At 65.5% G+C, this 57,671-nt stretch carries 47 protein-coding genes; 23 read left to right on the top strand and 24 right to left on the bottom strand.

The window, feature by feature from the left end:
- Positions 1-171 precede the first annotated feature (171 nt).
- Entirely contained in the window at positions 172-1,638 is a 1,467-nt protein-coding gene (locus CKV91_RS01060) for a DHA2 family efflux MFS transporter permease subunit (RefSeq protein WP_411430980.1), read from the top strand.
- A gap of 36 nt (positions 1,639-1,674) precedes the next feature.
- Entirely contained in the window at positions 1,675-2,652 is a 978-nt protein-coding gene (locus CKV91_RS01055; RefSeq protein ID WP_095140906.1) for a rhomboid family intramembrane serine protease, read from the top strand.
- Between the two features lie 305 nt (positions 2,653-2,957).
- Here the strand turns inward: CKV91_RS01055 and CKV91_RS01050 are convergent, their stop codons facing one another.
- The 8 genes from CKV91_RS01050 to hemE form a co-directional block, all read right to left on the bottom strand.
- Positions 2,958-3,515, bottom strand: coding sequence for a nucleoside/nucleotide kinase family protein (locus CKV91_RS01050; protein WP_065860556.1), 558 nt, complete (start codon positions 3,513-3,515; stop codon positions 2,958-2,960).
- Between the two features lie 312 nt (positions 3,516-3,827).
- A complete protein-coding gene (locus CKV91_RS01045; protein WP_065860557.1) occupies positions 3,828-4,682 on the bottom strand; it encodes an HhH-GPD family protein in 855 nt (284 codons plus the stop codon).
- Between the two features lie 97 nt (positions 4,683-4,779).
- Positions 4,780-6,090 carry a glutamate-1-semialdehyde 2,1-aminomutase gene (gene hemL / locus CKV91_RS01040; RefSeq protein WP_065860387.1) on the bottom strand — a complete coding sequence of 437 codons (1,311 nt, stop codon included), beginning with the start codon at positions 6,088-6,090 and terminating at the stop codon, positions 4,780-4,782.
- 125 nt (positions 6,091-6,215) lie between these two features.
- Complete coding sequence (hemB, locus tag CKV91_RS01035) at positions 6,216-7,151, bottom strand: porphobilinogen synthase (RefSeq protein ID WP_065860558.1); 936 nt, start codon at positions 7,149-7,151, stop codon at positions 6,216-6,218.
- A 73-nt stretch (positions 7,152-7,224) separates the two neighbouring features.
- Positions 7,225-7,962 carry a uroporphyrinogen-III synthase gene (locus CKV91_RS01030; protein WP_065860388.1) on the bottom strand — a complete coding sequence of 246 codons (738 nt, stop codon included), beginning with the start codon at positions 7,960-7,962 and terminating at the stop codon, positions 7,225-7,227.
- Positions 7,959-9,071, bottom strand: coding sequence for a hydroxymethylbilane synthase (gene hemC, locus CKV91_RS01025; RefSeq protein ID WP_065860559.1), 1,113 nt, complete (start codon positions 9,069-9,071; stop codon positions 7,959-7,961). Before hemC ends, CKV91_RS01030 begins: the two co-directional genes overlap by 4 nt.
- A gap of 806 nt (positions 9,072-9,877) precedes the next feature.
- Entirely contained in the window at positions 9,878-11,323 is a 1,446-nt protein-coding gene (locus CKV91_RS01020; protein ID WP_065860560.1) for a protoporphyrinogen/coproporphyrinogen oxidase, read from the bottom strand.
- Positions 11,324-11,355: 32 nt separating this feature from the next.
- Positions 11,356-12,396, bottom strand: coding sequence for a uroporphyrinogen decarboxylase (hemE, locus tag CKV91_RS01015; RefSeq protein WP_065860389.1), 1,041 nt, complete (start codon positions 12,394-12,396; stop codon positions 11,356-11,358).
- Positions 12,397-12,979: 583 nt separating this feature from the next.
- Here hemE and CKV91_RS01010 point away from each other — a divergent pair.
- Genes CKV91_RS01010 through CKV91_RS01000 form a run of 3 tightly spaced genes read left to right on the top strand, consistent with a single transcriptional unit; the run spans position 12,980 to position 17,445 of the window.
- Entirely contained in the window at positions 12,980-14,272 is a 1,293-nt protein-coding gene (locus CKV91_RS01010) for a glutamyl-tRNA reductase (RefSeq protein ID WP_036977726.1), read from the top strand.
- 15 nt (positions 14,273-14,287) lie between these two features.
- Positions 14,288-16,723 carry a hydrogen peroxide-dependent heme synthase gene (hemQ, locus tag CKV91_RS09650; RefSeq protein WP_231933771.1) on the top strand — a complete coding sequence of 812 codons (2,436 nt, stop codon included), beginning with the start codon at positions 14,288-14,290 and terminating at the stop codon, positions 16,721-16,723.
- A gap of 8 nt (positions 16,724-16,731) precedes the next feature.
- Positions 16,732-17,445, top strand: a complete 714-nt coding sequence (locus tag CKV91_RS01000) for a hypothetical protein (RefSeq protein ID WP_021104085.1) — start codon at positions 16,732-16,734, stop codon at positions 17,443-17,445.
- A gap of 182 nt (positions 17,446-17,627) precedes the next feature.
- Here the strand turns inward: CKV91_RS01000 and disA are convergent, their stop codons facing one another.
- The 3 genes from disA to CKV91_RS00985 form a co-directional block, all read right to left on the bottom strand.
- Entirely contained in the window at positions 17,628-18,761 is a 1,134-nt protein-coding gene (gene disA, locus CKV91_RS00995; RefSeq protein ID WP_051167240.1) for a DNA integrity scanning diadenylate cyclase DisA, read from the bottom strand.
- 64 nt (positions 18,762-18,825) lie between these two features.
- Positions 18,826-20,217, bottom strand: a complete 1,392-nt coding sequence (radA, locus tag CKV91_RS00990; RefSeq protein ID WP_021104087.1) for a DNA repair protein RadA — start codon at positions 20,215-20,217, stop codon at positions 18,826-18,828.
- A 107-nt stretch (positions 20,218-20,324) separates the two neighbouring features.
- A complete protein-coding gene (locus CKV91_RS00985) occupies positions 20,325-20,963 on the bottom strand; it encodes a VOC family protein (RefSeq protein ID WP_021104088.1) in 639 nt (212 codons plus the stop codon).
- A 315-nt stretch (positions 20,964-21,278) separates the two neighbouring features.
- On the opposite strand from CKV91_RS00985, the gene CKV91_RS00980 reads away from it, so the two are divergent.
- The 9 genes from CKV91_RS00980 to CKV91_RS00940 all read left to right on the top strand — a co-directional run bounded on the left by CKV91_RS00980 (position 21,279) and on the right by CKV91_RS00940 (position 31,145).
- On the top strand, positions 21,279-22,094 hold the full coding sequence (locus CKV91_RS00980) for a sugar phosphate isomerase/epimerase family protein (RefSeq protein WP_051254806.1): 816 nt from the start codon (positions 21,279-21,281) through the stop codon (positions 22,092-22,094).
- A gap of 2 nt (positions 22,095-22,096) precedes the next feature.
- The gene (locus CKV91_RS00975) at positions 22,097-23,026 is read left to right on the top strand and encodes a proline dehydrogenase family protein (RefSeq protein ID WP_021104091.1); all 930 of its coding nucleotides are present in this window, start codon (positions 22,097-22,099) and stop codon (positions 23,024-23,026) included.
- 85 nt (positions 23,027-23,111) lie between these two features.
- The gene (locus CKV91_RS00970; protein ID WP_065860390.1) at positions 23,112-24,134 is read left to right on the top strand and encodes an aspartate-semialdehyde dehydrogenase; all 1,023 of its coding nucleotides are present in this window, start codon (positions 23,112-23,114) and stop codon (positions 24,132-24,134) included.
- 44 nt (positions 24,135-24,178) lie between these two features.
- Entirely contained in the window at positions 24,179-24,943 is a 765-nt protein-coding gene (proC, locus tag CKV91_RS00965) for a pyrroline-5-carboxylate reductase (RefSeq protein ID WP_065860561.1), read from the top strand.
- A 308-nt stretch (positions 24,944-25,251) separates the two neighbouring features.
- Positions 25,252-25,353: a 30S ribosomal protein bS22 gene (locus CKV91_RS00960; protein ID WP_002550589.1), complete on the top strand. Its 102-nt coding sequence runs from the start codon at positions 25,252-25,254 to the stop codon at positions 25,351-25,353.
- Between the two features lie 361 nt (positions 25,354-25,714).
- Positions 25,715-27,382: a bifunctional uroporphyrinogen-III C-methyltransferase/uroporphyrinogen-III synthase gene (locus CKV91_RS00955; RefSeq protein ID WP_065860391.1), complete on the top strand. Its 1,668-nt coding sequence runs from the start codon at positions 25,715-25,717 to the stop codon at positions 27,380-27,382.
- A 73-nt stretch (positions 27,383-27,455) separates the two neighbouring features.
- Positions 27,456-28,136 carry a histidine phosphatase family protein gene (locus CKV91_RS00950; RefSeq protein ID WP_065860392.1) on the top strand — a complete coding sequence of 227 codons (681 nt, stop codon included), beginning with the start codon at positions 27,456-27,458 and terminating at the stop codon, positions 28,134-28,136.
- A gap of 67 nt (positions 28,137-28,203) precedes the next feature.
- Entirely contained in the window at positions 28,204-29,640 is a 1,437-nt protein-coding gene (locus CKV91_RS00945; protein WP_021104098.1) for a GerMN domain-containing protein, read from the top strand.
- Positions 29,641-29,735: 95 nt separating this feature from the next.
- Positions 29,736-31,145 (top strand): mycothione reductase, encoded by a 1,410-nt coding sequence (locus tag CKV91_RS00940; RefSeq protein WP_065860393.1) that lies wholly within the window; start codon positions 29,736-29,738, stop codon positions 31,143-31,145.
- A 169-nt stretch (positions 31,146-31,314) separates the two neighbouring features.
- Here CKV91_RS00940 and pstB read toward each other — a convergent pair whose 3' ends face one another.
- The 7 genes from pstB to CKV91_RS00900 form a co-directional block, all read right to left on the bottom strand.
- Positions 31,315-32,091: a phosphate ABC transporter ATP-binding protein PstB gene (gene pstB / locus CKV91_RS00935; RefSeq protein WP_021104101.1), complete on the bottom strand. Its 777-nt coding sequence runs from the start codon at positions 32,089-32,091 to the stop codon at positions 31,315-31,317.
- Positions 32,092-32,112: 21 nt separating this feature from the next.
- Positions 32,113-33,015, bottom strand: a complete 903-nt coding sequence (gene pstA, locus CKV91_RS00930; RefSeq protein WP_065860394.1) for a phosphate ABC transporter permease PstA — start codon at positions 33,013-33,015, stop codon at positions 32,113-32,115.
- Positions 33,012-33,965, bottom strand: a complete 954-nt coding sequence (pstC, locus tag CKV91_RS00925; protein WP_036956972.1) for a phosphate ABC transporter permease subunit PstC — start codon at positions 33,963-33,965, stop codon at positions 33,012-33,014. The genes pstA and pstC overlap by 4 nt, the downstream gene beginning before the upstream one ends.
- Positions 33,966-34,209: 244 nt before the next feature.
- Entirely contained in the window at positions 34,210-35,352 is a 1,143-nt protein-coding gene (gene pstS / locus CKV91_RS00920) for a phosphate ABC transporter substrate-binding protein PstS (protein WP_065860395.1), read from the bottom strand.
- A gap of 244 nt (positions 35,353-35,596) precedes the next feature.
- Positions 35,597-36,508 (bottom strand): NUDIX hydrolase, encoded by a 912-nt coding sequence (locus CKV91_RS00910; RefSeq protein WP_065860396.1) that lies wholly within the window; start codon positions 36,506-36,508, stop codon positions 35,597-35,599.
- Complete coding sequence (locus CKV91_RS00905) at positions 36,505-38,616, bottom strand: RNA degradosome polyphosphate kinase (protein WP_021104108.1); 2,112 nt, start codon at positions 38,614-38,616, stop codon at positions 36,505-36,507. The genes CKV91_RS00910 and CKV91_RS00905 overlap by 4 nt, the downstream gene beginning before the upstream one ends.
- Before the next feature lie 165 nt (positions 38,617-38,781).
- Positions 38,782-39,555 (bottom strand): winged helix-turn-helix transcriptional regulator, encoded by a 774-nt coding sequence (locus tag CKV91_RS00900; protein ID WP_324603034.1) that lies wholly within the window; start codon positions 39,553-39,555, stop codon positions 38,782-38,784.
- 195 nt (positions 39,556-39,750) lie between these two features.
- Here CKV91_RS00900 and CKV91_RS00895 point away from each other — a divergent pair, with 195 nt between their 5' ends.
- Positions 39,751-40,626, top strand: coding sequence for an NADase-type glycan-binding domain-containing protein (locus CKV91_RS00895; protein WP_065860562.1), 876 nt, complete (start codon positions 39,751-39,753; stop codon positions 40,624-40,626).
- 57 nt (positions 40,627-40,683) lie between these two features.
- Here the strand turns inward: CKV91_RS00895 and dtd are convergent, their stop codons facing one another.
- Positions 40,684-41,121 carry a D-aminoacyl-tRNA deacylase gene (dtd, locus tag CKV91_RS00890; RefSeq protein WP_021105097.1) on the bottom strand — a complete coding sequence of 146 codons (438 nt, stop codon included), beginning with the start codon at positions 41,119-41,121 and terminating at the stop codon, positions 40,684-40,686.
- Between the two features lie 432 nt (positions 41,122-41,553).
- On the opposite strand from dtd, the gene CKV91_RS00885 reads away from it, so the two are divergent.
- From CKV91_RS00885 to CKV91_RS00875, 3 genes are read left to right on the top strand one after another with little or no spacing between them, the layout of a single operon-like run.
- Positions 41,554-42,054, top strand: a complete 501-nt coding sequence (locus tag CKV91_RS00885) for a nitrobindin family protein (RefSeq protein WP_021104114.1) — start codon at positions 41,554-41,556, stop codon at positions 42,052-42,054.
- A 1-nt stretch (position 42,055) separates the two neighbouring features.
- Positions 42,056-43,027 (top strand): CAF17-like 4Fe-4S cluster assembly/insertion protein YgfZ, encoded by a 972-nt coding sequence (gene ygfZ, locus CKV91_RS00880; protein WP_065860398.1) that lies wholly within the window; start codon positions 42,056-42,058, stop codon positions 43,025-43,027.
- A gap of 47 nt (positions 43,028-43,074) precedes the next feature.
- Positions 43,075-44,463: a sugar transferase gene (locus CKV91_RS00875; RefSeq protein WP_021104117.1), complete on the top strand. Its 1,389-nt coding sequence runs from the start codon at positions 43,075-43,077 to the stop codon at positions 44,461-44,463.
- Between the two features lie 140 nt (positions 44,464-44,603).
- On the opposite strand, the gene CKV91_RS09645 is transcribed toward CKV91_RS00875, so the two are convergent.
- Positions 44,604-45,863 carry a L,D-transpeptidase gene (locus CKV91_RS09645; protein WP_231933767.1) on the bottom strand — a complete coding sequence of 420 codons (1,260 nt, stop codon included), beginning with the start codon at positions 45,861-45,863 and terminating at the stop codon, positions 44,604-44,606.
- A 249-nt stretch (positions 45,864-46,112) separates the two neighbouring features.
- The gene (gene typA / locus CKV91_RS00865; protein ID WP_021104119.1) at positions 46,113-47,975 is read right to left on the bottom strand and encodes a translational GTPase TypA; all 1,863 of its coding nucleotides are present in this window, start codon (positions 47,973-47,975) and stop codon (positions 46,113-46,115) included.
- 192 nt (positions 47,976-48,167) lie between these two features.
- On the opposite strand from typA, the gene CKV91_RS00860 reads away from it, so the two are divergent.
- From CKV91_RS00860 to purB, 5 genes are all read left to right on the top strand, one after another.
- Positions 48,168-48,602, top strand: a complete 435-nt coding sequence (locus CKV91_RS00860; protein ID WP_021105093.1) for a DUF3151 family protein — start codon at positions 48,168-48,170, stop codon at positions 48,600-48,602.
- 214 nt (positions 48,603-48,816) lie between these two features.
- Positions 48,817-49,680, top strand: coding sequence for a GNAT family N-acetyltransferase (locus tag CKV91_RS00855; protein ID WP_021104121.1), 864 nt, complete (start codon positions 48,817-48,819; stop codon positions 49,678-49,680).
- 433 nt (positions 49,681-50,113) lie between these two features.
- Positions 50,114-51,400: an adenylosuccinate synthase gene (locus CKV91_RS00850; RefSeq protein WP_021104122.1), complete on the top strand. Its 1,287-nt coding sequence runs from the start codon at positions 50,114-50,116 to the stop codon at positions 51,398-51,400.
- 119 nt (positions 51,401-51,519) lie between these two features.
- Positions 51,520-52,869, top strand: coding sequence for a phosphoribosylamine--glycine ligase (purD, locus tag CKV91_RS00845; RefSeq protein ID WP_065860564.1), 1,350 nt, complete (start codon positions 51,520-51,522; stop codon positions 52,867-52,869).
- A 24-nt stretch (positions 52,870-52,893) separates the two neighbouring features.
- A complete protein-coding gene (purB, locus tag CKV91_RS00840) occupies positions 52,894-54,327 on the top strand; it encodes an adenylosuccinate lyase (RefSeq protein WP_065860399.1) in 1,434 nt (477 codons plus the stop codon).
- 73 nt (positions 54,328-54,400) lie between these two features.
- On the opposite strand, the gene CKV91_RS00835 is transcribed toward purB, so the two are convergent.
- From CKV91_RS00835 to ahpC, 3 genes are all read right to left on the bottom strand, one after another.
- A complete protein-coding gene (locus CKV91_RS00835; RefSeq protein ID WP_065860400.1) occupies positions 54,401-55,300 on the bottom strand; it encodes a LysR substrate-binding domain-containing protein in 900 nt (299 codons plus the stop codon).
- A gap of 4 nt (positions 55,301-55,304) precedes the next feature.
- Positions 55,305-56,870 carry an alkyl hydroperoxide reductase subunit F gene (gene ahpF, locus CKV91_RS00830; protein WP_021105089.1) on the bottom strand — a complete coding sequence of 522 codons (1,566 nt, stop codon included), beginning with the start codon at positions 56,868-56,870 and terminating at the stop codon, positions 55,305-55,307.
- A gap of 107 nt (positions 56,871-56,977) precedes the next feature.
- Positions 56,978-57,541, bottom strand: a complete 564-nt coding sequence (gene ahpC, locus CKV91_RS00825; protein ID WP_021105088.1) for an alkyl hydroperoxide reductase subunit C — start codon at positions 57,539-57,541, stop codon at positions 56,978-56,980.
- Positions 57,542-57,671: the final 130 nt, after the last annotated feature.

The raw sequence follows: 57,671 nt of genomic DNA, 5'->3' as shown, positions 1-57,671 counted from the left end.
GCAACGGACCCCACACATCCCAACCGACATCCGGGACCGGGAGACTCCGACGCACCGTCCGAGCGCGGTCCGAGGCGGCAGCACGATCCGGCCCAGAACCCTGATCCGACCCGGAAACCGAATGGGATCCAGGGTCCCGAGCCGACTCAGGATTCGAGACGTGGGCCGGGCCTGCGGGATGCCGTACCCGAACAGGGCCTGGGACGGAGCCACGACCTGGCCTTGGACTCCGACGGCAAGGTCGTCACCGAGAAACGCGCCTGGCAGGCACTGCGAGCCCTGCTCATCGGTTTCTTCATGATCCTGGTAGACGCCACCATCGTCACCACGGCCATGCCCGCGATCATCCACAACCTGCACACCGATCTGGACGGCGGGGTCTGGGTGACCTCGGCCTACCTGCTCACCTACGCCGTCCCGCTGCTCATCAGCGGACGACTGGGCGACCGATTCGGCACCCGCAACATCTATGCCATCGGTATGACGATCTTCACCCTTGCGTCGCTGGCCTGCGGACTGTCCGGAACCATCGGCATGCTCATCACCTGCCGCGCCGTCCAGGGGATTGGTGCAGCGCTCATGGCCCCACAGTCCATGACACTCATCACCCAGCTCTTCCCGCCGCGCATCCGCGGAGCTGCCATGGGCGTGTGGGGCGGTGTGGCCGGGGTGGCCGGCTTCGTAGGCCCCATTCTCGGCGGAGTGCTCGTGGACAGCTTGGGCTGGGAATGGATCTTCCTGGTCAACGTGCCCATCGGGGTGATCGGCCTGTGGCGCGCCCTGGTCGCCGTGCCAGTGATGCCACGCACCGCGGCGAAACTCGACTGGTGGGGAATGATTCTGTCGGGCATCGCCATGAGCCTCATCGTCTTCGGCATCCAGGAAGGCCAGACCTACGACTGGGGCGTCATCACCGGCATCATCTCGGTACCGCTGCTCATCGCCCTCGGCGTGGTGTTCCTGGGGTTGTTCGTCTGGTACGAACGGCGCATGGAGCGCCGGGACGCACAGCCCCTGGTCCCGCTGGGGTTGTTCCGCAACCGCAACTTCACCTTGGGCAACGCCGCCATCTTCTTCGTCGGGGCCAATGTGTCGTCCTTCAGCCTGATCACTGCCCTGTACCTGCAGACCGCCTGCGGGCTCACCCCCACCAAGGCGGCCCTGCTGCTCGCGACGACGGCCGTGGCGACCGCGATCTGCTCCCCCTTCGCCGGGCGCATCCTGCAGCGTCGCAGATCCGGACGAATCGGTCTGGTGGGGACGCTGACGGTGACCGCCTGCTCCCTGTTGTGGTTCCTCCTCATGACCCCGACGACACCACTGTGGGTGTTCTCGCTCATCGGAGCCGTCATGGGAGCAGGGTCGTCGTTCGTGTGGAGTCCGGTGTCCCTGACCACCACCCACGACCTGCGCCTCGACGTCGCAGGAGCGGGATCGGGCGTCAACAACGCCATCCGCCAGGTGGGATCGGTGCTGGGCTCGGCGCTCATCGCCGCCGTCATGGACTGGCGTCTGGTGGCGACCCACGGGGATCTGTCGCGTGGATTCGGCCAGTCCATGCTCGTACCTGCCATCGAGATGGGTCTGGCAGCCCTCGTCGTCGCCTTCTTCGCCGATTTCAAGGCGTCGTCCGATTAGGTACCCTCGAGGCTGGCAGCCCGACACAGGAGAACCATGAGTGACCATCCCAGCCCCCACCAGCCCGAGTCCGGCGGATCGTCCAGCTGGCAGTCTGACGACACGAGTCCCGAACAGGGCCCGGCCAGCCCCAGCCCTGACTGGCAGACGCCTCCGCCATCGGGCGCCCAGCCGTGGGGTGGTGGCTCTGATGGGCAGCCCCAGCTGAGCCAACCACGGGCCGATGCTCCGAAACCTGATCGGTCGCAGCCCGACCCTGCCTGGGCTCCACCCCAGGCCGCCCAGATGAGTGACTCCCGATCGGGGCGCTCCCGGGCCACCTCGCGGGGCCGCCGACGTCGCTCCCGGACCACCACCTCCCAGACCCCGGTCGTCACCTACACCATCATTGCGATCTGCGTCATCGTGTGGCTGGCGGAACTCGTGTTCCCGGGCTTCGTCGACCAGATCATTCTGGTTCCCGCGCTGGGAGCCACTCAGCCGTGGCGATTCGTCACCTCGGCCTTCGCCCATGCCCCGGAGATCGCCCACATCCTGTTCAACATGTACGCGCTGTGGGCGCTCGGACGGGCTCTGGAGATATTCCTCGGACGTGCCAGATACATTGCTGCCTACGCACTGTCTGCCCTGGCCGGTGGCGTCGTCTACGTCGCGATGGCCTCACCGGGCAGTGATGGTGCCGTCCTGCCCTCCTGGGGACAGGGGGTGCTCGGTGCGTCCGGGGCCATCTTCGGGCTGTTCGGTGTGCTGCTGGTGGTCCAGCGCAAGCTGGGCCTGTCCAACCGGTCGCTGTGGGTGGTGCTGGCCCTCAACTTCGGCCTGGCGTTCTTCTTCCCCGGGATCGCATGGCAGGCCCATGTCGGCGGATTCCTTGCCGGCCTGGCCTCGGGATGGATCTTCTTCGACGACGCCAACCGCGTCTCCCGGGGCAGCAGACCTGCCACCTGGCGACGGATGGGAGTGCTGACGCTGGCGCTCCTCGCCATTGCCGTGGTGAAGTACCTGCTGGTGTGACGTCGCGCCACGAGGCCGCGAACTGTCAAGGCTGCCTGGGGTGCAAGACTGGTCGGTCCCGCGTGCCCGCAGTCAGCTGTTCACCCGGTCACTGTTCCCTTGGTGGAGTGGTCAGGACGCCTCAGTCGCCTGCTCGGTCCCCCTGGATGGGGGGTGTGACCGGAAGCAGTGGAGGCACTGGATTGGCTCCCGCCCGGTATCCCTCGCCCGACCGTCTGTGGACGAGCGTGGCCGCGCAAAGAGTTGAAGCGGCGGATGAGAGAACCGCCTGACCGTCTGTGGACGAGCGTGGCCATCGGCCGGCGTCACCGAGCCGGTGCACCGTCCTTCGCGGCGCAGTCCACGGTGAGGTCTGCGAGCTCGGTCGGTCGGTTGCGGGCGATGTGCAGTCCTTCCTGAATCGCCCACATTGCCCAGTACGCCTGGAACTCGGGGTCGCGGCGCAGTGCCCGGCCTCGACGAGTGGGCGCGTCAAGCTCACACCAGACGCCCAACGTCGCGTGAGCCCGGTTGGCGGGGGTGAGCACCCCGGCACCCTCGACGATCATGGGCAGGTGTGCGTCCAACGGCACCCGTGACCCGTGGCACATCTGGTACCAGTCCCAGCTGAGGTAGCTGGGTTCGGGGTTCCACAGACTGGTGAGGTCCCACACCCCGGACAACCCCGTCCACCCGGGGTAGATGTCATCGGCATGAACCAGCTGCCAGTTCGGATGGCGAGCAGCCAGCTGGGCCGCCAGAGTCGTCTTGCCGGCTCCGGAGCGTCCATCCACGAGGACCACGGGGCGAGCATGGTCAGTGACCCGGGCGTCAATGAGGTCGAGAACATCACACATGGTGCTGTCCTTGCCCTGCGGTGTCATGGTGTGCAAGGGGTGCGTCGGCCAGCAGCACGCGGATGGGCAACATGACAGCAGCCTACAAGTCTGATGATTGAGTTCTGCCTTCGGCGTGACCTTGGCCGGCCTTGGCCGATGATTGTTGCCACGACGCAGGCTCCACCAGCTGTCGGATCGGCGGCGCCTGCTTTGGCAGAGGGTCCCGTCCCTGTCACGACAACTCTCCATCCGGTCCATGCAGTGCGCCAATCCTGGGACGATGTTTCTCTGGATCACCCGTCGTCTGTCGGTGCAGCACCGGGCAGGCGGAGTGGCGAGTCGTGCGAGGCCGTCCCCTCACAACCGCACGGTGTCGTCCGTGCGGTGCAGCAGCCCGTCTGCAACGAGCCAGTCGAGGCAGTGCTCGGCCTGGTCCCGATGCGGCCAGGCCGACAGGGTCGTCTCCACCGGCACCCCATCCGGGCAGTTGCGCACCACGTCCATGATCACCCCGCGGCACTGCCGGTCGGTGCCCTTCCACGGTTGGGCACGACGGGTCGGGGCATTGTCCGGACGCCCAGCGGCCAACCAGCGACACGAACCGGCGATCGGGCACTCGGTGCAGTGCGGGGAGCGGGCCGTGCACACCAGCGCTCCCAACTCCATCGACGCCACCGCCCACCGCGCTGGGGCGTCGTCGGGCACCAAGCCCGACGCCAGCTCGCGTTCCGCCCGGGTGAGCGAGCTGGGGCAGTTGCCGATCCCGCACTCGGCCCGGGCGATGAGACGGCGAACATTGGTGTCCAACACCACCGCCCGACCCCCGAAGGCGAACGAGACGACCGCTGCCGCCGTGTAGTCGCCGATTCCGGGCAGCGAGACCAGCTCGTCGCGATCGCTCGGTACCTGGCCGTCGTGCTGGGTGGCGATGGCCACCGCACAGGCGTGCAACCGTAGTGCCCGGCGCGGGTAGCCTAGCCGCCCCCAGGCGGCCACGGCAGTACCGGGTTCCTCCTCGGCCAGGTCGTCCGGGGTGGGCCAGCGCTGCATCCACTCGGTCCACGGGCCGATCACCCGGGCCACCGGCGTCTGCTGGCTCATCACCTCACTGACGAGCACTGCCCACGGGGAGGTTCCCGGCCGGCGCCACGGCAGATCACGGCCATTGGTGCGGTACCAGGCACAGACCGTTGCCACTGTCTCGGGATCCAGGCCGCGGGGCCGGGGAGGCGGGCAGGTGAGGGAATTCGTGACGGGGCTGTCCGTTCCCAACGCCGACGTGGCCGGACCGGATGCCCGATGGACGTCGTCAGCCACCGATCACCTTGGCCGCCGCCTCACAGGCTGCCGGGAGCGCAGCGGTGAAGACCTCGAAGGTCTCCTCGTCGTGGGCGTCGGAGAGGAACCATGCCTCGAAGCAGCTCGGCGGCAGGTTGACCCCGTCGTCCAGCATGGAGTGGAAGAACGCCGAGTACGCCTCCGCATTCTGCGACTTGGCGCCCTCGTAGTCGTGCACCGGCTGCTCGCAGCCCAGGAAGACGCTGAACAGCGATGCCGCGTTGTTGATCTGGTGCGGCACCCCGGCGCGGCCCAGAGCCCCGTGCAGGGCGTCACGCCACTGCTCGGAGCGAGCATCGAGACGGGTGTAGACGCCCGCGTCGGCCAGCTGCAGGGTGGTGAGCCCGGCGATCGTCGCCAACGGATTCCCCGACAGGGTTCCGGCCTGGTAGACGGGTCCGGTGGGGGCCAGCAGGTCCATCACCTCGGCGCGCCCTCCCAGCGCGGCCAGCGGCATGCCGCCACCGACGACCTTGCCGAAGGTGAACAGATCCGGCACGAAGTGCTCCCCGTCGCGGTCCAGGACCCCCCAGTACCCGGCTGCCGAGCAGCGGAACCCGGCGAGCACCTCGTCGACGATCATGATCGCGTCGTGCTCGGCGGTGAGTTTGCGGATGGCGGTGCAGAAGCCGGGCAGCGGCGGCACGACACCCATGTTCGCCGGGGTGGACTCGACGATGACACCGGCGATCTCGTCGCCGCGCTCGGCGAAGGCCTGCTCCAAGGCGTCGACGTCGTTGTAGGGCAGCACGAGAGTGTCCGCGGTGGAGGCCGCCGGCACACCGGCCGAGCCGGGCAACCCTGCGGTGGCCACCCCCGAGCCGGCTGCGGCCAGCAAGGCATCGGAATGGCCGTGGTACAGACCGGCGAACTTGACGATGACGTCACGCCCGGTGGCGCCGCGTGCCAACCGCACCGCCGTCATCGTCGCCTCGGTTCCCGTCGAGACGAACCGGACCTTCTGCACCGGATCCACCCGAGAACGGATCTCATCGGCGAGCATGGTCTCGGTGCGCGTCGGTGCGCCGAAGCTCAGTCCCTTCTCGGCGGCGTCCTTGACGGCCTGGACGACCTTCGGGTGGGCGTGGCCGAGCAGGGCCGGGCCCCAGGTGCACACCAGGTCGACGTAGCGGTGCCCCTCGGCGTCCCAGATCCACGGGCCCTGGGCATGGTCGATGAATCGCGGCACCCCACCCACCGATCCATAGGCACGCACCGGCGAGTCCACCCCGCCGGGAATGACCTTCTTGGCCTGGTCGAACAGTTCGGCATTGGTGCTCATCGGCACGCCCCTTTCAAAAATGTGTCTGTCAACAGTGCGTCGTGTGGTTGTCCGATCACGCGCCACTCCCATGACCTGGTGGCTCCAGCGGTCAGGAGTGGCACGCGTGGTTCACATCATGGGTCTCAGAATTCCTCGCGCAGCCAGCCGGCGGCCTCGATCGCCCAGTAGGTGAGGACGATGTCGGCTCCGGCTCGCACGATGGAGGTGAGCGACTCGCTGATGCAACGGCGACGGTCGATCCACCCCTTGGCGGCTGCGGACTCCAGCATGGCGTACTCACCCGACACCTGGTAGGCAGCCACCGGGATGGTCACCTCGGCGGCGACGTCACTGAGCACGTCCAGGTAGTGCGAGGCCGGCTTGACCATGACCATGTCGGCTCCCTCGGCCACGTCGAGCAGGGTCTCGCGCATACCCTCGATGCGGTTGGCCGGATCCTGCTGGTAGGCCTTGCGATCGCCCTTGAGGCTGCAGTCCACGGCCTCCCGGAACGGGCCGAAGAAGGCCGAGGCGTACTTGGCGGAGTAGGCCAGGATCGCCACGTCGGTGAACCCGGCGTCGTCCAGAGCCTCACGGATCACCGCGATCTGGCCGTCCATCATGCCCGAGGGGGAGACGACGTGGGCCCCGGCCCGTGCTTGGCTGACGGCCATCGCGGCGTACAGCGGCAGGGTGGCGTCGTTGTCGACGCGTCCGTCCTCGGTGAGTGCGCCACAATGGCCGTGGCTGGTGAACTCGTCCAGGCAGGTGTCGGTGCAGATGACCAGGTCGTCGCCCACCGCGTCACGCACGGCGGCGATGCCCTTGTTTAGGATTCCTTCCGGATTCCACGCCTGTGAACCGATCTCGTCCTTCTCGGTGGGCACGCCGAACAGGTCGATTCCGGCGATGCCAGCCTCGGCGGCCTGCTCGGCAAGCTTCTTGATCGAATCCAGGGTGTGCTGGTACTGCCAGGGCATGGCGCTGATCTCGCGGGGTTCGGTGAGCCCCTCGGCGACGAAGGCCGGCAGCATGAGCTGGGCGGGGGACACCCGGGTCTCGGCGACCATGCGACGCATGGCCGGGGTGGTGCGCAGTCGACGCGGCCGCACCAGGGGACGCAGTATCTCGGGCAGGGGCTTGATGGTGGTGTCAGTCATGAATCACTCCCAGGGTTGCGGTGAGAATTCCCTCGGGCGTCGGGGCGGCTGCGACAGCAGCGGCTGGGTACCCCAGTTCGGCGAGGGTTGCGGCGGTGGGTCCGCCGATGGCAATGGGTTGTTGCCGGGTCCAGGCGAGCCCGGCCTGTTCGGTGAGGTGGGCCAGGGCGCGCGCCACCGACGATGAGGTGACGACGACCGCGGCCAGGGCCGGCCAGGCTTGCACGACGACCTCGGGCAGCTCCTCCAAGGCCTCACTGGTGTAGGCGTCGACACGGTTGACGTGACAGCCCTTGGCGGCCAGTCCCTCGGGCACCGTGGGTGCGGCGAGCTGGGAGACCGGTAGCAGGACTCGTGCGCCCTCCTCGCTCCAGGCGTCGACCAGACCGGCTCCGCTCTGGGTCTGCGGCACCAGATCTGCCTTGACGCCCAGGCCTGCCAAGGCACGTGCGGTGGCCCTGCCCACCGCGGCGACTCGCATTCCCCCCTCCCGGGCCCGGGTCAGGCGGTCCGGGGGCAGCATGCGCACAGTATTGGCCGAGGTGACGACGAGCCAGTCGGCCTGCCAGGTGGCCTCCTCATGCAGCTTCTCGGCGTCCGGCAGAGTGACGATCCGCGTCACTGCGGCGTGGATGACGCCGAATCCGTGCTGCTTGAGAGCGGTGCCGATCCGGTCGTGGGACGACTTGCGCGGCACCAGGACCGGGGGCAGGACGGCTTGGGTGCTCACCGGCCCTCCTTGCTGCCCGCTGCGGTCTGCGTACCGGGCGTGTCACTGTGAGCCTCACTGCTGCGAATTGCACTGGCGGAGTCGTGCACATCCGGGTTCGCGGGCGTGCTCCTGGACGCCGACAGATCCGTGATCTCACCGGCCCCGGCGTCCAGCAGGTCCTCGGCCAGCTTCTCACCGATCCCGTAGGCAGCGGCGAAGTGCTCGGTGAGCGGGGGCAGCTCGATGCTGGCCTCCTTGCGCACCTGCTTGGTGCCGTCCAGGGAACAGACGACGGCCTGCAGGTGCAGCACGTCGGGTTGGGCAGTCTTGTCTGGGCCGCCCTCGGTGAGGGTGGCGTGGGCGCCGACCGGGGCGGCGCATCCAGCGCCCAGTCGGTTGAGCACGGCGCGTTCGGCCAGCGCCGCCAGATGGGAAGGACGGTCGTCGATGGCCTGCAGGGCCTTGGCCAGTGGACCGTGCAGGGAGTCGGCATTGCGGCACTCCACGGCCAGCGCTCCCTGGGCGGGGGCTGGCATGAGGACGTCGGTGCTCAAGCGTTCGGTGATGAGTCCTGCGTGGCCGAGCCGCTCCAGCCCGGCGCAGGCCAGGATGACGGCGTCCAGATCCTCCCGGCCGCCCCCCTTGGCGTACCGTCCCAGGCCCTTGACTCGTCCCAGCCGAGTGTCGACGTTGCCTCGGATGTCGACGATCTGCAGGTCAGGACGTTGTGCCAGCAGTTGGGCGAATCGACGCGGGGAGCCGGTGCCCACCTTCGCCCCCTTGGGCAGCTCGTCAAGAGTGAGTGAGTCGCGGGCCACCAGGGCGTCGCGCGGATCCTCCCGTGGCGGCACCGCTGCCACCCGCAGACCGATCGGTTGGGCGGTGGGCAGGTCCTTGAAAGAGTGGACGGCCACGTCGCACTGGGAGCCGATGAGGGCGTAACGAATCGCGGTGGCGAAGACGCCGGTGCCACCCATCTGCCGCAGTGACGCGGTGGAGGTGTCGCCGTCGGTGGTGACGTGGAACAACTCCACCTGCAGACCCTGCGCTGTGAGCAGGTCTGCAACGGTCTGCGACTGCGTGGTCGCAAGTGCGCTGGCGCGGGTTCCCAGACGAATGACTGTCATGTCTCCCATCTTGTCACGAATGATTTTTGCGAGTCCGCCTTGGTTTGGGTGATCCCCTCCGAGCGAACCCGTTCCGCAGGCCCTGACCTTGTCGGCTCCGTTCCTCTGAGCTGGTTTGTCTCTCGGTGGAAGCATTCAGGGGCACCAGATCCAGGTGTTTCGACAGTACGCAGCGTGGCGGGTGTCGGTTTCGCGGCGGGCCCCGTCCGGGTACTGCGCTGTCGTTCATCCAGGTACTGCACTGGTGTGTGGTTTTTCTGTTTGTGTCTGCGGGTTGTGGCAGGTTCGTGGGGTGCTGACATGTTTGCCACGGGGTGTTGCGGCGATGGCTCGTGCGGTGCTTCAGGTTGCGGTGCCTCAGAGCGTGGGAGATGCCTCGATCCCATGCGGTTCTGCTCCCATGTGGCAGATCTCCTGCGGAGCCTTCGCGGGTCTTGTCGCCAGATCTCGATATCTCGGGTGTTGCGCAGTCGTGTGGTTTTTCTGTTTGTGTCTGCGGGTTGTGCCACGTGGCGTGGCGGGTTCGTGGAGTACCAACATGTTTGCCACGGGGTGCCGTGGCGATGGGTCGGTGCGGTGCCTCAGGTTGTGACGTTTCAGAGCGCGACGTGAATGCCCCGATCCTGCGGAGCGAGGGATTGAGCCGGCACCAGCAGGACGCTTTGCTGCCGTGCCCAACCCCCTATGCCGACGGCTGATGGTGATTCCGGGCCTTCCCCGGTCCCGGGGAGGCTCGGTCAACAGCGGTGCCGACCCGGGGGCGAAAAACGCCCCCGGAAACAGCTCCTCAGGCGGGATGTCGGTCTTCAGGCGAGCTTTCGAGCGGCGGTCCGAGCATGTGGCACCAAGGCCCCGATACCCGATCCGCTGGCCCAGGCCCCGGTGAGGGCAAGCCCCGGCACCTTCTCCAGACGTGCGTGCAACTCCTGCACCCACGCCCGGGTACGCGGGGTGGTGGGCGCCAGGGCACCGTCCCAGTGGATGATCGCCGAGTCCAGCAGCTGGTCACTCGTGAGTTTCACGCCGAACAGTACCGACGCGTCGGTCAGCGCCTGCTCGACCGACAGCGGCACCGCCTTCTCACCCTTGCGGCCGTACGAGACGCGCACCAGGTGCACGTGCGATGGGCAGGACGCTCCCAGGCTCGGCCACTTCCTCGACAGATGGGTGAGGGCCTTCGCCTTGACGGTTGTCGACCCGGGGGCGACGAGCATTCCGCCGCCACGTGGTGCCCCGTCCAGTTCCGGAGCCTGCAGTGCCAGGTTGACGTGGGCGATGGGAGCTCCAGCGGTGAGCGCTGGCCCGGTGACGTCGATCACGCCGGACAACAGGTCGAGGGCTGGGGCGGCGCTGCACGCCACGATGACCCGGTCGGTGCAGTAGGTGACCGGTTCGCCATCGGGAATCGGGGGCAGGGACGGATTGGGATTGCGTGAGGTGGCAGCGGTGGTGACCAGCCAACGCCCGCCTTGGGCGTCGTGCCCATCCGGCGTCGGAACGTTGGCGGCCCCTGCCGTGGTGGGGGAGGCACCCGGTTCGAGTCCGGTGGGGGAGGCGCTGATGGACTTCGCCCCGGTCCGGGTGAGGATCTGGCCACCGGCGGCCTCGATCTGTTCGTGCAGGGTCTGCGGCATGCGGAACATGCCACCGGCCACCGAGGCGACGACCTGGGAGTCACCCCGGGCGCGCACCTGAGCTGCGACGGCCTGCTGCAACGACCCGGTGCGCACCAGTGCGGCACGCAGCCCCGGGGCGACGACATCTGCTGAGAGCAGGTCGGGAACCGCGGCGTGGATGCCGCCAGCGATCGGCCCCACCAGTCGTGTGAGCACCTCCTCGCCCAGTCGGGTGCGCACCAGCTCCCCCAAACTCTCCGGTACCTCGTCGGGAACCGGTCGGGAGTCCAACCCGGCAGCAAGGTCGGCCGCCGTGCCCCCGATGGCGGTCACGACGTCGGTGGAGGTGACGTCGGACGGGATGCCCAGTACCGCGTCGGATGGCATGGCGAACGCCCCGTCGTCGAACCACACCCAGGAGGGCTGACGCACTGGCGGCTCGACGACCAGACCGAGTTCGGTGGCCAACTGGCTGGTGTCAGGGCGACGAGTCGCCCACCCCTCGGCTCCGATGTCGTAGGCGATCCCGGCCAGCTGTGATCCTGCGACCAGGCCGCCGGTGTAACCGCGCGATTCGACGAGGACCGGTTTCAGCCCGGCCTGGGTCAGTTGCCAGGCGGCCACCAGCCCGGCCATTCCGCCACCAATGACGACTGCGTCAACGTTTCTCACAGCGAATGCACCAGCTCCACGAGACGGGTGAGCACCTCGGGGTCGGTCTGCGCCGGAACCCCGTGGCCCAGATTGACGATGTGCCCCTCGGTCTGGGCCCCTGCTGCGACGACTGCTCGGGTCTCGGCTTCCAAGGCGTCCCACCCGGCCAGCAGCAGCGCCGGGTTGATGTTGCCCTGCAACGGCATGTCCAGGCCCGACACCATGAGGGTGGCTGCGGCATCGGACAGGGTGATCCGGTGGTCCACGCCCATCACCGGGTGTGTTGAGGACTGGGCAACCACCTGGGCCATCTCGTCCAAGAGATGGGTGGCATTGACCCCGAAATGCACCATGGGCAGCTTCCGATCCAGCTCGGCAAGTGCCCTCAGCGAGTGTGGGGCGACGTGACTGCGGTAGTCGCCCGCGCTCAGCGAGCCTGCCCACGAGTCGAACAACTGCACGGCTCGGGCCCCACCAGCCACCTGGGCTGCCAGGAATGCGGCATCGAGGCGTGCCACCCAGTCCATGAGTTCGCCCCAGGCTTGGGGGTCGGAGTGCATCATGGCGCGCGCGGCGAGGTGATCCCGGCTGGGGCGACCGGCGACCAGGTAGGCAGCGATGGTGAACGGGGCGCCGGCGAAACCGATGAGGGGGGTGGCCTCACCGAGCTCGTCGACGACGAGCTTGGCTGCCTGTTCGACGACCGCTGCGTCACCTGCCGGGATGCTGGTGAGCTTGGCCACATCGGCAGCGGTGCGGATCGGCTCGTCGACCACAGGTCCCACGCCCGGTTCGATGTGCACCCCCACCCCGGCCAGGGCCAGCGGCACCATGATGTCGGAGTACAGCACCGCCGCATCCACCTTGTGCCGGCGCACCGGTTGGCAGGTGATCTCGGCGGCGAGATCCGGGGTGAGGCACGACTGCAACATCGTCGTGCCCTCACGAGCTGCGCGGTACTCGGGCAGGGAACGCCCGGCCTGGCGCATGAACCACACCGGATGGTGATCGGGACGCTGGCCGGTCATGGCGGCCAGAAGGGCTGGAGTATTCATCACCTCTGATTGTGCCCACGCCTCGCGAGCCCGGACAAACCCGGATCCCTTGCTTTCCGGGCAGCTCGGGGTTGCCGGGGGCTTTCCGGGCGGCTCAGGGCTCCCAGGGGTCCAGTGGGTCCGGCGGGGTTCGGGATTCCCGGGAGTCCAGCGGAGCTCGGGAGTCCAGTGGCTTCCATGACACGCCCCGGCGTCAAGGCCCGAGACCCCCTTGCGGCCAGGCGGAGTGGCTCTCAGGAACACGACTCCCGACGATCGGTTCTTCCCATGCTTCCCTGTGCGTGACATTCCTGCGCGGTGAGATTCCTGACATTCCTGTGCCCGGTTCTCCCGCGGCACTCCTGTACGCCTCTGTGCGACCGCCTGCCGTCCGGGGTCCGTGCCAGCCCAGCAACGAGGTTGCCCACTGTGGTCTGCTTGTTTTCCCGGTTGTGAAACGTCTCGACACACGGCGTCTGGTTCTGGGGTGCGTCATGACTGGCTTGGAGCACGATTCCCGTGCGCGTGGGGATGGCTCTGGCGGGGTGCGTGCATCATGACCACCGGTGACTCGTGGTTGAATGGCACTGTGGGTTTAACTGTTCTGTCTGTCGATCATGCTCAAGAGGGGATGGCCGTTGTCAGTGCCGCCGCTGCTTCAGTCGAAGGTCTTGCTGTCCGGCTGACGGATGCGCCGCAGGTGCGGGGGGCCATGGTCCTGTCCACCTGCAACAGGGTTGCCGTCGTCATGGAGACGGATCTGTCCGACGAGCAGCTGCGAGCGCTCGTGGCGGAGCTGGATGCGCCGACTCTGGCCGCCGACGGCAAACTGTTGCGTGACGATGAAGCCGTGTGGCGACTGTTCCGCGTTGCCAGTGGCCTGGAATCCATGGTCACCGGGGAACGGGAGATTGCCGGGCAACTCAAACGTGCCCTGTCCGAGGCGCGCAAGGAGTCCACGGTCAGTTATCTCATCGGGCACGTCGTGGAGGAAGCCCTCAAGACGTCCCGCAAGGTGGCCACACACACCGGTCTGGCCTCCCAGGGCCGCACCGTTGTCGCTGTCGGGCTGGACCTCGTCAGCAGGACGACTCCGCTGGAAGGGGCCCGCGTCGTCGTGCTGGGCACCGGCTCCTACGCCGGTGCGAGCTGTGCACAGCTGGTCAACCGTGGGGTCTCGCAGATCGCAGTGGCCTCCGCTCGAGGCCGTGCCGAGGACTTCGCCGAGAGCCACGAGGTGGCGGCGATCGCCCCGGACGACCTCATTGATGAACTTGCCACCGCCGATCTCGTCGTGGCCTGTCGTGGCCGCAAGACCGCCGCCCTGGACCGCGCCACCGCCACACAGGTCATGGCCCAGCGCGACGGACGCCCGCTTCCGGTGCTGGACCTCGCCGTCGGTGGTGACGTCGAATTGCCTGCTCCTGAGGGTATTGAGGTCATCAACCTGGTCGACATCTCCGCTGCCGTGCCCGACTCGACGGAGAAGGACCGACGTGCTGCCGAGAAGATCGTCGCCGACGGGGTGCACGGTCTTGCCCTGGACCTGGAACGGCGTCGCATGGCCCCCGCCGTGGTGGCCCTGCGTGACGTTCTCACCGACCTCGTCGAGGCCGAGGTGGCCAAACTCCCAGCTGAGGGTGAGGTGTCGGTGGAGGATGCCACTCGCTCCCTGCGCCGACTTGCCGCATCGATTGCCCACATCCCCTCGGCACGCGCTCGAATCGCTTCCGAACAGGGGTTGGGTGACCGTTGGCTCAATTCCTTGACCGACGTCCTGGGGATTGACGTCGATCTCCCCGCGCCGATCATCGATCTGTCCGACACGGGATCCCAGGACGATCTCAAGTGCCCGGTGACCGGGCTGACCGTTCGTGACCTCGCACCGAAATCTTGATTCCAAGGAGCACCGATGAGTGACGACTCGTTCTTCGCAGCCCCCAGGCCGGACTCATCCAGACCTGACGCGACGGGGTCAGCCGCCGGCCGACCTGAGACCTCCGCGCCCGGCACATCCACCGCGACGATCTCGTCGGACGATCCGTTGTACCCCTACGACGCCGTGGTCGTGGCCTCGTTCGGTGGGCCACACAACAATGACGAGGTGACGCCCTTCTTGGAGCACGTCTCCGGTGGACGGATCCCCCCGGCACGGTTGCAGGCGGTGGCAGAGCACTACTACCGGATGGACGGGATGAGTCCGATCAACCCGGCGACCGACCAGCTCGTCGACGCGTTGCGCCAGGCAGTCGTCCAGACCGGATCTGCCGTGCCGCTGGTGCTGGGCAACCGGCACGGCGCCCCATTCCTGTCCGACGTGCTTCGTCGGCTGCGCGACGAGGGTGCCCGCCGCATCCTCATGGTTCCCACGACGGCGTTCTCCAGCTACTCCGGGTGCCGCCAGTATCGTGAGGACGCCGCCAGCGCCCTGGCCGAGGCCGGTGTCACTGACATGACGATCGACATGCTGCCCCCGTTCCACGAGGCTCCCGGTTTCTCGACGGCCAATGCTCATGCCGTCATGAACGCCTTCTCGCAGATACCACCGACCCCGTTGCAGGCCACTCGCGTGGTGTTCGTCACCCACTCGATCCCGCAGGGCATGCAGGACGCCTCCGGCAACGGTCGGCCCGGCAGCGACTACGTCACCCAGCACATGCAGGTGGCCAGCCACGTCGCAGATCTGGTCCATCAGTCGTTCGGCAACATGCCCAGTTGGGACTTGGCCTACTGTTCCCGGTCGGGACGTCCAAGCGATCCGTGGCTGGAACCCGACATCAACGACTACCTGCGTACCTTGCCGGGGCAGGGGGTGACCTCCGTGGTCATCTGTCCGCTGGGATTCGTCACCGACCACATGGAGGTGGTCAACGACCTGGACGTCGAGGCCTCCCGAACAGCCCGTGAGCTGGGACTCTCGGTGGCTCGTTCCGCCACGGTCGGCACCCATCCCTCGTTGATCTCCGACATCGTCACCTTCATGCGGGCCCGTGCAGCTCAGGCCCTCGGCAAGGGGCAGGTGCCCGGTTCGTGGCCCTCACCCTGCATGGCCGGGTGTTGCCTGCGTGGCGACGGGTCACCATGTCGCCCTGCCATCTCGGGAAGTGATGAGCTGCCGCAGGAGTCCACGTCCATGGATCATGATGACGCTCCGGCTCGGGTTCGTGTCGATCATCGGGATGACGCACCTTCCCAGGGCGGGTCACATGCCATCGACGGTCCGCGGGCATCCGCCGACTCGGGCCACAGCAGTGAAGCTGCTGCCGAACCTGCAGCTGATCCCAGTGCTCGAGGCGCAGCGGGTTCGCAGGCCGACCCGGCTCCCATCCCCGTTGTCGCGCTCGCCGGAGAGGCCGCCCCAGCCGGTCGCAAACTGACCGACGAACCAGCTCCGGCCAGTGGTGATGACTCCGCCAGCGCGGCGTCGACCCCCAGCACACCGGCTCGTAGCGCCGATCACGTCGATGAGGATGAGAATGACGTCGTCGTGGCCCCCGCTCGGGCCGCGTCCGAGCACGACCTGCCTGGTCGGGCAGAACGCCTTTCCCAGGAGCCCGCTGGCCAGGGTGCGCCGCATGAGGTGGTCACCGACCAGCCCACTGCCTCCGATGAGGTGCCCGAGGGTTCCTACACCGAGCCGACCGATCCCCGTGATCACAGCGTCATCCCCGCCGAGGTGAATCAGGCGAGCCTGTGGGCGATGTACTCGGTGTTCAAGGTGTCAAAGCCTCTTCCCGCCAGTGGAGATCGACGTGCTGCGATCGTCTCCGAGTCCACCGCCTGGGTGGACGAGTCGGGTGTGGAGACCCGCGGCTGGTACGACCTGGGTGGTCTGCGTGCCGATGCCGACGTACTCGTCTGGTGGACGGCAGACACCCCGGAGGCCCTGCAGGACGCCTACCACCGGCTGCGAGGCTCTGCCCTGGGTGCCTACCTCGAGCCGGTGTGGAGTTCACTGGCGGTGCACCGTCCGGCCGAGTTCAACAAACGGCACCTGCCGTCCTGTTTTGCCGGAGTGGCTCCGCGCCGCTGGGCCGCCTTCTACCCGTTCGTGCGCACCAAGGACTGGTACCTGCTCGATCCTGCCGAGCGCTCCACCATGCTCCGGGAGCACGGAATCGCCGGCGCCCGCAGCACCGACGTCAAGGCCAGCACCCTCGCCTCCTTCGCCCTGGGCGACTACGAGTGGATCCTCGCCCTGGAGGGTGATGATCTTTCCCGCGTCGTCGACGTCATGAAGGATCTGCGCTACGTGGAGGCCCGTCGTTACGTCGCCATCGACATCCCGTTCTACACCGGTGAGCGTGTCGAGCCGCAGGTGTGGGCGGACCGACAACAGCATCGTTGAGGCATGACATGAGTCCCTGGAGGGGGTTCCGCGAGCCGATCGGACCGGAGCCAGCGCGTACCTACTGGATACGTCGTGGTCTGGTCGTCCTCATCGCGGTCCTCGTCATCGCGTTGATCGTCTGGCTGCTGTCCAGCCTGGCTGGTGGCTCGGCGAGGAAGGGCGGTGCGGACCCTGCCGCAGCGTCCTTCACCCCCAACCCGTCATGGTCGGACACGGGATGGGCCACCCCGATCAACACCAGTGCCAGCCAGTCGGCATCCCCCCACACCTCACCGCAGCCCGGGACGTCGACCCCGGCCACTGCCAGCCCGACCCCGACGCCCACTGCCTCGGCACCACGATGCACGGCGACGACAGTGAACTCCCAGGTCAAGGCCAAGGCCCGTAGGTTTGCCGCTGGTTCTGCCGTGGACTTCACCATCACCGTCACCAATGACTCGGCCGCAGCCTGCACCTGGGACATGGCCGCGTTGCCGGTCGAGTTGACGATCACCTCTGGAGTCGACCTCATCTGGACCACCGCGGAATGTCCCGCCTGGCGGCCGAAGGGAACTCACGAGATAGCGTCTGGCAAGGCGTGGAGCGAGTCGCTCAGCTGGCCGGGCAAACGCGCCAAGGGCTGCGACCCCATCGGTGGGACGCTGCGACCGGGTACCTATGTGGCCACCGGCAAGGTCAAGGGCGGCGGAGCGTATCAATTCGTCTTCCAACTCAGCTGACATTGCCGTTCCACCAGCGATTGGTGTGACACAGCGCGATGTTCGGATGAGCCACATCGGCGAGACGCACCAGCCTTCCCGCGGCTCGGCTGGCCCGCCTCGTCGCCCGGTCGCTTCCCGCACAGCGGGATTCTGGTGTCTGGCGATGACCCCGGCTCGACGACGATGACCCCGGCTCGTGATCATCCGTTCAGCGGATCGGATTCATCATCCAGGGTCCGCTGCAGTTGTTCCCGGATGATGCGGGCCCTCTGGGACCCCACTCCGGCGATCTGGCTGAGTTCGCTGGTACTGGCAGCAACGATGCTGCGCAGCGTCCCGAAGTGATCGACGACAGCCTGGGCTGCCCGCGGTGACAGGTCCGAGATCGCAGCCAGCTGACGGTGGCCACGTGGTGACACCCCGCTGCCCAGGTTGTGCACGGTGAGATCGAAGCCGATCGCTTCTGCCATCCGCTGGGTGTCGTCCAGTTCCTCCCAGGTCAGCTGCGACAGGGCCGAAATGCTGAAGGTCGACGGATCGGCATAGCGCGGGCGGTAGTCGTCGGAGACCAGACGCGCCAGATCGTCCACCCCGGAGACGAGCTCCTTGCGCTGCAACTGGATGAGCCGGCCCTGGACCCCCAACCCCGAGACGTAATTGCGTACCTCGGAGTCGATGCGACGGAACATCTCGATACGTCTGCCGACCTGCACCACGTCGTCAACGGCCACCGAGTCACGAACCTCCAGGATCGAGAGGTTCATCGCGGCGACACTGAGTCGCTCCCGATAGCTGGCAAGGGTGTCCAGCGCCTGATTCGCCTGGGCAAGCAGCTGATTGGGCTCCATGATCGGATGGCGTTCCCCCTCCAGGAAGATCGCCATCGTGGACATCGAGGCCGAAACTACGACGACGGGCACCCCGGTCTGTTGGGACACCTGGTCCGCTGAGCGGTGACGAGTCCCGGTCTCCATCGTCGGAAGGTCTCCATCGGGTACGAAATGTACCCCAGCTGCCTTGATCCTCTCCAGATCCTCCGACAGGATGAGCCCGCCATCCATCTTGCACAGTTCCCGCAGAGCCTGTGGGGTGAGCTGGGCATCCAGCACGAAGCCTCCGCTGGCGACCTCCCAGACCTTCTCGGAGTCTCCCAGGACGATGAGCGCACCGGTGTGCCCCCGAACGATACGTTCCAACCCGGCCCGGATCGGCATACCGGGGGCCAGGATCGCCATGAGATGACGTACTCGGGCCTGGTATTCCTCCGGGGTGCTGCTCCGGTTCGGAATGGAGCGCGCCTGGGGAGTGGGGCAGGGGGACTGTGACTCACTCATACCCAGACTCTAGTTCTCGCGATGGACGAAACGTACCTCTCTGCCCCGCGTGTGCCCCGTCTGCTCATCGTGCACCTGCTTTCCGACGCATGTCGAGCACGCCGAGGGCCTCGGCCACCGTCGACACCTCGATGACGTGCAGTTCGTGCATCTTCGGGATCTTGGTGTGGGCCGCGCGAGAGTTGCGTGGCACGACTGCCAGCTCGAAACCCAACCGTGCAGCCTCACCGACACGTCGTTCCAGATCTGGTACACGACGCAGGTCCCCGGCCAGCCCCACCTCGCCCATGGCAATGACGCGAGTGGGGAAATTACGGTCGATCGTTGCTGAGGCAACTGCCACGGCGATGGCGAGATCAGCTGACGGATCACTGATTCGGGCACCACCCACAGTGGAGACGTAGACGTCCCGGCTGCTCAGTGGCAGCCCGGCCTTGCGCTCCAGGACGGCGAGGATCATGGCAACCCTTCCGTTGTCCACACCGTGAGTGGTGCGTCTGGGGTAACGCTCCGAGGTGGACGGGGCCACCAGTGCTTGGACCTCGGACAGCAGGGGACGGCGTCCCTCCACGGTCACCGTCACGCACGTGCCCGGCTGGGGATCGGCATTGTCGGAGGTGAACAGACCAGACGGATCGGGAACCTCGACGATGCCCGAGTCGGTCATCTCGAAGCAGCCCACTTCGTCGGAGGGGCCGTAACGGTTCTTCGTCGCGCGGACCATGCGGAACCCGGAATGTCGATCCCCCTCGAAGTTCAGGACGACGTCCACCAGGTGCTCCATGGTGCGCGGTCCGGCGATGGAGCCGTCCTTGGTGACGTGTCCGACGATGACGACCGCCATACCGCGTTGCTTCGCGGTGCGCACCAACGCTCCAGTGACCTCGCGCACCTGCGAGACCCCGCCGGGGGAGCCATCCGCCTCGGTCGTGCCGATCGTCTGCACCGAGTCCACCACCAGCAGGCTCGGTGAGGTCTGTTCGATGTGGCCCAGCACGGTTCCCAGGTCCGTCTCGGAGGCAAGGTACAACTCGTCGGACAGGGAATTGGTACGCCCGGCACGCAGCCTCACCTGCGCAGCGGACTCCTCCCCGGTGACGTATAGGGTACGTCTTCCGGTCTCGGCCCACTTCGCTGCAACGTCCAGCAGCAGGGTCGACTTGCCCACTCCCGGCTCACCAGCCAGCAGGATGACGACTCCCGGTACCAAGCCACCGCCCAGTACGCGATCCAACTCGGTGATTCCGGTGAGATGACGATCCGCCGCCTCCTCACCCACCTGCCCGATCGGTACCGCTGCCGAGATAGGGGCCTGGCTGCTGACGTTCTCAAGCTTCGGCGTACCGCGTTCGACGACCGAACCCCAGGTCTGGCACTCGCCACATCGGCCGACCCACTTGTTCGTCGTCCACCCGCACTCGGTGCAGATCCACCGGTCGGCATTCTTCTTGGCCACGCCGCCTCCTCACGTCCATTTCTCGGGCCATCACCAGTGTGGACCAAGGGTGAGACATTTTTTCGAGGGGTTCGGCAGGCAGTGAGGTCACATGCGCACCACGTGGATCAGATGCGCACCAGGCCACGGCCGGGAACGTCGAAGGTCACACTGCTGATACCAGGATGACCGTTGGGACTGGAGAAGTTGAACTCAATGCCCTCGACCTCGCCGGGAATCGGCTCATCGAGCCATTCCTCGACTCGCTTGCGAGACCCGCTGATCTCGATCGTCCGCATCGAGATGGTGCCCGACAAGGCGCTGGGCAGCAGCTCCGGACTGGAGTCCCACTGAAGGAAGTAGGGAAGCTGGGGGTCGGTCATGATCCCGCGCACGCCGAGCTGGTGCCACTCGAGGTAGCGTCCATCGGGGAAATGACGTGCTCCTGGGGCGGACTTGCGTCCCAGTCGTTCCTCGAAGGGGGTCAGGTCCGGCACCGACACCACCCATCCGAGCCAGCCACCGCCCTGTTCGCTGCGGGCGCGCACGGCCTGGCCGAAGACGGCCTTCTCGGCAGCGGGATGGTCCAGAACCTCGACGATCTCGACGTACCGTGGCCCAGCCAGTGGCAGGATCCGGTTGCGGGTGCCGAATCGGGGATGGATACCGCCGTTGATGAACGAGGTGCCCAGTTTCTCTCCCATTCGGGCAGCCTCGACCTCGAGGCCTTCTGGTCCGGCTGCAAACATGAGGTGGTCGACGTGCATGCCCTTATTGTGGACTGTTGACACGTGCAGATGAAATCCGGGGTTGCGCCCGAGACATCGTGTGGTTCTGGCATAATGGACAGTTACGTGCCAGATGCCGTGGGTGTCACGGTTGCGTCAGGCGGCATGACAGCACCACCCCCGGCGCTGGGGCACCTCGCGACCCCGGGAACACCCCTGAACCTCGGAAGCACCTGCGAGTGCCCCGAAAGCACTACGAGTACTGGGGGTGACGGGGTGTCCCGCGGTAAGTTTGGGGCCGTGGCAGTCCATGAAGAGCGCCAGAGCCCGCGAGTGACCATGTCAACCCCGCGAGTGACCCTGTCGACGACGTCGGTGTACCCCGAATCCACCGTTCAGGGCATCGCATGTGCCGCCGATCTGGGATTTGACGGTATCGAACTCATGGTGGGCATTGACGGAATCTCCGCCGACATCGACCGGGTCGAGGAGGCCGCCCGGGCCAATGACATCACCGTCACCTCGGTGCACGCTCCATGCCTGCTCGTCACCCCCACGGTGTGGGGAGGGCAGCCCTGGCCCCGGCTGGAGAAGGCATGTGAGGCAGCCCGTCGGTTCGGGGCACGGACCGTCGTCGTGCATCCGCCGTTTCGCTGGCAACGTGACTACGCCGCAGGGTTCGAGGAGGGCGTCGCCCGTCTGGAGGCCGATCCACGCAACGTCGCGGCGGGAGTGCGCATCGCCGTGGAGAACATGTACCCGTGGCGCACCCCGGTCGGCCGATTCCTCGCCTACGCACCCGACTGGGACCCCAGCGAGAGGTCCTACTCGCACCTCACCCTGGATCTCTCCCATGCAGCGACGGCGCAGTGCAGTGCACTCGACCTCGTGCAGCGGTGGGGGGAGCGCCTCACCCACATCCATCTGACGGACGGCTCCGGCTCGTTCCGGGACGAACACCTGATGCCCGGTCAGGGTGGGCAGCATGCCTGGCAGGTGGTGCGTGAAGCCGTCCAGGGCGGTTTTCGCGGGGATGTCGTCCTGGAGGTCAACACCCGACGACTCTCCGGTCCCCGCGAACGTCGCGTCGCCCTGTCGCGAAGCCTGGTCGAGACTCGGCAGGCCATTGCCGACGCCCTTGCCTGCACCACGCGAACTGATGGGGACTGACGATGTCACCGATCCGTTCCCGGGAACGCTTCTTCGACCTGCTCACCACCAGCGCCGTGTCGACGTGGGTGTCGTCCACCACACCGGTACGAGAACTGGCGCGCGGCTACATTGCCGGAGACAACCTCGGTGTGGCGATGGAGGTGGCTGCCGATCAGGTGTTCAAGGGGCTCAACTTCTCCGTGCGATTCCTGGCCGACCGTGCCACCGATCGCCACCAAGCTGCGGCATGCACTGCCGAGGCCCTGGCCGCCATCAACGCCATCCGGGCTCGTCCAGAGCTCACTGGCACCGCCGAACTCTCCCTGGCCCTCACCGGCCTGGGGCTCGACGTCGACCCCGTCCTGGCTCACGACAACGCTGTCACCGTCATCGGCGCTGCCCAGGAGGCTGGCATCCTCGTCACCATCGACGACGAGGGGCCTGGCGATCATGATGCGACCATGCAGGTGCAGCGTCGGTTGCTCAAGGAGTACCCCGACACCGGGGTCGTCGTGCAGGCCGCTCGACACGACAGCCTCGACCAGCTCGATGAACTCATCACTGCTGGTCGACGGATCCGGCTGTGCAAGGGGTCGTACACCGGTCCACCGTCGGTGACACTCATCCGTCCCCACGACATCGACCTGCGCATGGCGTCCTGCCTGCGCACCCTTCTCACCAGCCCGGCGCGGCCCCTCATCGCCACTCACGACCCGGTCTTCGTGGCGATCACCGAACGTATGATGAGCAGCTTGGGACGCACCGACGTCGAGTTCCAGATGCTCCACGGCATCCGCCCCCTCGAGCAGCGTCGTCTGGTGGATGTCGGCAGACGGATGCGCGTCTACCTGCCCTACGGCACGAACTGGTACGAATACGGCATTCGTCGCCTGGTGGAACGGCCGGCAAACCTGTGGCTGCTGTCGCGCTCCGTCGTCCGGCATCGGTGAGCGGTGGTACTGGTGGGACGTCCGGGGAGCTGATCGACATCCGGGACGTGCTGGTTCCTCGCTGATGCGCATCTAGGATGTGACCATGCGTCTTGGAGTGTTCGGAGCCACAGGTCAGGTCGGCAGGGTCATGCGAACCCTGCTCGAACAGCGAAACTTCCCGGCTGACGAGGTGCGATTCTTCGCCTCGTCCCGCTCGGCCGGCACCACCCTGCCGTGGGCCGGTGGTGAGGTGGTCGTCGAGGACACCGCCACCGCCGATTTCTCCGGTCTGGACATCGCCCTGTTCTCCGCCGGTGGGGCCGCCTCCAAACAGTTCGCCCCCCAGGTGGCCGCTGCCGGAGCCGTCGTCATCGACAACTCCTCGGCCTGGCGCAAGGACCCACAGGTGCCCTTGGTCGTCAGCGAGGTCAACCCGGAAGACGTCAACGAGCGTCCCAAGGGCATCATCGCCAACCCCAACTGCACGACGATGGCTGCCATGCCCGTCCTCAAGCCCCTGCACGACGAGGCCGGTCTGCGACGTCTGGTCGTGGCCACCTATCAGGCGGTTTCCGGTTCCGGTCTCGCAGGGGTGCGCACCTTGACCGACCAGACCCAGGCCACCCGTGATCCTGCCGAGCTGGCCTTGGACGGTGCCGCCTATCAGCCCACCGATCTTGGCCCCTACGTCGCCCCCATCGCCTACAACGCCGTTCCGATCGCCGGGAACCTCGTCGACGACGGCACCGGCGAGACCGACGAGGAACAGAAGTTGCGCAACGAGTCGCGCAAGATCCTTCACATCCCAGATCTGTTGGTGGCTGGCACCTGTGTGCGCATCCCGGTGTTCAGTGGCCACGGGCTGGTGGTGCATGCCGAGTTCGCCGACGAGATCACCCCGCAGCGTGCCACCGAGCTGCTGCGCGCGGCCCCCGGCGTCGAAGTGGTTGACGTTCCCGACCCCCGTTCGGCTGCTGGTACCGATCCCAGCCTGGTGGGTCGGATTCGTGCCGACCAGTCGGCTCCCGAAGGTCACGGGCTCGTCCTCTTCTGCACTGCCGACAATCTGCGCAAGGGGGCAGCCCTCAATGCCGTCCAACTTGCCGAACTGGTGGTTGCCCAGTGAGCGAGTCGTCCGGCGTCACACTCGCCGTCCTGGGGTGTGGCACGATGGCCTCCGCCATTCTCGCCGGCCTGCTGGATGCCGACGTCGTGCGCCCCGACGAGGTTGTCGCCACTGCTGCCAGCCAGGCCAGTCGCGAGCGGATCCGCAGTCAACTCGGGGTGCGGGTCTGTGACGACAATGCCGCGGCGTGTGCCGGGGCGAAGGTCGTGCTGCTCGGGGTGAAGCCTCATCTGGCCCTGCCCGTGTTGCGCGAGGCGCGGCTGGGTCCCGACCCCGTCCTCGTCTCCATCGCCGCTGGAGTGCCGACCATTGCCCTGCACCAGGCCCGCCAAGCAGGCCCGGTCGTTCGGGTCATGCCCAACACCCCAGCATCGGTGGGCCGGGGAGTGTTCATCGTCTCCCCGGCACGAGGAGCCGAGCAGGCGGCTGACGAGGTTGCCGCGACACTCGAGCGGGTGGGGGACGTCGTCCAGGTTCCCGAGCACCTCCATGATGCTGCCACGGCCGTCTCCGGTTCTGGCCCGGCCTACATCTTCCTGGTGGCCGAGGCCATGATGGATGCTGCCGTCGGACTGGGCGTGCCACGTGCCCAGGCCAGTGAGCTCGTCATCGGCACCCTGTCCGGGTCCGCAGAGCTGCTGCGGCAGGGGCAACACCCTGCTGCGCTGCGCAACCAGGTCACCTCACCAGGGGGTACGACGGCGGCCGCCCTGGATGAGCTGGAAGCCCATGGCTTGCGTACCGCATTCTTCCGAGCCATGCAGGCCTGCTGTGACAAGGCCAGGAGCATGGGCGACCGCTTCGAATGACGGATTGACGGGGTACGGGGCAGCCGGGCGCATGTGGCGTTTTCCCAGGAAAAGGCAGTGGTGCCTGTGCGGCGAAAATTTCAGCGCAGCGTCGCGGGCGTTTCCTCAGGGGAAATCAGTGGTGGCTTTGGCCGCGTGCCCGTGCCGACAGCTTGGAGACTGATCCGGTTTGCCGTACAATTGGCGATTGTCTGCTCGAGGAATCGTTGCTGCGGCACTGAATCGAGCAATCACGCCTTGTCACGCCAGCTGTCTGTCACGGTTGCGTGACGTGCCAGCGGCTACTGCCATGTCGAGAGAGGTCAACAGTGGGTTCCGTCATCAAGAAGCGTCGCAAGCGTATGGCCAAGAAGAAGCATCGCAAGCTTCTCAAGAAGACGCGCATCCAGCGTCGTCGCGCTGGCAAGTGATGCTGATGGCGGCTGGATGAGTCAGTCTGGACGGTGATCCAGAGGGCTCATCCCGGGCCGTCACACACAAAACACAACCCCTCGAGTCGTCATAGCCTCACCAAGCCACTCCCTGCATGGGAAACTTGGTGGGCGGATTCGAGGGGATGTTGTTGTACGCTCACGCAACCTGCGTGAGGCTGTACCCGCGCCAGCTCACGTGAGTCTTTGTGCGCTTGGGCGTGGGCTGAGAAGGGCGTATGCGCTACAAGTGGCTCTCGACGCGCCTGGCGAATATGCTCAGCACGACAGGCCCGGCGGGCTCAAATACTATCACCCTCGTTGATCAGTCCTTGACGAGGGGTCGACGAAGGGACATCACATGAGCGAGACGACCTCGGTGATCGACGCGTCTTCCGGGGCGGAAAGTCGTCCGACGGCCACGTCTCAGCCGCGCGTCCAGTTCGTCGGAACTGGTCCGGGAGACCCGTCCCTGTTGACCATCGCAGCAGTGCGGGCCATCAACGCTGCGCAGGTCATCGTGCTCACCTGCCCGGCACATCGTGATCTGGTGGAGTCCGACGTCCTCGCCCTGCACGACGAGGTGCGTATCGTCCCCGCCGGGATCAGTGCGGAGGAGTTCGACGAGCAGGCCGAAGCAGATCTCACCGCTGAGCTCGTCGATTCCGCCCGGCGCGGCCTGGACGTCGTGCGTCTGGTGAGCGGAGACCCCTTCCTCGACGGGGACGTTGCCGCGGAGGCAGCTGCCCTGGCCAAGGCCGACATCGACGTCGACGTCATGCCGGGCATCTCCCCGCTCACCTCGGTGCCCGAGTACGCCGGTGTCACCCTGCACGGCCATGACGTTCAGCTCATCGGGCCCACCGCTGCCAAACGAGACTTTCAGGAGGAGGGCCATCCCTGGGCACGACGCGGCCTCATCGTCGCCCGTGTCACTGCTGGACAAGTCCCGCTGCTCGTTGACCATGCCATCGAGTCCGGGCGGGACCAGGATGAGTCGGCTGTGCTCACTCGCCACGGTGCCACCACCGAGCAGGTCTCCACGACGACCACCTTGGCTGCCCTTCCCAAGGTGCTTCCGGCCAGTCGGGTGGAGTCCGATGAGATGGTGCACGTCGTCATCGGACGAGTGGCAGAGGGGCCGTCACGTGAGGAGTTGGACTGGTACGAGTCCAAGCCACTGTTCGGCTGGTCGGTGCTCATCCCACGTACCCGCGACCACTCGGCGATCCTGCCCTCCCGGCTGCAGGCCTACGGGGCCCACTCCTTCGACGTGCCGACGATCTCGATGGAACCGCCGCGTACCCCGCAGCAGATGGACAAGGCCATTCGCGGACTGGTCGAGGGACGTTACGAGTGGGTCGTGTTCACCTCGGCGAATGCGGTGCGGGCAGTCACCGAGAAGCTTGACGCCATCGGGCTGGACGCGCGAGCCTACTCGGGGTTGCGCATCGCCGCGATCTTCGACTCCACGGTGGATGCCTTGACCAAGCAGGGAGTGCGTCCCGACCTCATCCCCACGGGGGAACAGTCCACGGCCGCCCTGGCCGACGTCTTCCCAGCCTTCGACGACGTTCTGGACCCCATCAACCGGGTCTTCGTGCCGCGCGCCGACATCGCCACCGAATCACTGTCGGCCCAGCTGTCCGACCTGGGTTGGGAGGTCGAGGACATCATCGGCTATCGCACCGTGCGAGCTGCCCCACCACCAGCCGAGACACGTGATGCCATCAAGACCGGCAAATTCGACGCCGTGGCCTTCACCTCCTCGACCACGGTGCGCAACCTCGTCGGTATTGCTGGCAAACCCCACAAGTACACCGTGGTGGCTGCCATTGGGGCGCGTACTGCCGAGACCTGTGAGGAGCACGGGCTGCACGTCGACGTCGTCGCCTCCGAGCCCACCCTGCCTGCCCTGGCCGACGCGCTGGCCGACTTCGCCGCCCACCGACGGGACGACCTCATCGCCAAGGGATCACCGGTGGTTCGCCCCTCCCAGCGTCGTCGACGTGGCAGGCGTAGTCGCTGAGCAGGTTCGGGGTTTCGGTTCATCTGCAAAGATGGTTGGGGAGTGCGCCCGCGTGAGCAAGGAGAGAGCGACGATGAACCAGACCACGACCGTCCACGTCCTGCGTCACGGTGAGGTGGACAACCCCACCGGAGTCCTGTACGGCAGGATCCCCGACTTCCATCTCACGGCCCTGGGGCGCCGGATGGCGGCTCGGGCTGCGGAGTACTTCGCCGAACGGCCACTTGCGTTGCTCGTCAGCTCGCCGATGGAGCGTGCCCAGGAGACGATCGCACCGATCGCCAGTCTGCACCCCGAGCTGAAGGTCCACCTGGACGATGACGTCACCGAGGCGGCCAACGCCTTCGAGGGGCAGAGCTTCGGCCCCGGTCACCATCCGCTGCGCGATCCGCACAACTGGAAACTCCTCGTCAACCCGGTCCGACCCAGCTGGGGGGAACCCTATGTCGACATCGCCGAACGCATGACCCGAGCCATCCTACATGCGGCTGAGGAAGTCGGTCCGGCAGGTGAGGCACTCATCGTCTCCCACCAGCTGCCCATCTGGATCGCCCGATGTGCCGCCGAAGGACGCAGGCTGCCCCATGATCCGCGGTCTCGACAGTGCACACTTGCCTCGGTGACGAGTTTCGGGGTCCTTGACGGACGCATCGTGCGCGTCGACTACGCAGAACCTGCCATTGACCTGGTGCCCAGGAAGGCTCGCAAGGCCAACATCTCTGCTGGCACTGGTGGTCAGGCAGATCGCTCATGAATGACGCACGCTGCTCCCCCGAAGGTCATGCGCACCTCGGCGATGATGCCTGTGGGGAACGGTGCCGATGACCAGTGACGAGCACCGCGACCGGGGATGGTGGCTGAAATCTGCCTACCATGACCAGTGGGATGATCTGGTACGGCTGGCCTTTCTGCTCTGCGGTCGTTGGGAGGACGCGGAACGGGCCGTCACCGATGCCTTTGTCGAGGTGTATCGGATCAATCCCCGGTTTCGTACCGATGACCTCGTTGCCGATTACCTGCGCACCACCGTCGTCAACCAGTTGCGTCGTCGGCAGGGACGCGCCGGGTTGCACGTCGAGGGGCGACAGGGATTGCCGAGTCCACTGGATAGGCTCTCCCAGCTTTCACGCATCGAGCAGGAAGTCCTCGTCATGCTGCTGTGGGCCGACCTGGACGAGGATGAGACCGCACACGTCCTCGGGCTACGCCAGGGATCGGTGGAGAACCTACGTGACAAGGCCATACACACCTTGGGGCGGCAATTTCGAACAGAGGACGGCGCAGCCCATGTCGAATCCTGGCTGCGCGTCGCACTGGAGGAGGCAGCCTCGCAACAGGCACCGAGTGACCAACTGGAGACCATCGACGAGAGAATCCGGCAGGTGTCACAACGTGGCCGTGGCCCCAGCCGACGAGCGGTCGTCGGCAGTGCCCTGGCAGCTCTGGGGGTCGGTGTCGCGGCTCCAGTCGTGTGGGGACGCATGCACGCCCCGCGCCGCTCCGCTCCGGCCCCAGGGGCCGATGAGACGATGATTCCGGACCCATCCGACGAGAAGTCGATGTCGACCCTGCAGAAGGACGTGCCGGTTCTCTACCTCGGACGCTCGGACGGGCTGCTGTACCGCGAGATGCGTGATCTGCCGACTGCCAGCGACAAGCTCGGCACGGCAGTGACAGCAGTCATCAATGCCGCCCCGCTCGACTCGGACTACACCTCGGCGTGGATGGGTGGGCAGCTCAACAAGGCTGTCGTCCACGGTGACGTCATCGTCCTGGACGTCTCGGGAGCTGCCTGGGATGCCATCCGTTCCCGGGAGAAGCTCACCGCAGCCATTCGCCAACTCGTCTACACGGCCACCGCTGTCGTCGGGGATCGCAATGGTCAGAAATCAGTGCAGTTGCTGCGTGATGGCTCTCCCTCTCTGCCCTTCATCGGCGTCCCACAGGCCAATTTCATCGAGGAGGGTACCGATCGGTGTGGACCGGTCTGGATCGATCGTCCCCAGTCCGGGCAGACCCTGGCGGCAACCAGACTCACGATCGAGGGCCAGGTGCAACGCAAGGTGCGCGCCATCAGCTACCGGATCAACCTCGCTGGCAAGGGTGATCTCATCTCTCGCGGTGTCATCACGCCCGGTCAACCCGACCATCGGGGGTGGCGACGATGGTCGGTCTCGGCCCCGGTGAGGCCTGGAGACGTCCTCATCACGATTGACGCCGATGGCACCAAGGCGCTCAAACTCGTCACCGTGTCCTGACCCAGTGCCTCGGCACCGTACCTTGGAACGACACGCACCTGGCTGCTGAGCGGGAAGTCCTCGACCATGTCACCCGCGCGTGCGAGACTTGGAACATGGAGCACTTCGACATCGCGATCATCGGAAGCGGATCTGGCAACACCATTCCGGGAGACGAGTTCGCAGACCGGAGGATCGCCCTCATCGATTCCGGTACCTTCGGCGGCACCTGCCTCAACACGGGATGCATCCCGTCCAAGATGTATGTGGTTCCGGCGGAGTTCGCCTCCAGCACGGACCAGGCACACCGGCTTGGCGTGGATCTGGAGTTCACCGGTGCCGACTGGCGCTCCATCCGCGACCGCATCTTTGGTCGCATCGACCCGATCTCGGTGTCCGGCCGGCAGCGGCGTCGTGAGCAGCCCAATCTCACCTTTCTCGACGCCGAGGCCAGTTTCGTCGATGAGCGCACCCTGCAGGTGGGGAACACGACGATCTCTGCCGATCAGATCGTCCTGGCAGCTGGATCGCGCCCCCGGATGCCGTACGTGCCTGGCATAGACAATCCGCGGTGGGCCGAACGCATCGTCACCTCCGACCAAGTGATGCGGGTGTCCGAGCAGCCGCAACGTCTCATCATCCTGGGGGCTGGGTTCATCGCTGCAGAATTCGCCCACGTCTTCTCGGCCCTGGGGACCAAGGTGACGATCATCAATCGCTCCGGTCTCATGCTGCGCAAGGAGGACACCGAGATCTCCGAGCGTTTCACCCGTGAGTTCGCCAAGGTGGCGTCGCTACGGATGAGTGAGCAGGTCACGGCCATCGACGTCGATGCGGGTGATCATCTCGTCGTCCAGACCGTTGACGAGAACGGCGTGTCGTACGACTACCCGGCCGACCTCGTCCTCAACGCCACCGGGCGCATCCCCAACACGGATCGGCTCAATGTGACGGCCGCAGGCGTGGAGGTGGACGACGATGGCTTCGTCATCGCCGACGAGCACCAGCGCACCAGTGTGCCGCACATCTGGGCCCTGGGTGATGTCTGCTCCCACTGGAGACTCAAACACGTCGCCAATGCCCAGGCCCGTGTCGTGGCACACAACCTGCTTCACCCCGAGGATCTCGTGAGTTCCGACGAACGATTCGTCCCGCACGCCGTGTTCAGCAATCCGCAGGTGGCCTCGGTGGGTGTCACCGAGCGTCAGCTGCGCCAGGACGGTGTGGACCACGTGTCCTTCGTCCAGGAGTATTCCGACGTCGCCTATGGCTGGGCCCTGGAGGACCAGGGGCACTGCGTCAAACTGCTCGGTGAGCCAGGTACCGGACGCATCCTCGGTGCGCACGTCATCGGCCCCCAGGCGTCGATCCTGCTGCAGTCGTTCATCACCATGATGAGTCTCGGTATTGGGGCACGACAGATGGCTCGCGGTCAGTACTGGATCCATCCGGCGCTCACCGAGGTCGTGGAGAATGCGTTGCTGGGACTGGCCGAGCGCGCCGAGCAGGCAGGTGGCGCGAACTGACGCGTGCTGCTGGTCGCAAGGTTCTGTCCATGGCGTTGACAGGGGGCCACGGCGTGGACAGGGCGTGGTGGAGCGCTCAGACACTTCGAGCCGTCACCCTGTGGTGGCGACCGAGGGGTGACGGCTCGAGGTGACGTGGCCTGAGTTGGCCGAGAGGAATCCGCGCCAATCAGCCGAAGCGACCCGAGATGTAGTCCTCGGTGGCCTTCTCCGACGGGTTGGAGAAGATCTTGTCGGTGTTGTCGATCTCGACCAAGTGGCCAGGCTCACCTTGGGCGCGCAGGTTGAAGAACGCGGTCTGGTCGGAGACGCGGGCTGCCTGCTGCATGTTGTGGGTGACGATGACCACGGTGAACCGCTCCTTGAGCTCACCGACGAGGTCCTCGATGGCGAGGGTGGAGATGGGGTCGAGCGCGGAGCAGGGCTCATCCATGAGGAGCACCTCGGGCTCAACGGCAATGGCACGGGCGATGCACAGACGCTGCTGCTGGCCGCCGGACAGCGACGCGCCGGAGCGGTCCAGGCGGTCCTTCACCTCGTCCCACAGGTTCGATCCGCGCAGGGCACGCTCAGCGGTCTCGTCGAGGAGTTTCTTGTCCTTGACGCCGTTGAGCTTCAGCCCGGCCACGACATTGTCACGAATGGACATGGCGGGGAACGGGTTGGCTCGCTGGAACACCATGCCGATGTTGCGACGTACCGCCACCGGGTCGACTCCCTTGCCATACAGGTCGACACCGTCCAGCAGCACCTGGCCGGTGCAGTGGGCGCCGGCAATGACCTCGTGCATACGGTTGAGGGTGCGCAGCACGGTGGACTTGCCACAGCCCGACGGGCCGATGAAGGCGGTGACGGTTCGCGGTTCGACGGTGAAGTTCACCGATTCCACGGCGTGGAAGTCACCGTAGTAGATGTTGAGGTCCTTGGCCTCGATGCGCTTTGCCATTGATGTTCAGCTCGCTTTCTGTCACTTGCCCATCCGGCGCAGGTACCGGCGAGAGACGGCTCGGGCGATGAGGTTCAGCCCCATCACCAGAATGATGAGGGTGACGGCGGCACCCCACACGCTGGGGGTGTTGACGCCGCCACGGGTGTAGGCGTCGGTGATGATCGTCGGGATCGTGGCGAAGTTCGGTGATCCGGGCCCGTCCGCAAAGGTGGTGTTGTACTGCACCAACACCATGAGCGGGGCAGTCTCACCGAGCACCCGGGCCAGGCCAAGCACGATACCGGTGAGCACACCGGAGATCGAGGTCGGCAGCACCACGCTGAAGATCGTGCGCCACTTGGAGACACCGAGCGCGTAGGACGCCTCACGAAGGGAGTCCGGTACCAGCTTGAGCATCTCCTCGGTGGAGCGCAGCACGGTGGGAACCATGAGGATCACCAGGGCGAGGGATGCCGCCCATGCCGACTGCGTGCCGTGGAATGTCGAGACGATCACGGCGTAGATGAACAGGGCCGCGACGATCGAGGGAACACCGGTGAGCACGTCGACCGCGAAGCTGATGACGCGGGCGAGTGTGGTGCCACGGGCGTACTCCACCAGGAAGATGGCGGTGAGCAGGGCGATGGGGATCGAGATCACCGAGGTGATGAGACCGATGACCAAGGTGCCGACGATGGCATGCAGGGCACCCTGCTTGGCCACGTCGAGGCTTGGGTCCATGGTGTTGGCCCACCATGAGGCGTGCAGGATCGGTCCGAGACCGCGATGCAGGGCTGAGGCGAGTAGCCATGCCAGGGGCACGATGGCCAAGGCAGTGGCGAGGATCATGAATCCGGAGACGACACCGTTCTTGGTGGTGCGTGATCCCGAGGGACGGGAGAGGTCCAGGGGCTCCTCCACCTGGGGGGCTTGGGTGCTCACTTCTTCACTCCTCTCTCAGCGATGATCCGTGCAGCGGCGTTGACGATGAAGGTGATGACGAACAACGCCAGGGCTGCAGAGATGAGGGCGCCCAGGGCCATCGGGTCGTTGGTCGCCTCGGCGAAGTCACGTGCGATCTTCGAGGCAAAGGTCTCGCCACCGGTGAAGATCGACGGGTTGAGGCCCTGACTCAGTTCCATCGGACTGATGGTCTGCAGGATCAACGTCACGGCCAAGGTCTCGCCCAGTGCGCGTCCCAGGCCAAGCATGGAGCCGGAGATGATGCCCGACTTGGAATGGGGCAGTACGGCGAGCTTGATGACCTCCCAGCGGGTGGAGCCCAGGGCGAGGGCGGCCTCGATCTGGTCGCGTGGGGTCTGGCTCATGACGTCCCGGCTCACGGCGGTGATGATCGGCAGGATCATGATTGCGAGCACCTGGGAGGCGAGGAAGACGGTACCGCTCGGATTCTCCCAGCCGGCGACCGGTTTCCAGATGGGGATCCACCCCAGGATCGCTTGGTTGATCTTCATGAGCCAGTTCTCGATTGCCGAGGACCCCAGGACGATCCCGCCCCACAGGCCGTACACGATGGACGGTACGGCAGCCAGCAGGTCGACGAGGAATGCCACCGGCCCGGCGAGTTTCTTGGTGGCCATCTGGGTGATGAACAGGGCGATGCCCACGGCGAGGGGAACGGCCAGCAGCAGGGCCAGGAGGGAGGAGATGAGCGTCGTCCACAGCAGGGCGGCGATACCGAACTCCTGCGGGGACTCGCCCGTTGCCCATTTGCGGCTGGTGAAGAAGTTTTCCGAGTTGTCCGACAAGGCGGGAACTGCATGCCAGACGAGGAACGCCAGAATGACCAGGACCAGAATGGCCAGCAGGACGGCAATCGTCGACGACACTCCGGAGAAGATGCGGTCGCCCACCCGGGAGACGGGTTTCATCTTCGATGCTGCGCTGGTGGCAGCAGGGGCATGGGCAGAACCATTGTCGCTGACACGCGAAGGACGCTCACCTGGCGTGGCGTCGTTGTGAGTGGCAGGGGGAACCATGTGTTTCCTTCAGTTCAGCATGAACGGGAGGACGAACCCTGATCGATTCGCCCTCCCGCAACTGGGGGTCATCACGTCACGACAGTGACGACTTGCAATGTGGGTCGCGTTGCACCAAGGCTTGACGACCTGGAAGTCAGGAGATGGCCTGGGCGGAGTCCAGAGCCTTCTTGGAGACGTCGGTGGGCAGTGGGGCGTAGCCCAGATCCTGGATCTTCTTCTGCTCGTCCTGGGAGGCGTAGAAGGAGAGGAAGTCCTTGAGGACGTCGGCGTTCTTGTTGCCAGCGGAGCAGGCGATCTCGTAGGTCACCAGAACAGCGGGGTACACGTCCTTGGGCGTGTTCTTGTACTGCATCTCGAGCTGGAGGTCGTTGCCCTCGCCGGCGGTCTTGGCGGCCGAGACGGCCTTGCCAGCACTCTCACCGGTGAGCTCGACCGGGCCGTTGCCATTGTCGATGGCAGCCATGTTGAGGTTGTTCTTGGTGGCGTAGCTCCACTCGGTGTAGGAGATGGAGTTCTTGTTGTCCTTGACGGCCTGGGTCACGCCAGCGGACTTGTCAGCGCCCTTGCCGGTGCCCTTCCACTCCTTGGAGTGCTTCGCGGTCCAGACGTCACCGGCAGCCTTGTTGAGGAACTTGGTGAAGTTGTCGGTGGTGCCCGACTTGTCGGCGCGGTAGTACACGGAGATGTTCTCCGAGGGGAGCTTGGCATCGGGGTTGTCGGCCTTGATGGCGTCGTCGTCCCACGTCTTGATCTGGCCGGCGAAGATCTTGGCCAGGGTCTCGGTCTTGAGGTTCAGCTTGCTGACGCCGTCGACGTTGTAGACGACGGCAATGGGGCCAGCAGCGAGAGGCAGGTGCCAAGCGTCGGTACCGCAGGTGGTCTTGGCCTTGTCAACCTCGCCCTTGTCGGGGTTGAGAGCGGAGTCGGAACCAGCGAAGTCCACCTGCTTGCCGATGAAGGACTCAATGCCGGCACCCGAACCTGACGGGGTGTAGTTGATCTTGGTCTTGGGACAGGCAGCTGCGTAGTCCTGGATCACCTGGTTGATGGCGTTGGCCTGGGCCGAGGAGCCGGCTCCGTTGAGGGTTCCTGCGGGGCAGGCCGGCTTGAAGGAGGCCGGGTCGACAGTGCTCTTGGACTCAGCGGAGGTGGCGCTCGTCGCGGCCTTGGAGCTGGTGTCGCTCGAGGAGTTGTCATCCTTGTTGCTGCCACAGCCGGTGAGGACAACGGCGCTAGACAGGGCGAGGACGGTGAGCTTAGCAAGACGGTTCGTCACTGGAATTCCTTGGATGCTAGGGGGAACAGGATTTCCGCGTCGAGGTCGACTTCCCAGACCTCGGGCAGCAACAAGGCTAGAAGAGCGAAGTGTCCGAATTGCCTAGCGTAGGTGAACAGAAAATGAACAAAGCTGCCCTCGCGTTGCGCTGTCCGGCAGCAGGTGAGATGGCCCGGATGTCTCGTTCTCGGGGGGTTGGCAGTCGTCATGTACGTGCCGCGAGATGGCACATGCGCCTCAGGGCTCAGATGATCGAGTCGAACCGCTCCTCGGCAAGTGATTTTCCGTCCCTGTCCAGGTGAACGATGAGGCACTCCGCTGTTGACATGGGATGGTAGACGACCCCCAAGGCATGATTCATGAGTGGCAGTACCGGCCGATGCCCACAGATGGCCACTGGGTGGGCGGGGTCGTTCAGCGCGTCGGCGACGATGCGGTGCATCCGGGCCTCGGTGCGGTCCGGGTCATCGGCGTGAACCTCCTCGGTGAGCTCATCGTCTGCCCGGACGTCGACCCCGATCTGTTTGGCGTAGGGGGTGAGGGTCTGCACGCATCGGGCAGCGCTGGAACTCACCAGCCGATGCACTGCGTAGCATTCGAGAATCTGGGGGAGGGCCTCGGCCTGCCGTTTCCCGCGCCGGTCGAGAGGGCGTCTGGCATCGTCGCGATGTTTCCTGCTTGTTCCGGCGGCCCACTCCTTGCGGCTCACGGCCTTGCCGTGGCGCACCACAATGATCGTCGTCGGTAGGGGGACCGACAGCGCCTCCTCGAGCACCTGGAGCTCCGAGGGATAGGTGAGCAGATCATCTGCCCTGTCCACCGGGAGCCAGAGGACCTCGTCAACCTCATCGTCGGGGGAGTGCCCCTGCTCCTCGAGCGCCTCGCCGATCCACCACGAGACCACCTTCGGCCCCACCTTGCGAATCGAGTACTCGACCGGTTGGAGCGGCACTCCCAGTCGAATTCGGCAGCCGGTCTCCTCGGCCACCTCACGTACTGCCGTCAACGGCAGTGGCTCATTCCTGTGCTGCTTGCCCTTGGGCAGGGTGATGTCCCGGTACCGGGGACGGTGCACGACAAGCACCTCACGGGTGCCGTCTGTTCGGGTACGCAGCACGACGGCACCAGCTGCACGAATCGGCTTGCGGTGACTCATTTTCTCCGCATCCTGCTACGACGGATGAGCTCCTCCTGCAGATCGGTGAGGGGATTGCCCTCCGAGTCACGCGACACCTGGGTCCAGGTGTCGCCGGTGAGTTGCCAGGAGACGGTGTTCTCGTCGAAGGCGAGGTTGAACAGGTCGTCGATCTCGGCGACGTGGGTGCGGTTGGACAGTCCCACCAGCGATTCGACTCGCCGGTCCAGGTTGCGGTGCATGAGGTCTGCCGAGCCAATGGCCACGATGGGCGAACCGCCGTTCTCGAACCAGAATATTCGGGAGTGTTCGAGGAATCGGCCGAGGATCGAACGCACCCGAATGTTCTCGCTGAGTCCGGGGATGCCCGGTTTGATAGCGCAGATACCGCGAACCCACAGATCCACCGGCACGCCGGCTCGGGAGGCGCGGTACAGGGCATCGATGATCCGCTCGTCGACGATGGAGTTCACCTTGATGCGCACGCGAGCTGGCCTGCCGGCCTCCTTGTTCGCCATCTCATGGTTGATGGCGTCGATGATGCCGTTGCGGATCCCCTCGGGGGCCACCAGAAGTCGACGATAGCGTTTCTCGGCCGTCATGCCCGACAGGTGGTTGAAGAGTCGGGCGACGTCGTCGGTGATGATCGGATTGCTGGTGAGCAGGCCGAAGTCCTCGTACTGACGGGCCGTCTTGGGGTTGTAGTTGCCGGTCCCGACGTGGGCGTAGCGACGCAGCCCGTCCCCCTCGTCGCGAATGACCATTGAGAGCTTGCAGTGGGTCTTGAGGCCAACCATGCCGTAGACGACGTGCACCCCGGCTCGCTCCAGCACCCGGGCCCAGGCGATATTAGCCTGCTCGTCGAATCGGGCCTTGATCTCCACGACGGCGAGCACCTGTTTGCCGGCCTCGGCGGCCTCCACCAGGGCGTCGATGATGGGGGAGTCGCCGGAGGTGCGGTACAGCGTCTGCTTGATGGCGAGCACCTGGGGATCGGCAGCCGCCTGCTCGATGAACCGTTGCACACTCGTGGCGAAGGAGTCGTAGGGATGCTGGACGAGAACGTCGCGTCGCCGGATCGCCGCGAACATGTCGGCGGGCTGGGACGTCTCCACCTCGGCCAGGTGGGGATGGGTGATCGGCAGGAAGTTGGGGTACTTGAGGTCGTCACGGTCGACGTCGGCCAGGGAGAACAGGCCGGTGAGATCCAGTGGTGCGGGGAGTCGGAACACCTCGTTGTCGTGAATGCCGAGTTCCCGTACCAGTAGGTCGAGCATGTCGTCCTGGATGTCGTCTTGCACCTCCAGACGTACTGGTGGACGCCCGACGTTGCGGCGCAGCAGCTCCTTCTCCAGGGCGAAGAGGAGGTTCTCGGCGTCGTCCTCCTCAACCTCGAGATCCTCATTGCGGGTGACGCGGAAGGTTGTGTGCTGCAGGACGTCCATACCGGTGAACACCTGGTCCAGGTGACGACTGATGACCTCCTCCAGTGGCAGAAAACGGCCCTGCCCGAGGCTCACCAGACGTGGCAGCACCGAGGGCACCTTGATGCGCGCGAACTGCTGCAGGCCGGTGGTCGGGTTGCGCAGCATGACGGCAAGGTTGATCGACAGCCCGCGGATGTAGGGGAACGGGTGCGAGGGATCGACTGCCAGCGGGGTCAGTACGGGGAAGATGCGTTCGGCGAAGAGGGCGCGCATCCGCGTCTTCTCCTCGTCACCGAGATCGACCCAACGGACGATGTGAATGCCCTCGCTCACCAACCCGGGACGCACGTCGTCGTTGAAGATACGAGCCTGCTCGGCGACCAGCTCATGGGTGCGCTCCAGTATCGACTCGTGAAGGTCACGTGGCATCTGTCCGGTGACAGTGGGCACGGCGACACCAGCGTCGATACGACGTTTGAGCCCGGCGACGCGCACCATGAAGAACTCGTCGAGATTGGAGGAGAAGATGGCCAGGAACTTCGCACGCTCGATCAGCGGGACGCGCTCGTCATCGGCGGCGAGGTCGAGCACACGTCTGTTGAACGCCAACCAGGACAGTTCACGATCGCTGTAGCGTTGACGTGGCAGATCAGCATCCGCCTGTGCGTCATGCGCGGGCGGGTATGCCTTCTGGTGGGCCATGTGCACCTCTCTCGGCGGAATCAGTTCGTGGAAAACGTGTCGGCACCAATCTACCTGTTCTGTGCCACTCGATGTCGTGTGACCACCGGGCTCCGTGGTCGGCCTCGCCGCCCCAGCTGTGTGAGCCCAGTCGGTGCTCCCGAAGTGGGGCAAGGTCCCTGAGGGTCAGCGATTGACCTGGAACCGGTACCCCACCGACCGGACGGTGTGGATGTGCCCCTCGAACTCCGGGCCGATCTTTGCGCGCAGTCTACGGATGTGGACATCAACGGTACGTGTTCCACCGTAGTAGTCGTAGCCCCACACCTGTGACAGCAGTACTTCCCGACTGAGTACCCGGCCGGGATTGGCCACGAGGAACTTCAACAGTTCGAATTCGGTGTACGTGAGGTCGAGGCTCATGCCGCCCACCGTCGCGGTGTACCCGTCCTCGTCGATGACGAATGGCCCCGCAGTGACGAGTGAGTCGTCGGGGCCAGCCAGGATGAACCTGATCCGGGCATCCATCTCGAGGGGGCTGGCAGTCTCGACGAGGAAGTCGTCGACCCCCCACTGGGGGCTGAGCATCGGCAGGGCTTCCTGAGGTACCAGCGCGACGATCGGTCTGCGCAGGCCAGCGGCAGCCATTCTGGCGCACATCTGACGGGCATCACCAGGAGCAGTCCGATAATCGACGAGGGCGAGGTCGGCTGCCGTGGCCAGGCTGATGGGGCTGGGGCCGGGAGCGCCGGAGTCGGCTCCCGACGTCGCGCTGCCAGCGGCCGTGGCGTCAGCAGATGCCGTGGCACCACGACCCGCCATGGATCGGCGCACTGGCCTGGTTCCGGTGAGTGGTGTCGTTGCTGGATTCAGCGGCAGTAGTTCGATCTCATGGTCGAGCAGGGTCAGGGCGTCGGGTGATGGAGTGGTCTCATGGGTGAAGAACGCGATCCGCGCCACGGGTTCCTCCTCGCCAGTTGACCAGAACACGACTGCACGGACATTGTGCCAACCCTTCGGGTGACTGTGCAGCTGCCAGCTCGGTGAGCCGGCCCACTCCACAATTCCGAACCATGAGCTTTCCTGGTGATGAGGATCAGGCCCCAGCGAGGAGGACGGGGATCAGGCCCGGGCGTGGGTACCATCGGAGGTGTGATGAAGGACCTGCCCGACGACTGGTTTCGTCCCGGTTCCCATGAGCAGCCGGACGAGGACGAGCAGCACGCCAGTTCTGAGCAGGGGGAGAGGAACAGGTATCGCAGGTTCTCCCGCCGTGCCAAGGACCTGGAGACACACGGCCGGGTTCACCTGGATCGTGACGAGCAGGGTGGACGATCCGTGGTCGTCGGTCACCGGATGGACCAGGCTTCACCGTCCAGTGCCACCCGGGCCTTTCACCGTGGGTGGATGCTCTGGGTCCTGCTCGCTCTGGCGGTGGGGATCCTGGTGGGCACCGTCGTGGTCAGGTCGTCCGGCATCGACTCTGGGGCACCGGACTCCGTCGTCTCCGTGCCGGCGGACAATGTCACGGATGCCCCTGCCCCCTACACCGGGCAGAGCAGGCCAGTGACGTCGATCACGGCGAGCGCCACCTGCACAGCCGATCCACGCGGTGGCATCAAGGGGGGCTTGGTGACTTACCAGCCGGCCAATCTGGTTGACGGATCCTCCCAGACCGCCTGGCGATGTGACGGCTCGGCGAACGGGCAGAAGATCACCCTCAAGGTGCCCGACGGTACGGCGGTGGTGGGAGTGGGGCTCATCAATGGCTATGCCAAGAAGACAGATGGGGTGGATCTGTATCCCCAGTACCGTCGAGTGCTCAAGGTGCGGTGGGACCTTCCCGACGGCGAATGGTTCATCCAGGATCTCACCGATGACTCCCCGACGTTCCAGACCGTCATGATCGCTCCCACCCGGGTACATGGTGGCATCGTCATGACAATCATCGACTCCACGCTGCCGGGGGAGGACATGGCGAGCAGGGACGCGGTGCTGCTGTCCCAGGTCGCCGTGCTGACCGCCAAGTAGCTCGTCGCCAGCCTCCCCGCTCCTCGCCCTCATGGCGCCTGTCGGGGCGTGGGTGCGTCAGTCCCAGTTGTCTGAGTCGATGATGATGGTGACCGGCCCGTCATTGACCAGGTGGACCTTCATGTCTGCCCCGAACCTTCCCGTCTCCACGTGCGCACCAAGATCTCTCAGGCATTGCACCAGATGATCGACGAGCGGTTCGGAGACCGGGCCGGGGGCCGCCGCGCTCCAGGAGGGACGGCGTCCTTTCCGAGTGGCGGCGTAGAGCGTGAACTGGCTCACGACGAGGATCGGGGCGTCAGTGTCACTGGCGGACCTCTCCTCGTCGAGGATGCGTAGGCTCCAGATCTTTCGTGCGACCTTCTCGACAACGTCCGAGGTGTCGGTGTGGGTGATGCCAGCCAGGACGAGCAGCCCGGGCGAGGTCAGTTCGCCGACGACGTCACCGTCCACCGTGACATCGGCACTGGCGGCTCGCTGGATGACGACGCGCATGGTTCCTCCTCGTGGTGGATCACCTGGGTGCGGCAATTGCCCGGGTGAGGTGGAATGGGACGTACGGCCTCCTCGGACTGCACCTGCTGATCGGCAGGTTGCCCTGATCCGAGGTCGGTCCGCTGCTTGCAGGGGTCGGTCCTTGGGTTACGGGGCCGGCGATTCGGTCCCACCGTCCCGACAACGCGAACGGTGCCGATGGTTCGTTGATACGAGCACACATCCTACGGTGGATTTCCAGCGCTGTGGGCGATGAGACGTGGGAGTTCCTTGTTGATCCCGTAGACTTGATGGGTGGCCATCACCGATCTCGTCGTGCTCGTAGCGCTGTGTCTGGGAACTGCTGTGACATTGGGGTCGTGGGTCATCACCGCGTTCTGCCGACGTGGCAGGCGGTGACGTCATGTCAAGAAGTAGAGCAGTAGAGGACTCATGGTCTTTCACATTCCCGACGATCTGAATCGCGATCTCATGCCCTTGGCCTGGATGATTGGCCACTGGGAAGGTGACGGGCATGGTGCCGAGACCGATGGCACCCAGTTCGAATTCGGTTGTCAGATCGATTTCACCGAGAACGGTGGGGATTTCCTGCACTACATCTGCCAGACCTACCACAAGAACCCTGACGGCACCCCGGCACGTCCGCTACGCATGGAGACCGGGTACTGGCGTCCGCGGGTGGACTCCAAGAGCCTCACCGTCGTCATGACGGCGCAGGAGGGCTGGTCGGAGCTGTGGTCCGGCTCGATCGACGGGGCCAAGATCGAGATGCGCACCGACACCGTGGTGCGTGCCGATGATGCCTCGGTGGCCTACACCGCCGGACAACGGCTCTACGGGCAGGTGAACTCGGATCTCCTGTGGACCTTTGACCGTTCCGTGGAGGGGGACGCCCTCAAGCCCTACATGTGGGCGCAACTCAAGAGGGCCTGACATGCCGGTACTCCTCACCGACGGACCGGACGCCGGACTCGTCTCGCACGTCGGGAACCCCAATGTCGAGCAGCGTCACATCGAAGACGGCGCCGGGTGGTTGGCCCTGACGAACCGAGAGGTGTTCTCGGTGAGTGGGCCGGACCGCCTCACCTGGCTGCACTCACTCACCACCCAGCATCTGGAGAACCTGCAGCCGGCCGAGACGACGACTGCGCTGATCCTCGATCCCCAGGGGCACATCGAGCACGTCATGCACGCAGTCGATGACGGCACCACCTTCTGGGCCTGGACCGAACCGGGCCGTGGTGACGATCTCGTCGCCTGGCTCGACTCGATGCGATTCATGATGCGCGTGCAGGTGCGCCGACACGCAGATCTTGCCGTGGTGTGGACCGGGGCAGACGTGGCAACCGATCAGGTTGACGTGGTTGCCCGGTTGACCTCACAGATCGCCGGCGGGACGGAACTCATCGTCCCGATGGGTGAGCGTGCCGATCCTCGGGCAGCGCAGTTCGGCAACCATGTCGGCACCGAACCGGTGGGTGTGCTCGCTTGGGACGCCATGCGGATCGCTTCCGGCATCCCGCGCATCGGCCTCGACACCGATGCGCGCACCATCCCCAACGAGATCGGGTTGTACGCCACGCACCTCGACAAGGGGTGTTACCGCGGTCAGGAAACCGTGGCGCGAGTGCACAATCTGGGTCGCCCACCCCGGCGCCTCACCATGCTCATGCTTGACGGGTCCGACGCCGAACTGCCCGATCCCGGGGCCTCGGTGATCCTGGAGGGACGAAAAGTGGGGCAGCTCGGTGGCGTTGCCCTGCACCACGAGCTCGGTCCGGTAGGTTTGGCGCTGCTCAAGCGCAATGTTTCCGTGGACTCGGTACTCACCGTCGATGGTGTTGCAGCCAGCCAGACCATCCTGGTGGACCCTGAGGTGGGGCTGCATGTACGTCCACAACTGTGATTCCGGTCGCTGGAGCCGTCGAATGGGACATGTGAAGGAGTTTTTGAGTGTCGTCCAAGGTTGAGTTCAGCCGAACCCAGAAACTGTTGACGGCTCTGGTGGACGTCTGCGTGTTCATCGGTGGAATGTACCTGTCGTTCTACCTGCGTTTCGGGTTCACCATTCCCGCACGAAACCTCAATGACGCCAAGGCCGCCATGGTCACTGGAGTCATCGCGTTTTTCCTTGTCAGTGCGCTGTCTGGCATGTATGTGCTGTACAACAAGACGCTGCTTGACATTGCAGTCATCACGGTCGTCGACCAAGCCCTGGTGACGATCCTCATCATGGCGCTGACCTTCGTCGGACGGTGGTTCGCGTTTCCCAGATCGGTGCTGCTCATCAACTTCGCGGTGAGCACGGTCCTGCTGGGGCTGTGGCGTCTTCTCGAGTTCAAGACATATCAGAAGTTGCGGGGCGTCAAACGAGTCATGATCGTGGGCCCTGCCGAGGAGCTCAATCGCTCGGTGGTCAACTTCCTCTCCAACCGCAGCTCGCGGCACCGTCTCACCCATGTGGTGGATGGCAGCTACCTGGAGCAGATCCGCGACCATCTCGACGAGTTCGACACCGTGCACGTCTCCGACGACCTACCAGATGAGGATCGGCTTGCCATCTACGACTTGTTGCTGCGGGAGGACAAGGAGATCTTCCTGTCCACGAGTTTCGAGCATCTGCTGCTGGTCAACCCGACCATCATGAGCATCGAGGACGAGGCCATCATCGCCGTGAGCCCGTTCCGCATCCCGGCCGAGCTGGACGTCTTCAAGCGCCTGTTCGACATCCTCATCGCCCTCATCGGGCTCATCCTCGCCTCGCCGGTCATGCTCATCACGGCCATCCTCGTCAAGGCAACGTCGCGTGGCCCGGTCTTCTATCGCCAGACCCGCGTCACCCGTGGTGGCAAGGAGTTCAACATCCTCAAGTTCCGTTCCATGTCGGTGAGCGCCGAGAAGGAGTCCGGACCCATGCTGGCCACCTCCCACGACCCGCGTGTCACCCCGGTCGGCAAGTATCTGCGAAGCCTGCGCATCGACGAGCTGCCCCAGCTCTTCAATGTCCTGGTGGGAGACATGTCGATGGTGGGGCCACGCCCGGAGCGGCCATTCTTCGTCGAGCAGTTCGAGCAGCAGAATCCGCACTACCATCTGCGTCACTCCGTGCGTGCCGGGCTCACCGGCTATGCCCAAGTGTACGGGAAGTACGCCTCGGATTTCTCGGCCAAGCTGAACTTCGACCTCATCTACATCAAGCAGTACTCCCTGCTCATGGACGTCAAGATCCTCATCCAGACGGTGAAGATCCTCTTCGACAAGGTCTCCAGCCGGGGAGTCGAGGACGACGAGACCCCCACCGACCAGGTCCGGCTTCCAGAGGGGGTCAAGCACCTGTCCTGACAGGGGGGAGAGATCGAGCACCCGGACAGGTTCTCGGGGACGGGTACTTGTGGTGCTGAAAAAACACTGGGGGCCTGCCTCTCGGCAGACCCCCAAGTCACTCACTGGTGAAAGCTCATCACACGTGCAGGCTCGCGGTATCAGTAGACGACGACCTTCGTGCCGACGGGAATCTTGTTCCACAACCAGCGGGCCGCGTTCATGTCGCGCACATTGATGCAGCCACCCGAGCCGTGGGCCCAGCCGTAGCGGGCGAAGTCGGCGGAGTAGTGGATGGCCTCACCACCGTCGAAGAACATCGCGTACGGCATCGTGACGTGATAGATCGTCGAATAGTGGTTCTGGTGCTTCATGTACACCTTGAAGACGCCATTGCGGGTCTGGGTGCCAGGAGCACCGAAGCGTGCGTCGAACTCGGCGATGACCTTGCCGTTCTCCATGTAACGCAGTTTGCGGTCAGCCTTGCTGGCGCAGGCCACCTTGGCGCCTTTCAGACAGCGAGAGTCCACGTGCTTGTTGGTGGGCTTGGATCGGGAGATGGCATTGCTGGGGACCCATCCCTGCGTTCCCCGGAACCAGACGGGGGTCCATCCTCTGCGAGGCATGTCGCTCATCCCGACGTAGGCGCCACGACGAATGGTTCCCACCGTCTTGGACGATGACGATGCAGTCGCCTTCACGGCAACATCCTTGGTGGCATACACGATGGTCTTGGCGGGGATCTCGGAAGTGCTGAGGACGACCTTGGGGATCCAGGCGTCCCGGCCGCGGTAATTCACCGGCCACCATCCGCCCTGGGCGGGACCACGGGTGCCGACGTACTTCCCACGCCTGATCGAGGCAATTTTTCTCGAAGACATCGATGCGCGGTCGTAGACGTAGCTGTTGTTGGTGATCCAGACCAAATGGTTGCGGTACTTGGCGACAGGCTTACCAGAGATGTACTTGACGTCGATCCTGGCCTGCGTGCCACGGTAGTTGACGAGCCACCAGTTGCTCTTGCCGTTGCGTCCGTAGGAACCGATGCGGTCGCCAACGTGGGATCGTGCGATCTTCTTGCCGGCGAGGTCGTAGACGTTGGCGTCGGCGTTGAGGTAGACGATCCCCTTCTGCGGTGGTGTCGAGGGCCGGGCGGTTGCAGTTGGTTGGGTGGCCGTAGCTCGCTGGGGAGGGGCGGGAGTCTCAGGTGACTCCTCGAGCCGGGGGCTGGAGCTTTCCGGGCTCGCAGCGGGGGAATCGGTGGGCTCGGCAGAGTGTCCGGTCGTGGCTGGCGCGCTGTACGGGGTTGGAGTAGGGGTGCCTGACGTGGCTGCAGGATCTGCATGCGCCTGCAGAGGGGCCATGCCCAGGAAGAGCGCTGTCGACAATGCTCCAGCTGCGAGGGTTCGTGACAATGTCATGGTTGACCTCGAGGATAGGGGTGATGAGGGCAGGTGCCGTGCATGCTGGGCACGGGATCTGACTGGCACAGATTAATACCAGTGCCTCTCAGAAACACCATCTGGGGCGGTGAAATGGTGGCGCAGACGTTTCATATCTGCCCCACCACTCAACCGGCACGTGAGCGTCTTCCTGGGAACGACCTGGTCGCCGCGGTTTACGCTGGTGGCGTAAGGAATGAGAACTTTTCTCAGTCGGTACGGTGTGCTTCAGGCCTTCTTGGCACGGGTGCGTGCCTTGGCCCGTTCGTGGGCGTTGAGCTCCACCTTGCGGATGCGCACCATGTCCGGGGTCACCTCGAGGCACTCGTCCTCACGGCAGAATTCCAGCTGTTGCTCCATGGACATCTTCGTGGCCGGGATGAGCCGCTCCAGCTCGTCGCCAGTGGAGGAACGCACGTTGGTGAGGTGCTTCTCCTTGGTGGGGTTGACGTCCATGTCGTCGGGACGGGAGTTCTCGCCGACGACCATGCCCTCGTAGGTGTCCTCACCCGGGGAGACGAACATCGTGCCGCGTTCCTGCAGGTTGAACAGGGCGTAGCTGGTGACGGTTCCCTGACGGTCGGCCACCATGGAGCCGGTCTGACGGGTGCGCAGCTCACCCACCCACGGCTGGTAGTCCTCGAAGACTTGGTTCATGATGCCCTGACCGCGAGTCTGGGTGAGGAACTCGGTGCGGAAACCGATGAGGCCACGGGCCGGCACGACGAACTCCATGCGCACCCAGCCCGAACCGTGATTGACCATGTGCATCATCTGGCCCTTGCGCAACCCCATCATCTGGGTGACGGTGCCCATGAACTCCTCGGGAGCGTCCACGGTGACTCGTTCGAAGGGTTCGTGGAGCTTGCCGTTGATCTCGCGGGTGACCACCTGTGGTTTGCCCACCGTGAGCTCGAATCCCTCACGACGCATGAGTTCCACCAGAACGGTGAGTTGCAGCTCACCGCGTCCCTGTACCTCCCACTGGTCCGGGCGATCGGTGGAGTTGACGAGGATCGAGACATTGCCGATGAGCTCCTGGTCCAAGCGGGCCTTGAGCAGACGTGCAGTGAGCTTGTCGCCGGAACGCCCCGACAACGGCGAGGTGTTGATGCCGAACGTCATGGCCATCGACGGCTCGTCAACGTGAATGAGCGGCAGGGGCGTGGGGTTCTCCGGGTCGGAGAGGGTCTCACCGATGGTGATCTCCGGGATACCGGCGATGGCGACGATGTCACCGGGCCCCGCAGACTCTGCCGGCACCCGTTCCAGGGCCTCGGTCTTGAGGAGTTCGGCCAGCCGTACGTTCTGCACCGATCCGTCCCGGCGACACCAGGCAACCATTTCTCCCTTGCGCAGCTGTCCGGAGACGACGCGGCACAGCGCCAGACGTCCCAGGTACGGGGAAGCGTCGAGGTTGGTGACGTGTGCCTGGAGCACCCCGTTCTCCTCGTAGCTGGGGGCCGGGATGTTCTCGACGATGCAGTCGAAGAGGGGCTGCAGGTCGGGGGAGTCGGGCATCTCGCCGTCGGCCGGCTTGGTCATCGAGGCCCGGCCGGCCTTGGCGGAGGCGTAGACGACCGGCACGTCGAGCAGGGAGGCGTCCTCGTCCTCCGACAGATCCATGAAGAGGTCGTAGGTCTCCTCGACGACCTCGTCGATCCGGGCATCGGAGCGATCCACCTTGTTGATGACGAGGATGAGGGGGAGCTTCTTCGCGAGGGCCTTGCGCAGGACGAAACGGGTCTGGGGCAGGGGTCCCTCGGAGGAGTCGACGAGCAGGATGACGCCGTCGACCATCTCCAGGCCGCGTTCGACCTCACCGCCGAAGTCGGCGTGACCAGGGGTGTCGATGATGTTGAAGGTGATCTCCTCGTCATCGCTCATGCGATGGGTGATGGCCGTGTTCTTGGCCAGGATGGTGATGCCCTTCTCACGCTCGAGGTCCATCGAGTCCATGACGCGCGTGTCGACGTCAGCACCCTCGCGGAATGCGCCGGACTGCCACAACATTGCATCGACGAGGGTCGTCTTTCCGTGATCGACGTGGGCCACGATGGCGATATTGCGCAGATCATTGCGAGCGGGCATGAAAAATCTCCGGTCGGTTGACGGGTAGAGAAAGGCATGCGCGAAAAAGGCATCCCCACCCGAGTGTAGTCGTGTTCGTCGTCGGACTCATTCGTCGTGGCGCGGCAGGACGTGCTGACAGTTCATGCTGATCTGGTGGAGCTTCTCGGCCCACGCTCCCGCGCGTAGCCGGATCGGCATAGGCTAGGACCCATGGCCAAAGACCCCAGTGACGTGTCCGCTCCCGATCAGGAGAACGCCGACGAGGGCGTCGTGCTCGCCGACTCCTCGGTGATCTCGGCGTTGTCCGCCCAAGGCAGAGAGCATTTCAACGACGTTGCGAAGGACCATCTGAACTCGCCTCTGGTGTGGGCGCTGCTGGCCGAGGGTGCCTTGCTCACGGGCAGTGAGAGTTCCGACATGGCTGCCTACTCCTACGCGAGCACAGGTGTGTTCCTGGGCAGGCAGCTGCTGGAGGAGGCTGGCTGGGAGCCCGGAGACACCCTGCTGTGGCAGCATCTGCCCAATCAGGGGCTCATCCGTGCCATGCGGGCTCGGGCCCAGGCGGCACGTCGACTCGGCGCCGAGGAGGAGTCGACGCAGTTGTGGGCCGATCTTGAGGAACTGTGCCCAGATCTGCCGCAGTGACCAGTCATCCGTGACAGGCCCGGCAAAGGTGGGCGATCCCTGGCCGGAGGGGTAGTCCTCGGCGGGGATCCAGACGCGGCCCGGCACGGGTGGGTTGTCCACATCGAGAATCCGTGCTCCCCGTGCTGATTGCCACGCTCGGCCAGCACGGCGAGCGCAGATGAGGGACAATGGCGTATCGAACGTCGATGATGACGATGGATGAGGAGGGGCCATGACCGAGCATGTGGAGTTTCGCGACTATCAGCCTCAGGACGTGACGAAGATCTCATTCGGCAGCCCCGGTTCGTTCGCCGAGCGGATGGACATGGTTGGTTCAGTCGGCCGGGTCGCCGTGTGGCGTGGTGAGATCGTCGGGTATGCCGTCACCTGGCTGGCGCTCGTGCATCGGACTCGTCGATTCGTCGAGGTGGAGGTCGCCCCGAACTCACGAGGGCATCAGATCGGTACCCGGTTGCTCGACCAGGTTGCCGAGGCGTCTGACCGTCCCTTGGCCGTCAAGGCCATCGAGGGCTCCGACGTCGAGGAGTTCTACTTGGAACGTGGTGCCAGGCCCTACGCCGTCTGCCCGCCCCTGGAGCTGCCGCGGCGCAGTTTCGAGAAGGTCGTCAACCGGTTGGGCTCGGTCGACGACGTCGTGGCCGGCTCCACCCTGGCGCCGGGAACCGTCGAACTGTTGTGGTCGCAGATCTACACCTGGACCCACGAGGAGTGGTCACCGGTAGACGACTCGGACGAGGCGCGTGCGGCAATCGCCTCCGAGGCCCGCGAACTCGACCTGGATCGTACTGCCGTCGCCCTCGTCGACGGGGAACCAGCCGCCGTCGCCTTCGTCTTCGACGATCCGGGGGCGTCGACCGTCTGTGCCGAGTCCGTGCGACGGGACACCCCTGACGCCGACGAGGCCCTCACCCGGGCCGTCGCCTGGGTCGTGCGGGACGCTCATGGTCGCTCGGAACACCGACTGGCCTTCGACGGTCACGAGTCCGACCCGCATTTCGGACCGTTGGCGCGCCGGCTCTGCCTGGAGGGAGCACGCCTGAGCCTGCTCGAGATTCCCGTCCCCGAGTCGCACTGATTCTCGATGTCACCTGTGTGGTGGCGGGCAGTGACGCACCTCACCTCCTCACTTCGGGCCGACGGGCTTGTGTGGGGGATACTGCATGGTGGTCATGGCGCGTCTCCCTCGTTGGGCCGACGGGCTTGGGCAGACGGGTTTCCCGGTGCGGCACCGTCCTGTGCGGCACTGCCTTGCACCTGAGATGGCCAGATGATGGCCTCAGACCTGCATTGGGCGTAGGAGAGTTCCCTGGCTTGACGTTCTCCCTGGGTTCGGAAGGTCAGTGGTCTTCAGACCAACGGATCCAGACCAACGGGGAACCGGGGGAGTCGCAGGGCGTGGAGCCCGTTCGGGTGCAGCTGTCGGGTGAGGCTCGGTGCGAGAAACCCTCATGCCGTAAAGTTGGACCGGTTGCACCGGCAGTCCAGCTGTCCGAGGAGATGGAAAGAGTATGCCCGGAATCATCGTCATGGGAGCCCAGTGGGGCGACGAGGGAAAAGGAAAAGCCACCGATCAGATAGCCGAGCGAGTCGACTACTGCGTCCGGTACTCCGGGGGCAACAACGCCGGGCACACCGTTGTCGTGGGTGACGACACCTTCGTCATGCACCTGCTGCCCGCTGGAATCCTCAACCCCAACTCCACCGCAGTACTCGGAAATGGCGTCGTCATCGACCTGGACGTCATGCACGACGAGCTCGATGCCCTGGGCAAGCGCGGCGTCGAGGTGCCCCACCCCCTCATCAGCGCCAACGCCCACATCATCACCCCCTACCACCAGACGATGGACCGGGTCACCGAGCGATTCCTGGGCAAGCGCAGGATCGGCACCACCGGACGCGGTATCGGCCCGGCCTACTCCGACAAGGTCAACCGGATCGGCATCCGCGTGCAGGACCTCTTCGACGAGTCCATCCTGCGTCAGAAGGTCGAGGCCTCCTTGGAGCGCAAGAACCAAGCCCTGGTGAAGATCTACAACCGACGTGCCATCGACGCCAACCAGGTGATCGACGGGCTGCTCTCCCACGCCGAGCGGATCCGTCCCCACGTCGTCGACACCTCGCGTCTGCTCAACAAGGCCCTTGACGACGACAAGGTTGTCCTCTTCGAGGGGGCCCAGGCCCATCACCTGGACATCGACTTCGGCACCTACCCCTACGTCACCTCGTCCAGTCCGATCGCCGGCGGTGCGTGTACCGGCACCGGCGTCGGACCGACCCGCATCGACCGGGTCATCGGCATCGCCAAGGCCTACACCACCCGCGTGGGTCAGGGGCCGTTCCCCACCGAGTTGCTTGACGAGAGTGGTGAGGCACTGCGACAGGCTGGCGGTGAATTCGGGGCCACCACCGGCCGGCCACGTCGGTGCGGCTGGTTCGACGCCGTGGTCGTCGAGCAGGCGGTGAACGTCAACTCCGCCACCGACGTCTTCCTCACCAAACTCGACGTGCTCACCGGCATCGAGAAGATCCCGGTGTGTGTGGGTTACGAGATCGACGGTGAGCGCACCGACGTCATGCCCACCACCCAGTCGCAGTTCCATCACGCCAAGCCGGTGTATGAGTACCTGCCCGGGTGGACCGAGGACATCACTGGGGCCCGCCGTCTGGACGACCTGCCCACCACCTGCCGCCGCTACGTCGAGCGACTGGAGGAGCTCATCGGATGCCGGATCTCCGGCATTGGCGTGGGGCCGGGACGCGAGCAGTCCGTGGCCGTGAACAGCCTCATCGACTGAGCACGGTCACCAGGGGACTCTGGCGTCAGGAGGGCTGATTCGCCGCAGTGCGCGAGCCGCGGCCGTGGACGCAGGAGGAGGAATCGAGCTCGACCCCGTAGTCTTGACCCGTGGCTCAGATGACAGTTCTCGTTCTCGGCTCGGGCGGGCGCGAACATGCGCTTGCCCTGGCATGCTCCCGCGATCCCCAGGTGGGGCAGGTGCACGTGGCCCCCGGCAACCCCGGGACTGCCTCGTTCGCCGTCAATCACGACGTCAGTCCGACCGATCTGCCCGCCGTCGTCGACCTGGCGCGCTCCATCGAGGCCGACCTCGTCGTCGTCGGCCCGGAGGCCCCGCTGGTCGCTGGCGTGGCAGATGCCCTGCGCGCGGCCGGGATCCCGTGTTTCGGCCCCAGCGCTGCTGCTGCTCGTCTGGAGGGATCCAAGGCCTTCGCCAAGCAGGTCATGGCCGACGCCGGGGTGCCGACTGCCGCGTCCTGCGTCTGCACAGAACTGGACCAGGTGGCCAAGGTTCTGGATGATTTCGGAGCTCCGCACGTCGTCAAGGACGACGGGCTCGCCGGCGGCAAGGGGGTCGTCGTCACCGAGGATCGTGGCCAAGCCCTTGCCCATGCGCAGCACTGCCTGGAGGTAGGTCACAGGGTTGTCGTCGAGGAGTTCCTCGACGGACCCGAGGTGAGCCTGTTCGCCATCTGCGATGGGGAGCGTGCCCTGCCGATGCAGCCGGCCCAGGACTTCAAACGGGTCGGCAACGACGGCACCGGCCCCAACACCGGTGGCATGGGGGCCTACACCCCGCTGCCCTGGGCGCCGCACGATCTCGTGGACCAGGTGAGCCAGCAGATCATCATGCCCACCTTGGCGCAGATGCAGGCCCAGGGAACCCCCTTCATCGGTCTGCTGTACGTCGGCCTGGCCTTGACGAGTACCGGCCCCAAGGTCGTCGAGTTCAACGTGCGGTTCGGCGACCCGGAGACCGAGCCCCTGCTGAGCCTGCTCGAATCGCCGCTGGCGAGCATCATGCTGGCAGCGGCCCAGGCAGACCTGTCGACGATTGACGGCCTGCGGTTCCGCCCCGAGTACGCGGTGGGCGTCGTCCTGGCTTCGCAGGGATACCCGTCCGCGCCGATCACCGGCCGCCCGATCACGGGTCTGACGGGCCAGGACGCCGATGTCCTGCATGCCGGAACTCGGCTGGACGGTGACCAGTTCGTTGCCTCGGGAGGCCGGGTCCTCGTCGTTCTGGGGCATGGCGAGACCCTGGCGGGGGCACGTCAGGAGGCCTACCAGAACATCTCGGAGATTCAGCTCGACGGCGGGTTCCACCGTGATGACATCGCTGCCGCTGCCGCCGAGCAGGAGGCTGTCGCCGGTCTGGCCAGTGGCAACTCGTCGCACGAGACTCCCAGGCATGCGACGGCGACACCCGAGGAACCGTCGTACCGGAACAACCCGTCAACCAACTGACCCCTCAGTCGACAAGGAGATCTCATGAGCGCACCCAACGTCCTGGCCAACCGCTATGCCTCCTCACAGATGCGTGCGATCTGGGGCCAGGAGAACAAGATCATCGCTGAACGCCGGTTGTGGATCACGATCATGGAGGCACAGGCGGAGCTCGGTGTCGGATTCGGTGGTGAGGACCCCGCCACGGTGATCGCCGACTACCGGGCGGTCGTCGAGGACGTCGACCTCGACTCCATCGCCGAGCGCGAGGCCGTGCTGCGGCACGACGTCAAGGCCCGTATCGAGGAGTTCAACGCCCTGGCAGGTCATGAGCACGTCCACAAGGGCATGACGAGCCGTGACCTCACCGAGAACATCGAGCAGGCCCAGGTGCTGGACTCACTGCGCCTGGTGCGCGAGCGCATGGTGACCTGCCTGGTCGGGATGGCCAATCTCGCCCGCCGTTACTCCCAGCGTCCCATGACGGGGCGCTCCCACAACGTCCCCGCCCAGGTGACGACCCTGGGCAAGCGATTCGCCACCGCCATCGACGAGATGCTCTTTGCCTGGCGGCACGTCAACGAGCTCATTGACCGCTACCCTGCCCGCGGCATCAAGGGGCCGATGGGGACCAGTCAGGACATGCTCGACCTGCTCGACGGCGACACCGACAAGCTTGACGAGCTGGAACGCCGGGTCGCAGACCAGCTCGGCTTCAACGACGTGCTCATCTCCACCGGGCAGGTCTATCCCCGCTCCCTCGACTTCGAGGTCGTCTCCACCCTGGTGCAGATCGCCTGTGCCCCCTCCGACCTCGCCACGACGATCCGGCTCATGGCAGGCAACGAGCTTGTCACCGAGGGATTCAAACCCGGCCAGGTCGGCTCGTCCGCCATGCCACACAAGATGAACGCCCGGTCGTGTGAGCGTGTCAATGGTTTCCTCATCGTGCTGCGCGGTTACCTCACCATGGTTGAGGGGCTGGCCGGTACCCAGTGGAACGAGGGCGACGTCTCCTGCTCGGTGGTACGGCGTGTCGCCCTGCCGGACGCCTTCTACGCCGTTGACGGCATGTTCGAGACGTTCCTCACCATCCTGGCCGAGTTTGGGGCGTTCCCGGCCGTCATCGACGCCGAATTGCATCGTTACCTGCCGTTCCTCACGACGACGAAGGTCCTCATGGCCTGTGTGCGTGCCGGTGTGGGCCGGGAGGAGGCCCACGAGGTGATCAAGGAGCACGCTGTCGCCGTGGCCTTGGACATGCGCGAGACGGGCCAGGTGGACAACGACCTCTACGAGCGGCTCGGGGCCGACGAGCGTATCCCGCTCACCGCTCGGCAGCTGCATGATCTCGTGAGCTCACCCATGGAACTCACCGGGGCCGCCGAGGACCAGGTGGAGGCGCTGCTGGCCAAGGTGGCTGACATTGCCGACGACTTCCCCGAAGCCGCTGCCTACCACCCTGGCCTGGTGCTGTGACCCCAAGCGCCGCTGACACTGTCCCCGGGACGTGATGTGCGGGGTAGTGACTCGGCGCACATCGCTCGTCCGCTCACTCCTCCAGGGTCACGACCTCGTCGGTGGGCAGGTGGTGGCAGACGTCAACGAGCTGCTGCACCTGTGGACGCAGGACGACCGTGGGGCGGGCCACCAGTGCGATGTCACGGTGTGGGCGAGGTGTCACGAACTCCCGTAGGCACAGCCGGGCGTCTCTCTGTGGTGGGATGGCCATCCTGGGCAGGATCGTCGGTCCGGAGCCGGCAGCCACCAGCTCGAGCAGGGTGCCGATCGACGAGGCTGCCATGTCGAGGCGATGCCCTGCCCCTGATTCGGCGCAGACGTCCAAGGCCTGGTCGCGCAGGCAGTGTCCTTCGCTCATGAGGAGCAGGTCTCTGCCACGCAGGGCCAGGGGATGTATCGGTGCGGTGCCAGCCAGGGGGTCACTTGCCGGTACGGCCAGGAGGAAATCCTCCCGGAACAGCGGTATCCGGCTGAGCATCGGAGTCACCGGGGTGGCGATGAGGGCCACGTCCACGGCACGCTGCTCGAGCATGGTGAGGAGGTCATTGGTCGGTTGTTCGGCGATGACGATCTGTAGATCGGACTGCTGTGCGGCGATCCCACGCAGCAGCGGACCGGCCAGGTAGGGCGCAAGGGTGGGGAAGACTCCCACCCGCAGCGGGGGAGCGGGCTGACCGGCGCATTCGCGCGCCGTGGCGTGGATGTCGTCGGACAGTGCCAGCATCTGACGAGCCAGCTCGGTCACCCGTACCCCGGCCGCAGTGAGTTCGGCTCGTCGGCCACGGGCGACGAGGGTCACACCCAGATCGTCCTCCAGACGACGAATCTGGGCGGACAGGGTGGGCTGGCTCACCCCGCACGCCTGGGCTGCCTGGCCGAAGTGGCCAGTGTCTGCCAGGGCGACAAGATATTCCAGCTCGCGCAGATTCATGGGTTCAGGCCTGGTTGCGGATGAGGTGGTCGAAGGCCGCCAAGCTGGCCGTCGCTCCCGATCCCATCGAGGTGATGATCTGCTTGTATGCCTGGGTGGTGCAGTCTCCGGCGGCGAAAATCCCCGGAACCGAAGTGCGGCACCGCTCGTCGATGACGACCTCGCCGCGGCCGTTGAGTTCCACGGCTTCCGACAGCCACTCGGTGTTGGGCAGCAACCCGATCTGGACGAAGACCCCTGACACGTCGATGGAGTGTTCCTGCCCACTGGTGCGATCGGTGTAGCTGAGCCCGGTGACTGTGGTGCCGTCCCCGTCGATGCTCGTGGTGGCGGTACCGGTGATGACGTCGACGTTGTCGAGCTTGCCCAGGGCGGTGAGTAGCACCTCGTCGGCCTTGAGTTCGTCGAGGAATTCGATGACGGTGACGTGCTCGACGACGCCGGCCAGGTCGAGGGCAGCCTCGACACCGGAATTTCCCCCGCCAATCACCGCGACCCTCTTTCCCCGGAACAGTGGCCCGTCACAGTGCGGGCAGTAGGTGACTCCCCTGGTGCGGTACTCCTCCTCACCGGGAACCCCCAGATGACGCCAACGGGCACCGGTGGCGAGGATGACGGCTCGCGAGCGCAGGTTTCCGTCGGTGAGGTGGACGGTGAACCCGTCCCCGCCGGGCGTGAGACCCGTGGCGTGCTGGTGTTCGATGAGGTCGAGTTCGTAGTCGGCCATGTGGGCGTTCAGCGAGGCGGCCAGTTCGCTGCCGGTGGTGTGCGGTACCGAGACGAGGTTGTCGATGGTGTCGGTGTCGAGCACCTGCCCTCCGACGCGATCGCCCACCACGGCGGTGCGGATCCCCTTGCGTGCCGCATAGACGCCGGCAGCGGCCCCGGCCGGGCCGGCACCCACGACGAGGACGTCGTAGGGATCACGGTGGGAGAGGTCCTCGTGGGCACCGGATGCCGCCTCGGCGTCCAGCTTCTCGAGGATCTCGGTCATGGTCATCCGACCCGAGCCCCACTCCTCGCCGTCCAGGAAGATCGTCGGCACCGACTGCACACCCTTGGCCGCCACCTCGTCGCGGAAGGTCGATCCCTCCACCGCCGTGTGCCTGATGTTGGGGTTGAGCACGCTCATGGCGTTGAGAGCCTGCACGACGGTGGGGCAGTTGACGCAGCTCAGCGACATGTAGGTGACGAACTCGTGATGCCCCTCGACCGTGGTGACGGCCTTCTTGAGGGCCTCGTCCTCCTTGATCTCGTGGCCGCCCACCTGCAGCAGGGCGAGCACGAGTGAGGTGAACTCGTGACCCATCGGCAGGCCGGCGAACCGCACGCCGATGTCGGTGCCCGGGCGGGTCACGGCGAAGGACGGCTCGTACTGGCTCGCCACCGGGTCTGCCACGCTCACTGCGTCCGACAGGTCGGCGATCTCGGCGAGCAGCTCGTCCATCTGACGGGACTTCTCGACGCGGGTCGAGTCGTCGCCGGTGTAGGGGGACGGGACGAGCGTCACGTCCGTGGTGAGCATCGTCAGGTAGCTGCGCAGTTGGGTGGTGAGATTGGCGTCGAGCATGGGAACTCCGGTGGCGAGGGGGTCGGGTGAGGCAGGGATGGCAGATCTTGAGATGGCGTGGGCCCATCGACGTTGCGACGGGCCCACGAGATGAGGTGTGAGGAGGATCAGATCTTGCCGATGAGGTCGATGGACGGGGCCAGGGTGTCGTCACCCTCGTCCCAATGGGCCGGGCACACCTGTCCGGGATTGTTGCGGACGTGCTGGGCGGCCTTGACCTTGCGCACCAGTTCGGTGGCATTGCGGCCGATGCCCTCGGCAGTGAGTTCGTAGAACTGGATGATGCCGTCGGGGTCGACGAGGAAGGTGGCGCGATCGGCCTGACCGGCACCGACCCGCTCCACGTCGAAGTTGCGGGTGAGGGTGAGGGCCGGATCGCCGATCATCGTGTACTGCACCGTGGAGACGTCCTTGGAGGTGTCGTGCCAGGCCTTGTGGACGAAGTGGGAGTCGGTGGACACCGAGAACACCTCGACACCCATCTTCTGCAGCTCCTCGTAGTGCTCGGCGAGGTCGGCCAGCTCGGTGGGGCAGACGAAGGTGAAGTCACCGGGGTAGAAGAAGAAGATCGCCCACTTGCCGGCGATGTCGTCCTGGCTCACCTCGACGAGTTCGCCGTCACGGAAGGCGTTGGCATGGAAGGGGAGGATCTGGCTGTTGATGAGACTCATCGGTTCTCCTTGTCGTTGGGGACTGGCGACTATGAGAAAATCTATCACGTCAGCAAAACTCATAGATGAAATCTATGGATGAAAAACTCATGGAACCGTGTCGAAGGCCCCGCCATCGTGCTGGTGATCC

It is taken from the genome of Cutibacterium granulosum (assembly GCF_900186975.1).
In the GTDB taxonomy this organism is placed as follows: Bacteria; Actinomycetota; Actinomycetes; order Propionibacteriales; family Propionibacteriaceae; genus Cutibacterium; species Cutibacterium granulosum.
This window is presented reverse-complemented; position numbering and strand designations above follow the sequence as displayed.

What these genes read in the sequence shown, in the direction of transcription:
- CKV91_RS00835 (WP_065860400.1), bottom strand. Translation starts at nt 55,300, where the DNA reads ATGAATCTGCGCGAGCTGGAATATCTTGTCGCCCTGGCAGACACTGGC.
- CKV91_RS01055 (WP_095140906.1), top strand. Translation starts at nt 1,675, where the DNA reads ATGAGTGACCATCCCAGCCCCCACCAGCCCGAGTCCGGCGGATCGTCC.
- CKV91_RS00955 (WP_065860391.1), top strand. Translation starts at nt 25,715, where the DNA reads ATGAGCGAGACGACCTCGGTGATCGACGCGTCTTCCGGGGCGGAAAGT.
- CKV91_RS01020 (WP_065860560.1), bottom strand. Translation starts at nt 11,323, where the DNA reads ATGGCCGGGCTGGTGGCCGCCTGGCAACTGACCCAGGCCGGGCTGAAA.
- proC (WP_065860561.1), top strand. Translation starts at nt 24,179, where the DNA reads ATGGCCTCCGCCATTCTCGCCGGCCTGCTGGATGCCGACGTCGTGCGC.
- pstC (WP_036956972.1), bottom strand. Translation starts at nt 33,965, where the DNA reads ATGAAACCCGTCTCCCGGGTGGGCGACCGCATCTTCTCCGGAGTGTCG.
- hemB (WP_065860558.1), bottom strand. Translation starts at nt 7,151, where the DNA reads ATGCGTCGCATGGTCGCCGAGACCCGGGTGTCCCCCGCCCAGCTCATG.
- CKV91_RS00905 (WP_021104108.1), bottom strand. Translation starts at nt 38,616, where the DNA reads ATGGCCCACCAGAAGGCATACCCGCCCGCGCATGACGCACAGGCGGAT.
- ahpF (WP_021105089.1), bottom strand. Translation starts at nt 56,870, where the DNA reads ATGCTCGACGCCAATCTCACCACCCAACTGCGCAGCTACCTGACGATG.
- CKV91_RS00985 (WP_021104088.1), bottom strand. Translation starts at nt 20,963, where the DNA reads ATGCACGTCGACCACCTCATGTTTGCAGCCGGACCAGAAGGCCTCGAG.
- pstB (WP_021104101.1), bottom strand. Translation starts at nt 32,091, where the DNA reads ATGGCAAAGCGCATCGAGGCCAAGGACCTCAACATCTACTACGGTGAC.
- dtd (WP_021105097.1), bottom strand. Translation starts at nt 41,121, where the DNA reads ATGCGCGTCGTCATCCAGCGAGCCGCCAGTGCCGATGTCACGGTGGAC.
- CKV91_RS00885 (WP_021104114.1), top strand. Translation starts at nt 41,554, where the DNA reads ATGGTCTTTCACATTCCCGACGATCTGAATCGCGATCTCATGCCCTTG.
- CKV91_RS09645 (WP_231933767.1), bottom strand. Translation starts at nt 45,863, where the DNA reads ATGACATTGTCACGAACCCTCGCAGCTGGAGCATTGTCGACAGCGCTC.
- CKV91_RS00970 (WP_065860390.1), top strand. Translation starts at nt 23,112, where the DNA reads ATGCGTCTTGGAGTGTTCGGAGCCACAGGTCAGGTCGGCAGGGTCATG.
- hemC (WP_065860559.1), bottom strand. Translation starts at nt 9,071, where the DNA reads ATGACAGTCATTCGTCTGGGAACCCGCGCCAGCGCACTTGCGACCACG.
- CKV91_RS00940 (WP_065860393.1), top strand. Translation starts at nt 29,736, where the DNA reads ATGGAGCACTTCGACATCGCGATCATCGGAAGCGGATCTGGCAACACC.
- CKV91_RS00975 (WP_021104091.1), top strand. Translation starts at nt 22,097, where the DNA reads ATGTCACCGATCCGTTCCCGGGAACGCTTCTTCGACCTGCTCACCACC.
- hemQ (WP_231933771.1), top strand. Translation starts at nt 14,288, where the DNA reads ATGAGTGACGACTCGTTCTTCGCAGCCCCCAGGCCGGACTCATCCAGA.
- CKV91_RS00945 (WP_021104098.1), top strand. Translation starts at nt 28,204, where the DNA reads ATGACCAGTGACGAGCACCGCGACCGGGGATGGTGGCTGAAATCTGCC.
- hemL (WP_065860387.1), bottom strand. Translation starts at nt 6,090, where the DNA reads ATGAGCACCAATGCCGAACTGTTCGACCAGGCCAAGAAGGTCATTCCC.
- CKV91_RS00850 (WP_021104122.1), top strand. Translation starts at nt 50,114, where the DNA reads ATGCCCGGAATCATCGTCATGGGAGCCCAGTGGGGCGACGAGGGAAAA.
- purD (WP_065860564.1), top strand. Translation starts at nt 51,520, where the DNA reads ATGACAGTTCTCGTTCTCGGCTCGGGCGGGCGCGAACATGCGCTTGCC.
- CKV91_RS01050 (WP_065860556.1), bottom strand. Translation starts at nt 3,515, where the DNA reads ATGACACCGCAGGGCAAGGACAGCACCATGTGTGATGTTCTCGACCTC.
- typA (WP_021104119.1), bottom strand. Translation starts at nt 47,975, where the DNA reads ATGCCCGCTCGCAATGATCTGCGCAATATCGCCATCGTGGCCCACGTC.
- hemE (WP_065860389.1), bottom strand. Translation starts at nt 12,396, where the DNA reads ATGAATACTCCAGCCCTTCTGGCCGCCATGACCGGCCAGCGTCCCGAT.
- disA (WP_051167240.1), bottom strand. Translation starts at nt 18,761, where the DNA reads ATGAGTGAGTCACAGTCCCCCTGCCCCACTCCCCAGGCGCGCTCCATT.
- CKV91_RS00895 (WP_065860562.1), top strand. Translation starts at nt 39,751, where the DNA reads ATGAAGGACCTGCCCGACGACTGGTTTCGTCCCGGTTCCCATGAGCAG.
- CKV91_RS01000 (WP_021104085.1), top strand. Translation starts at nt 16,732, where the DNA reads ATGAGTCCCTGGAGGGGGTTCCGCGAGCCGATCGGACCGGAGCCAGCG.
- purB (WP_065860399.1), top strand. Translation starts at nt 52,894, where the DNA reads ATGAGCGCACCCAACGTCCTGGCCAACCGCTATGCCTCCTCACAGATG.
- CKV91_RS00950 (WP_065860392.1), top strand. Translation starts at nt 27,456, where the DNA reads ATGAACCAGACCACGACCGTCCACGTCCTGCGTCACGGTGAGGTGGAC.
- ahpC (WP_021105088.1), bottom strand. Translation starts at nt 57,541, where the DNA reads ATGAGTCTCATCAACAGCCAGATCCTCCCCTTCCATGCCAACGCCTTC.
- CKV91_RS00860 (WP_021105093.1), top strand. Translation starts at nt 48,168, where the DNA reads ATGGCCAAAGACCCCAGTGACGTGTCCGCTCCCGATCAGGAGAACGCC.
- CKV91_RS00855 (WP_021104121.1), top strand. Translation starts at nt 48,817, where the DNA reads ATGACCGAGCATGTGGAGTTTCGCGACTATCAGCCTCAGGACGTGACG.
- CKV91_RS00910 (WP_065860396.1), bottom strand. Translation starts at nt 36,508, where the DNA reads ATGAGTCACCGCAAGCCGATTCGTGCAGCTGGTGCCGTCGTGCTGCGT.
- ygfZ (WP_065860398.1), top strand. Translation starts at nt 42,056, where the DNA reads ATGCCGGTACTCCTCACCGACGGACCGGACGCCGGACTCGTCTCGCAC.